This is a genomic window from Mesorhizobium sp. M0663 (assembly GCF_040320585.1).
GTDB lineage: Bacteria > Pseudomonadota > Alphaproteobacteria > Rhizobiales > Rhizobiaceae > Mesorhizobium.
In genome coordinates this window covers 111528-167346 of sequence record NZ_JAMYPX010000007.1, presented here as the reverse complement: position 1 = coordinate 167346, position 55819 = coordinate 111528, and the positions used below count along the sequence as shown (strand labels likewise).

The window sequence follows — 55819 nt, the reverse complement described above, 5'->3', positions numbered from 1 at the left end:
GCACGCGGACGTCCGGTGACTTCGCAGCGGTTGCGAATGCGGGTCTTGGCCGAGTTGCGCGGCAGCGCCGAAAGCTTCAGCTGGGCGCGGAAGCGCTCTTCCATCGGCTTGGACTGATCCATGATGATCGCCTTGAGCACCTTGCGCTTGGCAGCGAACTGGTCCGCAAGCTTGCGGCGCCTGTTGTTCTTCTCGACTGAGCTGGTCTTTGCCATTTCAGATTTTCCTTTTCTCGCTGCCGTTACTGGCGGAAGGGGAAGTTGAAGGCCTTGAGCAATGCCCTGGCTTCGTCGTCCGTCTTCGCAGTCGTACAAACGATGACGTCCATGCCCCAGATCTGATCAACCTTGTCGTAGTTGATCTCCGGAAACACGATGTGTTCCTTGATGCCCATGGCATAGTTGCCACGGCCATCGAAGCTCTTCGGATTAAGTCCGCGAAAGTCGCGGACGCGCGGCAGTGCGATGTTCACGAGGCGGTCGAGGAACTCGTACATGCGTTCCTTGCGTAGCGTGACCTTGGCGCCGATCGGCATCTTCTCGCGGACCTTGAAGCCGGCGATCGAATTGCGGGCGCGGGTGACAACGGCCTTCTGGCCGGCGATCATCGCAAGGTCTTCCGCCGCGATCGAAGGCTTCTTCGAATCGCCGGTCGCCTCGCCGACGCCCATGTTCAGCACGATCTTGTCGATGCGCGGAACCTGCATCTCGTTCTCGTAGCCGAACTGCTCCTGCAGCGCCTTGCGGATGGTCTCGTTGTAGACCTGCTTGAGGCGCGGCGTGTTCTGGGCAGTTGCCTGCTTGGTTTGAGCCTTAGCCATTGATGACTTCTCCCGAGCGCTTGGCGACGCGCACCTTCTTGCCGTCCTTCTGGAAGATGAAGCCGACGCGGGTCGGCTTGCCATCCTTGGGGTCGGCCAGCGCGATGTTCGACAGCTGGATCGGCGCTTCCTTGGTGATGATCCCGCCCTCTTGGGACTGGGACTGCTTCTGGTGACGACGGATCAGGTTGACGCCGCGCACCAGCGCGGTGTCATCCTTCGGCTGTACCGAAAGGACTTCGCCCGAACGGCCCTTGTCCTTGCCGGCCAGCACGACGACCTTGTCGCCTTTTCTAATCTTTTGCATTGGTCCGGCTCCTTACAGCACTTCAGGCGCGAGCGAGATGATCTTCATGTGGTTCTTGGCGCGGAGTTCGCGCGGAACCGGTCCGAAGATACGCGTGCCGATCGGCTCTTTCTTGTTGTCGACGAGAACGGCTGCGTTCTTGTCGAAACGGATCACGCTGCCGTCCGGGCGGCGGATGTCCTTGGCCGTGCGAACCACGACCGCCTTCATCACATCGCCCTTCTTGACGCGGCCGCGCGGGATGGCTTCCTTGATCGACACCACGATGATGTCGCCCACGGAAGCGTATTTCCGCTTCGAGCCGCCCAGCACCTTGATGCACATGACACGACGGGCACCGGAATTATCCGCGACGTCGAGGTTTGTTTGCATCTGAATCATGACTGGCCGCCTTCTTCTTTTCTAACGGGACGGGTCTCTCACCCCTCCCCGGTCTGTCCAAAATTCGTTTCGTTGGCCCTGATCAGGCCTGGTCCGAAGACACCACGACCCAGCGCTTGTCCTTGGAAATCGGCTTCGATTCCTGGATGAACACCTGATCGCCGACCTTGTGGGCGTTGTTCTCGTCGTGCGCCTTGTACTTCTTGGTCATGCGCACGGTCTTCTTCATCACGGGATGCGTGAAGCGCCGTTCGACCTTGACGACAACCGTCTTCTCGTTCTTGTCGCTGACGACGGTGCCCTGCAGAATGCGCTTTGGCATGGTTTTCGTCCTTAAGCCTTCTTGGCCGCGGACTTTTCCGCAGCGATGGTCTTGATACGCGCAATGTCCTTGCGGACCTGCCTCACGCGCGCGGTCTTCTCAAGCTGGCCGGTGGCCTTCTGGAAGCGCAGGTTGAACTGCTCCTTCTTCAGGCTGGCCAGGTCGTCGGTCAGCTGGTCCTGGGTCTTGGTCCGGATGTCTTCGGCTTTCATGATCAGCCCGTCCTTATTCTGCGATGCGCTGTACGAAGCGCGTCCTGACCGAGAGCTTGGCCGCGCCGAGACGCAGCGCCTCACGGGCGGTTTCCTCGTTGACGCCGTCGATCTCGAACATGATGCGGCCCGGCTTGACGCGTGCCGCCCAGTAGTCGACCGCGCCCTTGCCCTTACCCATACGGACTTCGGTCGGCTTCGACGTCACCGGCACGTCCGGGAAGATACGGATCCACACGCGGCCGGCACGCTTCATCTCGCGGGTGATCGCGCGGCGGGCCGCCTCGATCTCACGCGCGGTGACGCGGTTCGGCTCAAGCGCCTTCAGCCCGAAACCACCGAAATCCAGGTTGGTGCCGCCCTTGGCGGTACCGTGGATGCGGCCCTTGAACTGCTTGCGGAACTTTGTGCGCTTTGGCTGCAGCATCGTTCTAACTCCAAATTCCTAAATGTCTTACGCGTTTTCGCGACGGCGACCGCGTTCGCGCTCACCACCACCGCCATGCGCATGATCGCCCTCGGTGGCGCGGCGCTCCGAAGCCATCGGGTCGTGCTCGAGGATCTCGCCCTTGAACACCCAGACCTTGACGCCGCAGATGCCGTAGGCCGTATTCGCCTCGGCCGTGCCGTAGTCGACGTCGGCACGCAGCGTATGCAGCGGCACGCGGCCTTCACGATACCATTCCATGCGCGCGATCTCGGCGCCGCCGAGACGGCCGGCGCAGTTGATGCGGATGCCTTCGGCACCGAGGCGCATCGCCGACTGCACGGCACGCTTCATGGCGCGGCGGAACGCGATGCGGCGCTCGAGCTGCTGGGCGATCGACTGGGCGACCAAGGTCGCGTCGATCTCCGGCTTGCGCACTTCGACGATGTTCAGATGCGTCTCGGACTTGGTCATCTCCATCAGCTTCTTGCGAAGCTTCTCGATGTCGGCGCCCTTCTTGCCGATGATCAGGCCCGGACGCGCCGCATGGATGGTGACGCGGCACTTCTTGTGCGGACGCTCGATCACGACCTTCGAGATCGCAGCCTGCTTGAGTTCCTTCTCAAGATATTTGCGGATCTTGATGTCCTCGTGCAGCAGCTTGCCGTACTCGCCGGTGTTCGCGAACCAGCGCGAATCCCAGGTGCGGTTGATGCCGAGACGCAGACCGATCGGATTGACTTTCTGGCCCATTATGCGGCCTCCCCTTTTTCTTCGACTTCACGAACGACGATCGTGAGGTGCGAGAACGGCTTCTCGATACGGCTGGCGCGCCCACGGCCACGGGCATGGAACCGCTTCATGACGATCGACTTGCCGACATAGGCTTCCGCCACGATCAGCGCATCGACGTCGAGGTCGTGGTTGTTTTCCGCGTTGGCGATCGCCGATTCCAGCGTCTTCTTGACCGTGCCGGAAATCCGCTTGGCCGAGAATTCGAGGTCGGAAAGCGCTGTCGCGACCTTCTTGCCGCGGATCAACGCGGCAACCAGGTTCAGCTTCTGCGGGCTGATACGGATCGTGCGCAACACGGCGCGCGCTTCGTTGTCAGCAAGCCTGCGCGGAGCTTTGGCCTTGCCCATGATTATTTCCTCTTCGCCTTCTTATCCGCGCCGTGACCGTAATAGGTCCGGGTCGGAGCGAATTCACCGAACTTGTGACCGACCATGTCCTCGTTCACCGAGACGGGAACGTGCTTCTGGCCGTTGTAGACACCGAAGGTGAAGCCGACGAACTGCGGCAGGATGGTGGAGCGACGGCTCCACATCTTGATCACCTCATTGCGACCACCTTCACGAACCTTGTCCACCTTCTTCAGAAGGTAGCCGTCGATGAAGGGGCCTTTCCAAATCGAACGAGTCACTTGGCGTTACCTCTTCTTAGCTCTTGCGCTGATGGCGCGAGCGCAGGATGAACTTGTCGGTCGCCTTGTTGGACCGCGTCTTCTTGCCCTTGGTCGGCTTGCCCCAGGGCGAAACCGGATGGCGGCCACCCGAGGTGCGGCCTTCGCCGCCGCCATGTGGATGGTCGACCGGGTTCATGGTCACGCCGCGATTGTGCGGACGTTTGCCGCGCCACACGGTGCGGCCTGCCTTGCCGTCATTGATGTTGCCGTGGTCCGGGTTAGACACGGCGCCGACAGTGGCCATGCAGGAGCCGTGGACGACACGCTGCTCGCCCGAATTGAGGCGCAGGATCGCCATGCCCTGGTCGCGGCCGACGAGCTGGCCATAACCGCCGGCCGAACGGGCGACCTGAGCGCCCTTGCCGGGCTTCAGCTCGATATTGTGGACGATCGTGCCGACCGGCATCGAAGCCAGCGGCATCGCGTTGCCCGGCTTCACGTCGACCGATTCACCGGCCACGATCTTGTCGCCGGGAGCCAGACGCTGCGGGGCGATGATGTAGGACAGCTCGCCATCGTCATACTTGATCAGCGCGATGAAGGCGGTGCGGTTCGGATCGTACTCGATACGCTCGACCGTGCCGACGACGTCGAACTTGCGGCGCTTGAAGTCGATGATACGGTAGGTGCGCTTGTGACCGCCGCCGATGAAGCGGGCCGTGATGCGGCCGTAATTGTTGCGGCCGCCCGACTTGGTCAGGCCTTCGGTCAGGCCCTTGACGGGCTTGCCCTTGTAGAGGCCCGAGCGGTCGACGATGACCAGCTGACGGGTGCTCGGCGTTACCGGGTTGAATTTTTTCAGTGCCATTGTTCTGTCCTCGCGACCTTGCTCAGAGACCCGTCGCGACGTCGATCGACTGGCCTTCGGCCAGCGTCACAACCGCCTTCTTGACGTCGCTCTGGCGGCCGATCGTGCCGCGGAAGCGCTTGATCTTGCCCTTGCGGACAAGCGTGTTCACGGCCATCACCTTGACGCCGAACAGCGCTTCGACGGCGGCCTTGATTTCCGGCTTCGACGCCTTCTTGGCGACATTGAAGACGACCTGGTTCTGCTCGGAAGCCATGGTCGACTTTTCGGTGATCGCCGGCGAGACGATCACGTCGTAATGACGAAGGTCGGTCATTTGAAGCGCTCCTCGAGAGCCTCGACGGCGGCCTTGGAAAGGACCAGCGTGCCGCGGCGCAGAATGTCGTAGACGTTGATGCCCTGGATGGGCAGCACGTCGATGTTCGGGATGTTGGTCGCCGCCAGCTTGAAATTCTTGTCAAGCTCGGCGCCGCCGATCACCAGGGCGTTGCTCAGGCCCAGCGTCGCGAAATTCGCGATCAGCGCCTTGGTCTTGGCCTCGGTCAGCTTCAGCTCGTCGATGATGATGATCGACGCGCTCTTGGCCTTGGCCGAAAGCGCATGCTTGAGGCCGAGTGCACGCACCTTCTTCGGCAGATCGTGCTCGTGGCTGCGAACGACCGGGCCATGGGCCTTGCCGCCGCCGCGGAACTGCGGAGCGCGAGCCGAATGGTGACGGGCGCGGCCGGTACCCTTCTGCTTGTACATCTTGGCGCCGGTGCGGGCGATTTCCGCGCGACCCTTGGCCTTGTGGGTGCCCTGCTGCTTCTTGGCAAGCTGCCAGCGCACGACGCGCTGCAGGATGTCCTCGCGCGGATCGAGGCCGAAAATCTCTTCGGAGAGCTTCAGCTTGCCGGCGTCCTTGCCGCCAAGCGTTGTAATCTTGAGGTCCATTATTCCGCTCCCTCTGTGGCCGGCGCCTCGTTCGTGGCGGCACCGTCAGTCGCAACGGCGCGGATCGCGGCGGGCTTCGGCGCATTGGCCGGAAGCGCCACCTTGGCCGCGTCGCGGACCAGGATCCATGCACCCTTCGAACCCGGGACCGCACCGCGGATCAGGATCAGGCCGCGATCGGCGTCGGTCGAGACGACCTCGACATTCTGCGTGGTGACGCGGGTGTCGCCCATGTGGCCGGCCATATGCTTGCCCTTGAACACCTTGCCCGGATCCTGGCGCTGGCCGGTCGAGCCGTGTGTACGGTGCGACACCGAGTTGCCGTGCGTCGCGCGGCCGCCACCCATGTGGTGCCGCTTGATGACGCCCTGGAAACCCTTGCCGATCGTGGTTCCCGTCACATCGACCTTCTGGCCGACGACGAAGTGCTCGACGGTGATCTCGGCGCCAACATCGATCATGTTGTCGGCGGAGACGCGGAACTCGGCAACCTTGGCCTTGGGCTCGACGGAAGCGGTCGCGAAATGGCCGCGCATCGCCTTCGACGTGTTCTTCACCTTGGCAAGGCCAACGCCGAGCTGGACGGCGGTATAGCCGTTCTTCTCCTGCGTGCGCTGCGCCACGACCTGGCAGTTCTCCATCTGGAGAACAGTGACGGGAACATGTTCCCCGGCATCGTTGTAGATGCGGGTCATTCCCACCTTCTTTGCAATCACACCTGAACGCATCGGTTCAATTCCTTTAGAGTTCCCTGTCGGGGCTGTCGCCCCTCCACGCCTCTTGTTCCTTCAGAGTTGCGGGTCGCCCCGCTGACCTCTGGTTCCTTAGAGCTTGATCTCGACGTCGACACCGGCGGCCAGGTCGAGCTTCATCAAAGCATCGACCGTCTGCGGGGTCGGGTCGACGATGTCGAGCAGACGCTTGTGCGTGCGCATCTCGAACTGCTCGCGGCTCTTCTTGTCGACGTGAGGCGACCGGTTGACCGTGAACTTTTCGATCCGCGTCGGCAGCGGAATGGGGCCGCGGACGTTGGCGCCGGTGCGCTTGGCGGTCGACACGATTTCCCGTGTCGAGGCGTCGAGCACCCGGTGATCAAACGCCTTCAGGCGGATGCGGATATTCTGTCCGTTCATGCGTCACTTCCTTGTTCTGGCGCGGCGCGGGCAGCGCCCGCGACAGATCGGTTTAAGTCCAAATTACTCTTTGATGGTGACGACGATGCCGGCACCGACGGTGCGGCCGCCTTCACGGATGGCGAAGCGCAGCTTCTCTTCCATGGCGATCGGCACGATCAGCTCGACATCGACGGTGATGTTGTCGCCCGGCATCACCATCTCGGTGCCTTCCGGCAGCGACACGATGCCGGTCACGTCCGTCGTGCGGAAATAGAACTGCGGACGGTAGTTGGTGAAGAACGGCGTGTGGCGGCCGCCCTCGTCCTTGGTCAGGATGTAGGCTTCGGCAACGAACTTCTTGTGCGGCTTGACGGTGCCGGGCTTGGCCAGGACCTGGCCGCGCTCGACGCCCTCACGGTCGACACCGCGCAACAGCGCGCCGATGTTGTCGCCGGCCTGGCCCTGGTCGAGCAGCTTGCGGAACATCTCGACGCCCGTGCAGGTCGTCTTGGTGGTCGGACGGATGCCGACGATCTCCAGCTCCTCGCCGACCTTGACCACGCCGCGCTCGACGCGGCCGGTCACAACCGTGCCGCGGCCCGAGATCGAGAACACGTCCTCGATCGGCATCAGGAACGGCTTGTCGAGCGGACGCACCGGCGTCGGAATGTAGGCATCGACCGCAGCCATCAGTTCGCGGATGGCGTCCTCGCCGATCTTCTTGTCGGAATCTTCAAGTGCGGCAAGCGCCGAACCCTTGACGATCGGAATGTCATCGCCGGGGAACTCGTTCTTGGTCAAAAGCTCACGCACCTCGAGCTCGACCAGCTCGAGCAGCTCGGCGTCGTCGACCTGGTCGACCTTGTTCAAGAACACCACGATCGAGGGCACGCCGACCTGGCGGGCGAGCAGGATGTGCTCACGCGTCTGCGGCATCGGGCCGTCGGCGGCCGACACCACCAGGATCGCGCCGTCCATCTGCGCGGCACCGGTGATCATGTTCTTCACATAGTCGGCGTGGCCGGGGCAGTCGACATGGGCATAGTGGCGGTTGGCGGTCTCGTATTCGACGTGCGCCGTCGAAATGGTGATGCCGCGGGCCTTCTCTTCGGGCGCCGCATCGATCTGGTCGTAGCGCTTGTATTCGCCAAAATACTTGGTGATCGCCGCCGTCAGCGACGTCTTGCCATGGTCGACGTGACCAATCGTGCCAATGTTCACATGAGGCTTAGTGCGCTCGAATTTACCTTTTGCCATGTGATCTCTCCATTCCTGCCAGCCCGTGCGGGCCTTGAATTAAGTTACTGATGCAACTCGTTTCGAGTTACGCGTATTTCTTCTGGACTTCCTGGGCGACCGCGGTCGGGACCGGCTCGTAGTGGTCGAACTGCATCGTGTAGGCCGCGCGGCCCTGGCTCATGGAGCGAAGGTTGTCCACGTATTTGAACATGTTGGCGAGCGGCACCATCGCGTTGATGACCACAGCCACGCCACGGGCTTCCTGGCCCTGGATCTGGCCGCGACGGCCGTTCAGGTCGCCGATAACGCTGCCGACGTAATCTTCCGGCGTCACCACTTCGACCTTCATGATCGGCTCGAGCAACTGCACGCCAAGCTTGGGCGCTGCTTCACGGAAGCAGGCGCGGCCGGCGATTTCGAAGGCCAGAACCGACGAGTCCACGTCGTGGTAGGCGCCATCGATCAGCGTCGCCTTGACGCCGATCATCGGGAAGCCGGCGAACGGGCCCGAGGTCATGACGCTGTTGATGCCCTTTTCGACACCGGGGATGTATTCCTTCGGCACAGCGCCGCCGACGATCTTGGTTTCGAACTCGAATTCGCTGCTTTCCGGATTCGGCTCGAACAGTATCTTGACGCGGGCGAACTGGCCGGTACCGCCGGTCTGCTTCTTGTGCGTGTAGTCCTGCTCGTGCTTGCGGGTGATCGTCTCGCGGTAGGCCACCTGCGGCGCGCCGACATTGGCCTCGACCTTGAACTCGCGGCGCATGCGGTCGACGATGATGTCGAGGTGAAGCTCGCCCATGCCGGAAATGATCGTCTGGCCCGATTCCTCGTCGGTCTTGACGCGGAAGGACGGATCCTCGGCGGCCAGGCGGTGAAGGGCGAGACCCATCTTTTCCTGGTCGTTCTTGGTCTTCGGCTCGATGGCGATCTGGATGACCGGATCGGGGAATTCCATGCGCTCGAGGATGACCGGATGCAGCGGATCACTGAGCGTGTCGCCGGTGGTGGTGTCCTTGAGACCAGCGAGGGCGACGATGTCGCCGGCAAACGCCTCTTCCACGTCGGCGCGCGAATTCGCATGCATCTGCAACATGCGGCCGATGCGCTCTTTCTTGCCCTTCACGGTGTTGTCGACCGAGATGCCCTTGGTGAGCTTGCCCGAATAGATGCGGGCAAAGGTGAGCGAACCGACGAACGGGTCGTTCATGATCTTGAAGGCAAGCATCGACAGCGGCTCGTTGTCGTCTGCATGACGCTCGATCTCGGCGTCGGTCTTGGCGTCGACGCCCTTGATGGCCGGGACATCGGCCGGCGACGGCAGATATTCGACGACGGCGTCGAGCAGCGGCTGCACGCCCTTGTTCTTGAAGGCCGAGCCGCAGAACATCGGATAGAACTTCACCGCGATCGTGCCCTTGCGGATGAGCGCACGGATCTCGTCGTTGCTCGGCATCTTGCCTTCGAGGTAATTCTCGAGCGCCGTCTCGTCCATTTCGACGGCGGCCTCGATCATCTTCTCGCGGTATTCTTCGGCACGAGCCTTGAGGTCGGCAGGGATCTCGACGATGTCCCAGGCAGCGCCCAGCGTCTCGTCGCGCCAGACCAGCGCGTTCATCTCGACGAGGTCGACGACACCCTTGAACTCGGTCTCGGCGCCGATCGGCAGCTGCATGACGACGGCATGCGCACCTAGGCGCGAACCGATCATCTCGACCGAGCGGTAAAAGTCGGCGCCGATCTTGTCCATCTTGTTGCAGAAGATCATGCGCGGCACGCGGTACTTGTCAGCCTGACGCCAGACGGTTTCCGTCTGCGGCTCGACACCGGCATTGGCGTCGAGCAGCGCGATGGCGCCGTCAAGCACGCGCAGCGAACGCTCGACCTCAATGGTGAAGTCGACGTGGCCGGGGGTGTCGATGATGTTGAAGCGGTGCATCTTGCCGTCGCGACCCTTCCAGAAGGTCGTGGTCGCGGCGGACGTGATGGTAATGCCGCGCTCCTGCTCCTGCTCCATCCAATCCATGGTCGCAGCGCCGTCGTGGACTTCCCCGATCTTGTGCGACTTGCCCGTGTAATAGAGGACGCGCTCGGTGGTCGTCGTCTTGCCGGCGTCGATATGCGCCATGATACCGAAATTGCGGTAGTCTTCGATTTTATATTCGCGGGCCATGGGAGGTGCCTCTTCAGTCTCGTTCGCGCTTTACCAGCGGTAGTGCGCGAAAGCGCGGTTGGCTTCTGCCATCTTGTGGGTGTCTTCACGCTTCTTGACGGCGGTGCCGCGGTTGTTGGCCGCATCCATCAGCTCGCCGGAGAGGCGGTCGACCATAGTGGTCTCGTTGCGGTTGCGGGCGGCGGCGATCAGCCAGCGGATGGCCAATGCCTGACGGCGCTCGGGGCGCACGTCGACCGGAACCTGGTAGGTGGCGCCGCCGACGCGGCGCGAACGCACTTCCACATGCGGCGCGACATTGTCGAGCGCCTGATGGAAGACGGTGACCGGCTCCTGCTTGGTCTTGGACTGAACCTGGTCGAGCGCGCCGTAGACGATGGTCTCGGCAACCGACTTCTTGCCGTCATACATGACGGCGTTCATGAACTTGGTGACGATCAGATCGCCGAACTTCGGGTCCGGATTGATCTCACGCTTTTCTGCACTGTGACGACGGGACATTTTTTCTCTGCCTCAATTCTACGCGGTGGCCTGGATCCCGGATCGTCGCTTGACGCCGCCCGGAACGACCTTGGCTACGCTTCGGTCACTTCGGACGCTTGGCGCCGTATTTCGAACGGCGCTGCTTGCGGTTCTTCACGCCTTGCGTGTCGAGCACGCCGCGGATGATGTGGTAACGGACGCCCGGAAGATCCTTGACGCGGCCGCCGCGGATCATCACCACCGAGTGCTCCTGAAGGTTGTGGCCTTCGCCGGGGATGTAACCGATCACTTCAAAACCATTGGTCAGGCGGATCTTGGCCACCTTGCGCAGCGCCGAGTTCGGCTTCTTCGGCGTCGTGGTGTAGACGCGCGTGCAGACGCCCCGCTTCTGCGGGTTCTGCTGCATGGCCGGGACCTTGTTGCGCTTCACCGGCGCAATGCGCGGCTTGCGGATCAGCTGGTTGACGGTAGGCATTAAACCCTCTTGTCTCTCAATTCCGTATCTCGCCCGGTCAGGGCCGCTCAAAGCGTCACTTCCATACGCAAATTCGGGCCACAAACCGCGCCTCGCGGTCTTGCCCGAACAAATGGCAGAGGAAGCGGAAGCCGCTTCATGCACGCCGGAAATGTCTTTTCGCTCGTAAAACGAACCCTGTTTGAGGCAAACTCCAAAGCGTGTCGCTTCGGAAGCAAGAGCCTCACATCGGTTCTGACTGGGCGGCTTCTACTCGTATGACCACTGTCCGTCAACCCCGGAGCGGCAAATATTGCGCTGAACCCGAGGCGTGGCAGCCATGCGAAAAGCGCATGTAATTTTCTTGCGCCGTTTTTCAAGAGGAAGCCAGAAAGTGACCGGCTTGCGGCTGTTTCCAGGCCGTGCTTCGTGCGAAAAGGCGGCATGAGCAGCCCAAACCCCCTCGCCCGGAGGTACGAACCCGTGAATGACAATGAGGAGCGCCCGGTCACCATTATTACCGGCCGGGTGTGGAAGCGCAAAGGCGGCAAGGCGGAAGGCGTGCATGTGATGCTGGTCGCGCCGGACGACGATTCGGCGGTGCGCCGCGCTCTCGAATCGCTTGCCGCGGAAGGTTATGCCGAGGCAGAGCTCGACCAGATCGGCGACATGGACGGCGTGCCCGACGAGGAGCCGCATCTGTCCGCCTATCAGGGCGCGCTCGAAGGCGAAGTGTCGATCGTGACGTTCGATGTGCCGATCTGAAGAGATCTGAATCGCGGTCGATCTTGCGGGCCGGCGACAAAGCCCGGCGACTTGCCCGGCACAAGTTCTCTGCTAAGAAGCGACCTCTGGCAAAACCAAGCACACTCAACCTGCGGAGCTCCCATGTCCTCTAATCCCATCAAGCTCGGCATCGTCGGCGTGGGGAAGATCGTCCGTGACCAGCATCTGCCGGCGCTGGCGAAGGACCAGGATTATCGCCTGGTTGCTGCAGCGAGCCGGCATGGCAAAGTGGAGGACATCCCGAACTTCCCGACGATCGAGGCGATGCTCGACGCAACGCCAGAGCTCGAGGCGGTGTCGCTGTGCATGCCGCCGCAGTTTCGTTACGACGCCGCGCGCTTGGCGCTCACGGCGAAAAAGCATGTCTTCCTGGAAAAGCCGCCCGGCGCCACGGTCAGCGAGGTCGAAGACCTGAAGGCGCTGGCGGCAGCGAACGGCGTCTGCCTGTTCGCCAGCTGGCACTCGCGCTATGCGCCAGCTGTCGAAGCAGCGCGCACATTCCTCAGCTCGACTACGATCAGGTCGGCCGCCATCAACTGGAAGGAAGACGTGCGCCGCTGGCATCCGAACCAGGAGTGGATCTGGGCTCCCGGCGGCTTTGGCGTCTTCGATCCCGGCATCAACGCGCTGTCGATCGCGACCCACATCCTGCCGCCGATGTTCATCAGCTCGGCAGAGCTCGATTTCCCCGAAAACCGCGCGGCCCCGATCGCCGCCCATATCGCCTTCCGCACTTCGAACGGTCTGCCGGTGACGATGGAACTCGATTGGCGTCAGACCGGCCCGCAAAGCTGGGACATCCTGGCCGATACCGAGGCCGGATCGATGGTGCTTTCTGGCGGCGGCTCAAAGCTCGCCATCGATGGCCGCGTCGTTCACGAGGAGCCGGAAGCCGAATATCCGATGCTCTACAAGCGCTTCGCCGAGATCGTGCGCGCCGGCACCTCCGACGTCGATCTCGCGCCCCTGCAGCACGTCGCCGACGCCTTCATGCTCGGCAAGCGCAATGTGGTGGAAGCTTTTTTCGATTGACGAGTGGGCGCCGGCCGGATCGCAGGTCTGGTCGGCGCACCGCACAAAATCAATTGACGATCGCTATTGCAAAGCCGTCATAGCCCTTGGCGCCAACAGTCTGGATCGCGGTGCCTTCCAGACGCTTGTCGCTGCCGATGAACGAGAACGCCGCGCGTGCCCCTTCGACATTGGCGTCGCGACCATCTTCATTCACCACCGCGCCGTCACGGATGACATTGTCGCAGACGATGACGGTCCCCGGCCTCGAAAGACGCATGGCCCAGGACAGATAGTGCGGGTTGTTCGGCTTGTCGGCGTCGATGAAGATAAAGTCGAACGGCCCGGCATTCTCGGCGCCTAAGGCCGCAAGCGATTGAAGCGCCGGTCCGACCCGCAGTTCCACACGGTCAGACACCCCTGCCCGTTCAAAGTTCGACCGCGCGACACTGGCGTGGTGCGGATCAAGCTCGAGCGTCACGACCTTGCCATCCATCGGCAATGCTCGCGCCATCCAGATTGTCGAATAACCGCCCAACGTGCCGATTTCGAGTACCTTCCTCGCTCCCTGCATTCGCGCAAGAAGTGAGAGCAGCTTGCCTTGTGCTGGGGAAACGTCGATAGGCGGCAGGCCCTGATCATGGTTGGCCGCCAGAACGGCATCAAGAGCGGGATCCGCCTCGAAAAGAGCTTCGACAATGTAGTCGTCGACAGAAGCCCAAATCTTCCTGCTCATCGTTTCCTCTCCGATCCGATTGAGGAACCAAAATGCGAAAAGGGGCCACTTAGGCCCCTTTTCTATCTTCTCTTGCTTGCGCGCTTACTGCGCCGCGTTAACCATGTCGGTCAGCATCGGCTCGGCGACCTCGACGCCGGACGCCTTGCGGCGCTCGTCGATGATCAACTCGTCGCGCGAGGTGGCGATGCGCCGGATCTGGCTCATCGTACCGCCGGTACCGGCCGGGATCAGCCGGCCGACGATGACGTTTTCCTTCAGCCCCTGCAGCATGTCGGTCTTGCCCGCAACCGCAGCTTCGGTCAGCACCCTCGTCGTCTCCTGGAAGGAGGCGGCGGAGATGAAGGACGGCGTCTGCAGCGAGGCCTTGGTGATGCCGAGCAGCACCGGTTGGCCTTCAGCCGGCTTCTTGCCTTCCTCGACCAGGCGCTCATTGACCTCTTCCAGCTCGATCACGTCGACGTGGTCGCCCGGAATGTAGGTCGAATCGCCCTGCGTGGTGATCTCGACCTTCTGCAGCATCTGGCGAACGATCACCTCGATGTGCTTGTCGTTGATCGACACGCCCTGCAGTCGGTAGACCTCCTGGATTTCGTTGACGAGGTAGGAGGCAAGCGCCTCCACGCCCTTGATCGCCAGGATGTCGTGCGGCGCCGGATTACCGTCGAGGATGTAGTCGCCCTTCTCGATGACGTCGCCGTCCTGGAGATGGAACGGCTTGCCCTTCGGGATCAGGTATTCGACCGGCTCAAGCGTCGAGTCATGCGGCTCGATGATGATGCGGCGCTTGTTCTTGTAGTCGCGGCCGAAGCGGATCGTGCCATCGATCTCGGCGATGATGGCGTGATCCTTCGGACGGCGTGCCTCGAACAGTTCGGCCACACGCGGCAGACCGCCGGTGATGTCCTTGGTCTTGGCGCTTTCCATCGGGATACGCGCCAGCACGTCGCCGGGGCGAACCTGTGCGCCCGGCTCGACCGAAAGAATGGCCTCGACCGAGAGCAGGAAGCGGGCGTCGCCGCCCTTCGACAGCTTGCCGACCTTGCCCTTGGCATCCTGGACGACGATCGCCGGCTTGAGGTCGTTGCCGCGTGGCGTCGAACGCCAGTCGATGACCTCGCGCTTGGTGATGCCGGTCGATTCGTCGGCGGTTTCCTGAACGGAAATGCCATCGACCAGATCCTCGAACGCTACCCTGCCCTCGATTTCGGTGAGGACCGGGCGGGTATAGGGATCCCACTCGGCAATGCGCTGGCCGCGCTTCACCTTGTCGCCATCGTCGACGAAGATACGCGAACCGTAGGTGACGCGGTGCGTGGCGCGTTCCTTGCCGGCCTCGTCGAGGATCAGCACCGCCATGTTGCGGCCCATGACCATCAGCTGGCCGTCGGAGTTGCGCACCACGTTGCGGTTGCGGATCTCGACCTTGCCCTCATACGAGGCTTCAAGGAACGAGGAATCCACCACCTGCGCCGTGCCGCCCATGTGGAAGGTACGCATGGTGAGCTGGGTGCCCGGCTCGCCGATCGACTGCGCCGCGATGACGCCGACAGCCTCGCCCTGGTTGACGGGAGTGCCGCGGGCCAGATCGCGTCCGTAGCAGACCGCGCAGACGCCGACCCTGACCTCGCAGGTCAGCGCCGAACGGATGCGAACCGACTGCACGCCGGCCTTTTCGATCAGTTCCACGTCACGCTCGTCCATCAGCGTTCCGGCCTTGACCAGAACCTCGCCGGTGACCGGGTGGGTGATGTCGTCGAGCGAGGTGCGGCCGAGAACGCGCTGACCAACCGAGGCGACGACCTGACCGGCATCGACGATCGGCTGCATGGTGAGGCCCTTGTCGGTGCCGCAGTCGAGCGAGTTGACGATGCAGTCCTGCGCCACGTCGACGAGACGACGCGTCAGGTAACCCGAGTTCGCCGTCTTCAAGGCGGTGTCGGCCAGACCCTTGCGGGCGCCGTGGGTCGAGTTGAAGTACTCGAGCACGGTGAGGCCTTCCTTGAAGTTCGAGATGATCGGCGTCTCGATGATTTCACCGCTAGGCTTGGCCATCAGGCCGCGCATGCCGGCGAGCTGGCGCATCTGGGTGGGCGAGCCGCGCGCACCGGAGTGCGACATCATGTAAATCGAGTTCATCGGCTTCTGACGGCCGTTGTCCTCGAACTCGACCGCCTTGATGCGGGCCATCATTTCGTCGGCGACCTTTTCCGAGCACTTGGCCCAGGCGTCGACGACCTTGTTGTACTTCTCGCCCTGGGTGATCAGACCGTCATTGTACTGCTGCTCGTACTCCTTGGCCAAAGCCTCGGTGTCGGAGACCAGCTTGATCTTGGCGTCCGGGATCAGCATGTCGTCCTTGCCGAACGAAATGCCGGCACGGCAGGCGTGGCTGAAGCCGAGAGCCATGATGCGATCGCAGAAAATGACCGTCTCCTTCTGACCGCAATGGCGGTAGACGGTGTCGATCATCTTGGAGATGTTCTTCTTGGTCATCTCCTGGTTGGCGGTCTCGTAGGGCACGTTGTGATTCTTCGGCAGCAGCTCGCCGATGATCATGCGGCCAGGCGTGGTGTCGTAGATCTTCGACACGACCTTGCCGTCGGCGTCGACCGTGCGGAAGCGCCCCTTGATCTTGGCATGCAGCGTCACCGCCTTGGTCTCGAGCGCGTGCTGGAGTTCGCCCATGTCGGCAAACACCATGCCCTCGCCCGGCTCGTTCTGGTTGACGATCGAGAGATAGTAGAGACCGAGAACCATGTCCTGCGACGGCACGATGATCGGCGCACCGGAAGCCGGGTGCAGGATGTTGTTGGTCGACATCATCAGCACGCGGGCTTCGAGCTGCGCTTCCAGCGACAGCGGCACGTGGACCGCCATCTGGTCGCCGTCGAAGTCGGCGTTGAAGGCCGTGCAGACCAGCGGGTGAAGCTGGATCGCCTTGCCTTCGATCAGGATCGGCTCGAACGCCTGGATACCGAGGCGGTGCAGCGTCGGTGCGCGGTTCAAAAGCACCGGATGCTCGCGGATGACCTCGTCGAGGATATCCCAGACCTCCGGACGCTCCTTCTCGACCAGCTTCTTCGCCTGCTTGACGGTCGAGGAGTAACCCTTGGCGTCGAGACGGGCGTAGATGAAGGGCTTGAACAGCTCGAGCGCCATCTTCTTCGGCAGGCCGCACTGGTGCAGCTTGAGCTCCGGACCGGTGACGATGACCGAGCGGCCGGAATAGTCGACGCGCTTGCCGAGCAGGTTCTGGCGGAACCGGCCCTGCTTGCCCTTCAGCATGTCGGACAGCGACTTCAGCGGACGCTTGTTGGCGCCGGTGATGACGCGGCCACGGCGGCCATTGTCGAACAGCGCATCGACGGCTTCCTGCAGCATGCGCTTTTCATTGCGCACGATGATGCCGGGCGCGCGCAGCTCGATCAGCCGCTTCAAGCGGTTGTTGCGGTTGATGACGCGGCGATAGAGGTCGTTCAGATCCGACGTGGCGAAACGGCCACCGTCCAGCGGGACAAGCGGACGCAGGTCCGGCGGGATCACCGGAACCACCTTCATGATCATCCATTCCGGACGGTTGCCGGACTCCATGAAGTTCTCGACGACCTTGAGCCGCTTCAGGTACTTCTGCTACTTGAGATCGGAGGTGGTCGAAGCCAGTTCCGAGCGCAGATCGCCGGCGATCTTCTCGAGGTCCATGCCGGCCAGCAGGTCGTGGATCGCCTCGGCGCCGATCATGGCGGTGAACGAATCCTCGCCATACTCGTCGACGGCCATCATGTACTCTTCCTCGCTGAGCAGCTGGTGCTCCTTCAGCGCGGTGAGGCCGGGTTCGGTAACGATGTAGTTCTCGAAGTAGAGGACCCGCTCGATGTCCTTCAGCGTCATGTCGAGCAGCGTGCCGATGCGCGACGGCAGCGACTTCAGGAACCAGATGTGGGCGACCGGTGCCGCCAGCTCGATATGGCCCATGCGCTCGCGGCGGACGCGCGACAGCGTCACTTCGACGCCGCACTTCTCGCAGATGACGCCCTTGTATTTCATGCGCTTGTACTTGCCGCACAGGCACTCATAGTCCTTGATCGGGCCAAAAATGCGCGCGCAGAACAGGCCGTCACGCTCCGGCTTGAAGGTGCGGTAGTTGATGGTCTCCGGCTTCTTGATCTCGCCGAACGACCAGGACAGAATCTTCTCAGGGCTGGCAAGCGAGATCCGGATGGAATCGAACACCTGCGCAGGCGCCTGGGGATTGAAGAGATTCATGACCTCTTGGTTCATGCCGTTCTCCTTTTCGGGGTCCTCGAAAACCCCTTGCATCTAGCGCGGGCCAAACGCCCGCCGACTTGATCGGCCATCGGCCGAGAATTTGGTGCGTCCGGTCGCGGGAAGACCGCGGCCGGACGTCTTGCTTACTCGGCCGCGTCGGGCAGCCGGATCGGGTTGTCGTCGAGCTTGGTGTTCTCCAGCTCGACATTGAGGCCGAGAGACCGCATTTCCTTGACGAGAACGTTGAAGCTCTCGGGAATGCCGGCCTCGAATGTGTCGTCGCCTCTGACGATCGCCTCGTAGACCTTGGTGCGGCCGGCGACGTCATCCGACTTCACCGTCAGCATCTCCTGCAGCGTGTAGGCGGCGCCGTATGCTTCGAGCGCCCAGACCTCCATCTCGCCGAAGCGCTGGCCACCGAACTGCGCCTTGCCGCCCAGCGGCTGCTGGGTAACGAGCGAGTACGGCCCGATCGAACGCGCGTGGATCTTGTCGTCCACAAGGTGGTGAAGCTTGAGCATATATATATAGCCCATCGTCACTTTGCGATCGAACGGCTCGCCGGTGCGCCCGTCATAGAGCTGCGACTGACCGCTGGTGTGCAGGCCCGCCTGCTCCAGCATGATGTTGATGTCGGCCTCGTGCGCGCCGTCGAACACCGGTGTCGCGATGGAGACGCCGCGGCGCATCTGCTCGCTGAGGCGAACGATGCTCTCGTCGTCATATTCGCGGACCGGCTCGTTGCGGTCGTTGGAAGGCATGAAGCTCTCGAGCGTCTTGCGCAGCGGCTTGATGTCGCCCGCCGTCTTGTACGCGTCGATCAGATCGCCGATCTTCCTGCCCATTCCGGCGCAAGCCCAGCCCAGATGCGTTTCCAGGATCTGGCCGACATTCATGCGGCTCGGCACACCCAGCGGGTTGAGCACGATGTCGGCATGCGTGCCGTCCTCGAGGAAAGGCATATCCTCGACCGGAACGATCCGCGACACGACACCCTTGTTGCCGTGCCGGCCGGCCATCTTGTCGCCGGGCTGCATCTTGCGCTTCACGGCCACGAAGACCTTGACCATCTTCATGACGCCCGGAGGCATTTCGTCGCCGCGCTGCACCTTCTCGACCTTGTCCATGAAGCGCTGCTCGAGCGCCTTCTTGGAATCGTCGTACTGGCCACGCAGGGCTTCCAGTTCGCTCTGGAGCTTTTCGTTCTCCACGGCAAACTGCCACCACTGCGAACGCGGATACTCGTCGAGCGTGTCCTTCGACAGCTTCGAGCCCTTCTTGAAGCCCTTCGGCCCGGCAATCGCTTCCTTGCCGACGAGAACGTCGGAAAGACGCGAATAGACGTTGCGGTCGAGGATCGCCTGCTCGTCGTCGCGGTCCTTGGCGAGGCGTTCGATCTCCTCGCGCTCGATCGCCATGGCGCGCTCGTCCTTCTCGACGCCGTGGCGGTTGAAGACACGCACTTCGACGACGGTGCCGAAGGTTCCCGGAGGCATGCGCATCGAGGTGTCGCGCACGTCCGAGGCCTTTTCACCGAAGATGGCGCGCAGCAGCTTTTCTTCCGGCGTCATCGGGCTTTCGCCCTTCGGCGTGATCTTGCCGACCAGGATGTCGCCCGGCTGCACTTCCGCACCGATGTAGACGATGCCGGCCTCATCGAGGTTCTTCAGCGCTTCTTCCGAGACGTTGGGAATGTCGCGCGTGATCTCCTCCGGCCCCAGCTTGGTGTCGCGGGCCATGACTTCGAACTCCTCGATGTGGATCGAGGTGAAGACGTCGTCGGCGACGATGCGCTCGGACAGGAGGATGGAATCCTCGTAGTTGTAGCCGTTCCACGGCATGAACGCGACCAGCACGTTACGGCCGAGGGCCAGATCGCCGAGCTCGGTCGACGGGCCGTCGGCGATGATGTCGCCCTTGTTGACCCGGTCGCCCATGCGCACCAGCGGACGCTGGTTGATGCAGGTGTTCTGGTTCGAACGCTGGAACTTCATCAGCCGGTAGATGTCGACGCCGGACTTGCCGGGATCGAGATCTTCCGTGGCGCGGATGACGATACGCGTCGCGTCCACCTGGTCGACGATGCCGCCGCGGCGGGCGCCGATGGCGGCGCCCGAGTCACGGGCGACGATCGGCTCCATGCCGGTGCCGACGAACGGCGCTTCGGCGCGCACCAGCGGCACGGCCTGACGCTGCATGTTCGAGCCCATCAGCGCACGGTTGGCGTCATCGTTCTCGAGGAACGGGATCAGGGCCGCGGCCACCGACACCATCTGCTTCGGCGACACATCCATCAGATCAACGTTTTCGCGCGGCGCCATCATCACTTCGCCGGCGTTGCGGCAAATGACGAATTCGTCGACGAAATGACCATTCTTGTCGAGCTCGGCATTGGCCTGCGCGACGTGGTGCTTGGCCTCTTCCATAGCCGAGAGGTAAACGACCTCATTGGTCAGCTTGCCGTTGACGATCTTGCGGTACGGGCTCTCGATGAAGCCGTATTTGTTGACGCGCGCGAAGGTCGCAAGCGAGTTGATCAGGCCGATGTTCGGGCCTTCCGGCGTCTCGATCGGGCAGATGCGGCCGTAATGCGTCGGGTGCACGTCGCGCACTTCGAAACCGGCACGCTCGCGGGTCAGACCGCCCGGTCCAAGCGCCGAAAGACGGCGCTTGTGGGTGATCTCCGAAAGCGGGTTGGTCTGATCCATAAACTGCGACAGCTGCGAGGAACCGAAGAACTCGCGCACGGCGGCAGCCGCCGGCTTGGCGTTGATCAGGTCCTGCGGCATCACCGTGTCGATCTCGATCGAGGACATGCGTTCCTTGATCGCGCGCTCCATGCGCAGCAGGCCGACGCGGTACTGGTTCTCCATCAGCTCGCCGACCGAGCGCACGCGGCGATTGCCGAGATTGTCGATGTCGTCGATCTCGCCCTTGCCGTCGCGCAGTTCGACCAGCGTCTTGACCACGGCCAGGATGTCGTCCTTGCGCAGCACGCGCACGGTGTCCTCGGCCTTGAGCTCGAGGCGCATGTTCATCTTGACGCGGCCGACGGCCGAAAGATCATAGCGCTCGCTGTCGAAGAACAGCGAGTTGAACATGGCTTCGGCGGTCTCGAGCGTCGGCGGCTCGCCGGGGCGCATGACGCGGTAGATGTCGAACAGTGCGTCCTGGCGGCTCTCGTTCTTGTCGACGTTGAGCGTGTTGCGGATGTAGGCGCCGACGTTGACGTGGTCGATGTCGAGGACCTTGATCTCATCGTCACCGGTGCCAAGCAGCACTTTCAGCGTCTTTTCGTCGATCTCGTCACCGGCTTCGAGGAAGATCTCGCCGGTCGCGTAGTTGACAATATCCTCGGCAAGGTAGTTGCCGAGCAGATCCTCGTCGGTCGCCTTGATCGCCTTGAGACCCTTTTCGCCAAGTGCCCTGGCCTGGCGGGCGGTGATCTTCTTGCCGGCCTCGACGACGACTTCGCCGGTGTCGGCGTCGACCAGGTCACCAACGGCCTTGAGGCCGCGGAAACGCTCGACGTTGAACGGGATGCGCCAATGGTCGCCGGCGCGCTTGTAGGTGATCTTGTTGTAGAAGGTCGACAGGATCTCTTCGCCGTCCATGCCGAGCGCCATCAGCAGCGACGTCACCGGAATCTTGCGGCGGCGATCGATGCGGGCATGCACGACGTCCTTGCTATCGAACTCGATGTCGAGCCACGAACCGCGATAGGGAATGACGCGCGCGGCAAACAGAAGCTTGCCGGACGAGTGCGACTTGCCCTTGTCATGGTCGAAGAAGACGCCTGGCGAACGGTGCATCTGCGAGACGATGACGCGCTCGGTGCCGTTGACGATGAAGGTGCCGTTCAAGGTCATGAGCGGCATGTCGCCCATGTAGACGTCCTGCTCCTTGATGTCCTTGATCGACTTGGCGCCGGTATCCTCGTCGATATCGAACACGATGAGGCGCAGCGTCACCTTGAGCGGCGCCGCATAGGTCAGGTCGCGCTGCCGGCATTCGTCAACGTCGAATTTCGGTCCCTCGAACTCATACTTCACGAATTCCAGCATCGAGGAGCCGGAAAAATCGGAAATCGGGAAGACCGACTTGAAAACTGCTTGCAGTCCCTCGTCAGGACGCCCACCCTTGGGCTCCTCCACCATCAGGAACTGGTCATAGGATGCCTTCTGAACCTCGATCAGGTTCGGCATCTCCGCAACTTCCGGGATCTTTCCGAAAAACTTGCGTACGCGTCTGCGGCCATTGAAAGTCTGGGTCTGGGCCATCGTCGCTCCTTAGCTCAATTCTCGGGACGAGCCTCGCCGCGGCTCGCCTTGCATCTCGGGCCACCTTGGCGGCCCTGTCTTGTTGCCCGCCGCCTGTCGGCGGCTTCTTGTCTTTTCACCCGCCGCCAATTGGCGGCGGGCCAGAAACGGGAGAAAACCCGTTTCCTGAAGGCCGGTTTGCGGCCCTCAGGAAAGAGGTTTTCGCACTCTTCGCGTTACGCAGCCTCCCTTCGACGCGAAAGGAGTGGCGGGCGGCGCGACGCCGTCCGCCGGTACTCAACGCTTACTTCAGTTCGACCTTGGCGCCGGCTGCTTCCAGCTGGGCCTTGAACTTGTCCGCGTCGGCCTTGGAAACGGCTTCCTTGACCGGCTTCGGAGCCGCCTCGACCAGGTCCTTGGCTTCCTTGAGGCCAAGACCGGTGATGGCGCGAACTTCCTTGATGACGTTGATCTTCTGAGCGCCTGCCTCGGTGAGGACGACGTCGAATTCCGTCTTTTCCTCGACCGGAGCAGCAGCGGCCGCAGCGCCGCCGGCAGCGGCAACCGCCACCGGAGCAGCGGCGGAAACGCCCCACTTTTCTTCAAGAAGCTTCGACAGCTCGGCCGCCTCGAGGACGGTTAGCTTCGAAAGGTCGTCTACGATCTTTGCCAGATCAGCCATTGCAATGTTCCTTCATAAGGTTCGAACGTGTGTTTGTGATAGCGAGGAACGGCCTCATGCCGCCTCGTCCTTCCGGGCGTAAGCGCCGATGACGCGCGCGACCGAAGCCGCAGGCGCATTGACGATCTGGGCGATCCGGGTTGCCGGCGTGGCGATCATGCCAACCAGCCTGGCGCGCAGCTCATCGAGCGACGGAAGTGTGGCGAGTGCCTTCACACCGTCGGCATTGAGCGAGGTGGTACCCATTGCGCCGCCGAGAATGACGAGCTTGTCATTTCCCTTGGCGAAATCGGACGCGACCTTCGGCGCCGCAATCGGATCCTCCGAATAGGCGATCAGCGTCTGTCCCTTGAACAGCTCGATGATCGATGCGGAGTCCGTGCCCTGAAGAGCGATTTTGGCGAGACGGTTCTTCGCGACTTTGACGGTGCCACCGGCGGCGCGCATTTTCGACCGAAGGTCGTTCATTTGCGCGACGGTGATACCGGCGTAGTGGGCCACGACGACTGAACCAGCGCTTGAAAACGCATCATTCAGGCCCGTGACGAGTTCGCGTTTTTCCGCTCTGTCCACTGCCTATCTCCAGTTGACCCCTGCCCTCTACGAAGGACAGGCGTCGGGTTGCCTTTTTGCCGGCCGGGCCATCCAGTAACGGATCTCCCGAACGACGCTCGAGGATCCTGCCCCCTTTCGCCACACCTGCCGGCAAGCCGGACGGTGCGCAGACAAAAGGCAAACACGGTTCGAACCTTTCATTGGAGCTTTCGCTCCTTTGTCCGGTCTTCACCCGTCTCATGCAGGCCCGCATGAATTAAGGCCCACATCACCTAAGGCTTGGGGGCCGCCTGCAATCTCGGACAGGATGTCCGGAAGCCTTTCGACTTCCGGTACCGGGCCGCCGACAGGTCGGAGGCCCGGAATTCTTTCACGGATCAGCGTTTTAGCGGCCGATCCAATTGTTCGTATCAGGACGCTGCGAGCGTCGAGACGTCGAGCTTGAGGCCCGGGCCCATCGTCGAGGTGACCGACACCTTCTTGACGTAGTTGCCCTTGGCACCAGCCGGCTTTGCCCTGGTCACCGCGTCAGCGAAGGCGCGGACGTTTTCTTCCAGCGCCTTGACGTCGAACGAGACCTTGCCGACGCCGGCGTGAACGATGCCGGCCTTCTCGACGCGGAACTCGACGGCGCCGCCCTTCGATGCCTTGACGGCGGCGGTAACGTCGGTGGTTACGGTGCCGACCTTCGGGTTCGGCATCATGCCGCGCGGACCGAGCACCTTGCCGAGACGGCCGACCAGCGGCATCATGTCCGGCGTGGCGATGCAGCGGTCGAAGTCGATCGTGCCCTTCTGGACGATGTCGACCAGATCCTCGGCTCCGACGATGTCGGCGCCGGCGGCCTTGGCCTCCTCGGCCTTGTCGCCACGCGCGAAGACGGCGACGCGAACGCTGCGGCCGGTGCCGTTCGGCAGATTGACCACGCCGCGGACCATCTGGTCGGCATGGCGCGGGTCGACGCCGAGGTTCATCGCGACTTCGATCGTCTCGTCGAACTTCACCGAGGAGCGATCCTTGAGCAGCTTCAGCGCCTCACCCAAAGCATAAGCCTTGTTGGGATCGATGCCTTCGCGGGTCTTCGATACACGCTTTGCAATCTTTGCCATGATCTCAGCCCACCACTTCCAGACCCATCGAGCGGGCGGAGCCCTCGACCATGCGCATGGCCGCCTCGACGTCGTTTGCGTTCAGATCCTTCATCTTCTGCTCGGCGATGGCGCGCACCTTGTCGCGGCCGATCGTGCCGGCCTTGACCTTGCCCGGCTCCTTCGAGCCCGACTTCAGGTTCGCAGCCTTCTTCAGGAAGTAGCTCACCGGCGGCGTCTTCATGACGAAGGTGAACGACTTGTCCTGGTAGTAGGTGATGACGACCGGAACCGGCGAGCCCTTTTCCATTTCCTGGGTCTGCGCGTTGAACGCCTTGCAGAACTCCATGATGTTGATGCCACGCTGACCAAGCGCCGGGCCGATCGGGGGCGACGGCGTGGCCGATCCCGCGGAAACCTGGAGCTTGAGCTGGCCTGCAATTTTCTTAGCCATCTCTCTTCCTGCCTTTTCTCATGCCGGTCTTGCCGGCGGTTGCAGTCTGGTGGTGCGGTCCGCGCGGCCGGCTAAAGCCGCATTCGCCTCCCACCCGTTTTTGGCCGCGCGATCTCCGCGCCGCCTTCCCTGCCGCCGAAACCGGTGCAGGGATTTCGGATCAGCCCTTCTCGACCTGTCCGAATTCCAGATCGACCGGCACAGCGCGCCCGAAGATCGAAACTTCCACCTTGAGCCGCGCCCGCTCCTCGTCCACTTCCTGGACGAAACCGTTAAAGGACGCGAATGGTCCATCCGAAACGCGGATCGCTTCGCCGATCTCGAACGTCACCGACGGCTTCGGCCGCTCGACGCCCTCCTGAACCTGGTTCAGGATACGCTGGGCCTCGGCTTCGGTGATCGGCACCGGCTTGGAGTCGCCCAGGAAACCGGTGACCTTCGGCGTGTTCTTGACGAGCGAAAACACGGCGTCGGTCAGATTGGCTTTCAGCAGCACATAGCCCGGAAAGAACTTGCGCTCGGCATCGACCTTGCGGCCGCGGCGGATCTCGACGACCTTCTCGGTCGGCACCACGATCTGCTCGATGTCGGCGGACAGGCCCTTCTGCTTGGCCTTGTTCTCGATGTCCTCGGCGACCTTCTTTTCAAAGTTCGAGTAGGCGTGGACGATGTACCACCGCGCGGTCATTTCAAGACTTCTCCGTAATCGCCGGACTTACTGTCCGAGGCCGAGGATTTTTTCGACCGCAAAGCCCATGGCCACGTCTGCGGTAAAGAAAAAGATCATCGCGATGACCGCGAACACAAGGACCATCACCGTCGAGATCATCGTTTCGCGCCGCGACGGCCAAGTGACCTTGGCGGTCTCCGCGCGAACCTGCTGGAGAAAGGTGAAGGGATTTGTGGTTTTCGAAGCCATATGCCGCTCTGTCTGCAAGACCCGTTGGCCGGGCCTCCTGGATGATCCCGCTGGCCGGGACGTGCCGCTTGAGCGTGCGTTCGCGCCGAATCAGCGCAATCATTTCGCCCATGCAAATCAGACGCGTAAAGCCGGCTTCCCAGCTCCACGCGTCGCGTGTCTGTCTCGTCTACATAAAACCGATTCTTGATCCACGCAAGTGGCAAGTGTCCGCTTTATGGCCAAACGCCGCCTCGGAACCATCCAGTCGTCCCGTCCCGGCTATGCGGCCCTTATGCCGCAACTTATGCTATATGGCAAGTCACAAGCCGGTTTTCAAAGGCCGCACCGCAAAAGAATCGTTTTAGGTATCCATTCGAAGAATGGCACGGGCAGCAGGGCTCGAACCTACGACCTGCGGTTTTGGAGACCGAATAGCCTATCTACATCCCGTTGTTTACACAGTGGTATTTGGCATTTTTTCTGCGGCTGTGCAAGGATTTGTGTAACAGAATCTGGCCTTTTGCCGTCCGTATCACGGTATCTAAGAAGTCGCATAACGACGAGAGGCGTACGCTGATGCATCTACCGCTTGTAGACGAGCGCCGGAACCCGAAAGTTTGTAGGCGCGCGCCAACCGCTACTGGACCACTGGAATGATGGCGACGCTATAATCGCCGCCCATCTTGTCGGAGCTACCGCTGATGACCAGAGCCCCGCTGGCCTGGTCGAACATGTAGGTCTGGAACTTTACGCTAAAATCGAGATGGAACTTTGCGCTCGAAAGACGTTTGCAATCGTTCAAGTGAACTGCGCCATCGGATTGTCCCGCGGTCGTTTCTAACCATGCCTTGCCCCCATCCACCGTGGTATTGCCTTTGCAACGATAGGTTATCTGGGCTGCGAACTGGTTGGTTTGTGGCCACGTTTCACCAAAGGGTTCGGTGTCTCTCCACCGGGATGTGAAATCCCAAATAGCCTCAAAATTCTCATGCTCTGAACCGGACATGCTTTCCACCCCCTGCAATTAGGGCATTGGTCAACCCTTGCCCGAATCGTGGTACCCTAGCATGGAGAAATCCACTTAGACCTTCCAAACTGCCATTTTGACACCCGTTGCCAGAACTGCCAGTTCACGGTAGCGTACACGATATGTTCCGCAAGAAGTGTGTCCAATGAAGTCTCCCGTTCGCCAGGTCGGAAGACCACGAAAGGCCGTCGCAGCGCACGCTGGGATGGCGGATGCACCTTTGAGCCTGCAGAGTGGACGGGTAATGGCGCGCGCCTGGAGCGAGCAGCTGGAAATTCGGCGGAGGCAGCCAGCAGCTTGGTCTTTCATCGCCAAGACCGTTGAGGCCTATGTTGAGGCTTCGGGAGAGACAATCGGCTGGCCGCTGCCGATCGCACCACTCACCGTCGCATTGACCTACTCACTTGATACTTCGGCTACAGAGTTGGCCAAAACGTTGGGTCGAGCTGCGGCCACGCTGCCGATCGAGGAGGCCTGCTATCAGCTGAGTGCCTGCTACACAGCCATGTTGCCGCAGGAGGTGCGCACTGCCTGGGGTGCGTATTACACACCGCCAGCGCTTACCGACCGGCTTTTGCAGCTCGCGAAGGAAGCCGGAGTGGACTGGCAAACGGCGCGAATCTTGGATCCGGCATGTGGTGGTGGAGCCTTCCTGCTGCCCGTGGCTATGCGTATGCGCGACGCCCTCCCCCAGGCTAGCGCCTCAGAGCTGATCGAGCACTTTAGCGCCCATCTGCAAGGCTTTGAAATCGATCCCTTTGCGGCTTGGCTGACCCAAGCTTGGCTGGAAATTGCCTTTGCTGACGAGTTGAAGGCGGCCGGCCGCCGCTTTCCGTCTGTCGTGAAGGTCTGCGACAGTCTCGAAGAGACCGTATCTGGCAAGCGTTTCGATCTGGTGATCGGCAACCCGCCTTACGGCCGCGTCAAGCTTGCTGCACGTCAACGCGAGCGCTACGGCCGCAGTCTCTATGGCCACGCTAATCTCTATGGCTTGTTTACGGACCTGGCGCTGCGCTGGACAAGGGTCGGTGGCGTCATCGCCTATGTGACGCCGACCGGTTTTCTCGCCGGTGAATATTTCAAAGCCCTGCGCGGACTGCTGGCCAAGGAAGCGCCGCCGTTGGCCGTGGACTTCGTGACCGCCCGCAAAGGGGTATTCGAGGACGTCCTTCAGGAAACCATGTTGGCCACATACAAACGCGGCGCCAAGGTGGCGCCGACGGTGGTCCACTATCTGTCTGTCAACGGAACCGCACAGGTCACGCATGCCGGCGGTTTCAAATTGCCGGCCGAGCGCACAGACCCTTGGTTGGCACCAAGAAACCCATCGGATGAGGACTTGGTGAAGTCGCTGGAGCGGATGCCGACGCGACTTTCCGATTGGGGATATAAGATCTCGACTGGTCCGATGGTGTGGAACCGGTTCAAAGGCCAATTCCGCAATCGCCCCGGCAAAGATACCTTCCCGGTGATTTGGGCCGAGGCCGTTACGTTCGACGGACGGTTCATATTCCGAGCGGAAAAAAGGAATCATGAACCGCATTTCCGACCATCGGCTGCCGACGAGTGGTTGAAAGTGTCTGAGCCCTGCGTCCTGCTGCAGCGGACTACCGCCAAAGAACAGGCCCGCCGGTTGATTGCGGCCGAACTGCCAGCCGACTTTATCAAGACGCACGGCAGCGTGATCGTCGAAAACCACCTCAACATGGTCAAGCCGCGCGTCAAAAAGCCAAGGGTCTCGACAGCGGTGATCGCTGCTGTCTTGAATTCGGGCATTGTTGACCGGGTGTTCCGCTGTATCAGTGGTAGCGTGGCGGTTTCAGCGTTCGAGCTTGAGGCGCTACCTCTTCCTTCTCCCGACGAACTTGCGGAATTGACAAAAATGGTCCACCGGCAGGCGCTCCAACACGAAATCGACGCGCACATTCAAACGCTTTACATGGGCCGGTCGGCCGCATGACCACCCTGCCAGGTCTGCTTTCGTGGGAATCCGTGCAGGAGAGGTTGAAAGCCATCTTTCCGGAAGGCACTCCTCATCGCGGCTATCTCACGCGAGATTTGGCCGCCAGTACGGTCTTCGTAGCCCTCTACATCGGCGCTGTTGAGGGGATGGACGTATGGCTGGGACCGAAGCACGTCTACAGATTCAGCGACGATCAGGCGGCCATGGTTTCCGATGATGAGCGCCTGGCGTATTCTTCTAAGGTTATGAAGGCCGGAGGGCGTGCTCCAGGAACTCAATGGTATCAAGACACCACGCGCGAACCGATCCGCGACGAGACCCTGCGGGAAGCCTTGGTGGTGGTGGGTGCGGCGATTGAACGTCAGGACATTGCGACGACGTCAAGCAAGCCGCGCTACGCGTTGCAGACCGGTTTTGCCGAGCTGTTCGACCCAAACCTGGTTGGCGAGAAATTGCACGCTGCGATCGGCGCTTGGCAAAGCAAAACGTTGAACAAGGGCGCTCTTGCCCGCATCGCCATCGTCCGTCGCGGCGCCGGATCCGCGGGCGACAGCTTAAGTGTGACATTCCCAAATGGCGAAACCCGGCGGATGAAGCCCGGACTGAGCTCAGAAATAACAAAGGCCGTCATTGAGGTCTTCGCGCCCCGTTTCATGGGGGAGCCTGCGATTCTGTTCGTCAGCGAAAGCGGAAACAAGGTTGTTTCTCGGGACGACGATCTCGCGAAATCCATTGGGCTGACGATCAAGGCAGACAAGGATCTTCCCGACATCATCCTCGTCGACCTAGCGCCTGAGCATCCCCTTTTGGTGTTTGCGGAGGTCGTGGCAACCGATGGCCCTATCAATGCCAGGCGGAAAAAAGCCCTGGAGGACTTGGCAAACGATGCGGGCTTTCCGCTGGAACATGTCGCCTTCCTTACCGCGTATCTCGACCGCAGCCGCCCCTCGTTCAAGAAGACGGTGGATTCCTTGGCATGGGGAAGCTTTGCGTGGTTCTCAGCAGAGCCGGATCATTTGATGGAGCTCAGCGACGGGGTGCGGTCGCGCTTGATTTAGACACATCAGAACTATGGGGGCATGCAGTCAATGTCGAAATCGCCAGCCTTCACGGGGAGATAGGCGGCCGGTTATTCGACAATAATTGCGCGTTTCATCTTTGTTTTTTCAATCCCTGTTGGAAGCGTTATTTCGCGCGTAATCAATATCCGCTTGTCGTATTTTTTTGGGCTTTTGCGATATAAATATTCAGTTAGCTTGGCTTGATAAGTAACTGCCACTGCTTCGACGATAGCTAAATACGGAGACACGTTCGCCGGCACCGCCCCACCGTTAGCGGCTACCAGGGTGCGAACAGCCGCTTCGCATTGAGGGATGGTGATATTGACGGTCGCACAGACGTCGGCGACATTCGTTGCGAGGCGCTTGATGTCCCGAGGTGCGTCATCTCCCCATAGCTCACGGACAAACTTAATGATCTCGCCGATTGTCCGGATGTTTTTGTCTGTTTTTGCGATGATGGAGCTCTTCGAGAGCACCGACGCTTCCTCAATCGACACTTCGGCGTGCTCAAGCATTGCCTTCACTTGGTAGGCAATTCGCTCCTGCGCCCAGGAAACACCGGAAGTCTTGTAGATGAGGTCATGGGTGGCGATCGACCACGCGTGTTGAAGGAAGGTCTTGACCTGAATCTCGAAGCGAAGGCCTTCCAGGCCGCTGTCTGGATATCTTGGGTCTGATGTGATTGCGGCGAACAAGCGCACATCGTCGAAGGGAAACGACTCCGGCGATTTGTGGGTGCTGCCCTTTGCAGCTGGCCGACGTTCCAAAACGGTGAAATTGCTTCTGACGATCTGCTCGGCTGCGTCAATTGCCGAAAGGTTGGGCACCACGTACGTTGCGGCGAAAAAGTCCTCCATTTGGGCGGGGTCGGACACGCGACCGGTTTCCACCTTCAGTGCAAAACTCTCCTCGGCCTTTACTCGGCTCTCATAGTGCCAGCGAGGATCCTTGAAGCCAACGAGCCGCTTGTCGACCTCCTGTTTTAGCTTATTGTAGAGCGGCTCCCGGTCAAGAAAAATTGCCCTGATCGACCCAGGAATTTTCATTCAGGTGCGCGCAGAAGCGCTTCGAGAAGCGCCTCGGCCCTTTGCTCGCGTGGTCGCTGGTCCGTATTGGCGCCACGCAAATTATTCAGGTACTTGAAGGCGCTCTGATAAGCGGGAGTGTCGTGGGTACGCATAAACTCGCCGATATCGGGTTGAGCAGACAATTCCTCTACCAACGCCATGAAGGTGGCATACCTTGCCCTTAATACCTCCACCGCAGGCAGGTTCTCGTTCAGCGTGAGCACACTCCACAGGGTATAGATGTTCCCTAACGCGCGCGCCGCTCTTTGAATTATCCCTCCGCCTTCTCCGTCGAGGGCAACTAGGGTTGTTCTGGCTGCGTCGAAGGCAGTTCTGAAAGCTTCCTGATCCAACGGCTTTTCAAGATCCTCGACGTCGTCATACTTCGCGTAGAGGTTATTAAGGGTGTCTTGGTCAAATCCCAACACCTGGCCTTCGAGAAGCACTAGCATGAGTTCCGAAATGAACTGGGCATCCGCCATACGCTTTGAACGGGCATTCGTAACGACCCCGAGGGTCCGCCATTCTGCGCGCTCGGCCTCAGATTCCGCTTGCTGTATGAACCACCCTCCAAATTTGGCATGCCGCAATTCCTGGTCGGTCAGCTTCCGGGCATTTCTGTTGAGCCGATCGAAGACCTGATTGACCAAGTTGGAGTCTTCAAAATCGATGAGCTCCACCGTCAATTGGTAGTTCCAAAATCTACGCTTGAGATCAGTCTCTGACGCGATATCGGACCATTTTTTGCCATTCAACCGCAGGTCCCCGAAGTCAGAGGCTACCTTGATCCTGTCATTGTTGAAATCCAGGATGGTTTGCGTCCGTTGCTTCCCGTCGACAACGTGATACGTCGTCGTTCCATTTTCGGTAATGGTTTTGTGGAGAAATATCGCGGGGCTTGGATAATTCCTGAAGATCGTATCAAGGAAAAACTGGCGGTCGCCGCGCGTCCAAACGCTTTTGCGTTGATATGGAGGGTTCAGGTCCAGTTGATTATTTCGGTGGAGATCAAGCAGCCAAGATATATCTTGCGTTGTAGGTCTTCTCTGCATCATAGGCTCATAATTTCTTTCATGTATATCATAAGATATGCCATCCTCTGTGGGTTGGCTAGCGTCGCGCACGCCTTTCGAAGCTGCGGTTTAGAGAAGTGGGTCAAAGAGGCCCGTCAAGGCCGTCCACCCCTGATAAACGCATGATCCCTTCGTTCGGACCGCACGTCTCTGAACATCCGTCTTCCTTTAGATCCTGCTGATCTATTTGGCGCTTGAAGGTGGCCTCTGGAGCTGCCTGCTGTCCGAAATGGTCTTGTCGTATCGCTCCACGAAGGTGGCGAATTTCTCGCGATCGTCATTGTAGGAGCCAAGCCAGCTTTCGAGAGCGGCGGCGAAAACCTGGATAAGGGCGAAAAAGTTGAAATAGTGGATCCCGTCGGCGGTCTCGCCTTCTCCGCCGATACGTATCGAAATGCGACGCACCTTCTTTCGTGTCACCTGCCTGGAGCTGAGATTAGTCATATGTAGCACGCCATTGCGGAGCTCCCACAGCTCCTCTGACGTAATGCCGACTTTTGACAGATCCGCATATTTATCCAACCAATCGATGAAGCTTGGGGTCTTCTGATCGCCAAATTCGACGTACGAAATGCTGTCAATGCATGACAACAGCAGCTTCAAAGACGATACATAAAGCTTCGCGTTGAAAGTTAGCTTGACCGCCAGAAAATAGTCATCGTGAATGAGCCGAGGCAAATTGAGGGCGTCCCCGTCGCGGTATTTCAGCAGCCAGTCGTCCATGTGTGCGTCGCCGATTACCTCAGGGCTTAGGTAAAAGTTCGGGTCGTCGTGGTGATTGCTCACGTCAACCCTGACCTTTCCATCGACCACGAGGGTCGTGACGAACAATGGCTCGGCCTGAGCGGACGCCGCTTGAAAAACCTCGTCATACAGGTGATGACCATCTCCGATCCGGCAACGAGCGTAATAAGCTTCGCGCGTGAACGGGTTTATGAGTGGGACCTGGATAGCTTTTGGGAAATCCTCGTCGACTCTGTCTCTCAGGAAGCGGATCGCGGCTTCGTCATCGAGCGCAGATTGGTGACCGACGTATAATGCGTGGCCGCAGTGGTTGCTGTCCTCAAATGGCAGGAAGATATTGAAGATTGTCTCGCTCATCGCGCTATCCAACTCTCTCGCTCATGACGCAGCCGCTGGCCGTAGCTGCGGCGATGCCGAACAGACCACAAGCAACTTCGATCCGCGTGTCATGGCTACATAAAGGTGTTTGGCGTCCATCTCCGTCACGTTGAGTATGACCGCGACGTCGGCTTCCAAGCCCTTGAGTGTCAGCGTGCTCCCTACACCGCGCGCCGGAAGCGGTCTCCCGCGGAAACGGTTCTCCTCGCGTGCGCGAACTGCCGCCTCATGGAGTGACGACGGATCGGCCTGGTCTGCGCCATTCAGCGCCCGGATGCATGCGCTCATCACGGTCGGCCGGTGCTGGCGGGTGCCCGGCCGCTTGCTCACTTCAGCCAGCAGCTCGACCGCGCTCTTGAACGTGCGCTCTTGCTCGAAAGCGATGGCGGCTTGTTCCGTATCGGTCGCCTCTTTCCTCTGGCGCCCGGCGAGTAGGGTCGTAACGCGCTGCTGAAGGTCTGCCCCGCCGACATTCGTCATGACGCTCTCGGCGAAGCTGAGAAGCTGGCTTAGCGCGTCAGGTGCATCGAGTCTGAAGTTGAGCGCGAACTGAATGAAATCCTTTAAGTCGACGCTTTCGACCGTGACCGCTCCCGGTGTCTGGCTGGCGAACAGCCGCTGGCCTTGTGGTTTTTTGCTGTCACCCATAATCAGAACGGTACCTTGGCCACCCGCCGCGTTTGACAGACCTGCCTTGAGACGCCGCTGATGATCTTCTGTGCCGTCAAGGTGCACCCAGCGGACCTCGGGCGGCGCTCCCCTTAGATCAACCGCCTGCCCCGCCTTCAGAGCCTTTCGGACGTCTAGTAACCACCGGCCAAATGCCTCTGTCCCCGCGTTTTTCCAGCGCCATGGAGTTGTCAGCTCGCCCGCATTCGGGAAATATTTGCAGACATTGGTGTCCCAGTCTGGCAACGGCCCACTGAAGCCGAATACGGCCTGCATAGGATCGCCGAGCACGCAGGTGGGCAGGTGTCGGGATGAATAGTAAACCAACCCGTGTTGCGACTGAGAACAATCCTGATACTCGTCAACGATCTGGCGGGAAAAACTTGCGGCGAGGATGTCGTCGACGTGACCGGCTTTTGCGAGTTCAGCGGCAGCCTTTTGGATCGTCTTGTAATCAGTGCGGGTATCCGTAATGCGCAGCACTTCGGGCGGAACGCCGCAGCGTGCCGGGAACGTGCTAGCCAGCTTGATGGCCCAGCCGTCCAGGGTCATCAGTCGGTAAGCCGCAGATGGCACGCCGAGCTGCTGCAGGCGGCCCCGCAGGGCAACGACACCGGCAACGGTGTGAGTGAGTATGAGCGCCGGCTTTGTGAAATCGTGTTCCAGCAAGTTCGCCGCGATGAGGTGGGTCTTCCCACAGCCGGCGGGCGCAGTGACCGACCCCCGCCTGATCGCAAAGAGATCAATTTCAGCGGCCATCACGCATCCAGACGAAAAGCGCGTCGATGATCGCAACAAATGTGGCATCGGCCTGCTTTAGCTGCGGCCCAATGATGGTACGTGCGACGTCTTCCATCCATGTGACCTGTTTGAACCAGCCGCTGCTGCGGGTACTTGACGCCAGGCCGAGCAAGGCGCGAGTGGCCTGATCGAAATCGCCAAGTAGCAGCGCGGTATCCACGTCGTTGTAAGTCGTCAAACCGCCGGACTTCGACTTAATATGCTCATCGATGAGATCTTCGCCGTGCAGTTCGACGGCATAAATGACGAGGTTACCCGCAGCGTTCTCTCCGAGGCTTATGAAGAGCTCCTGTTCGAGTTTGCGCTTGGCTGGCCACTTTGTGAGCGCGCCACCCCCTGCCAGGAATGCTGCTTCATCGGCGGGATCCGGCTCGACGTCGTCGTCGCGAAGCACATGGCAACGGTAGCCGAGCTTGAGCAAAGCATTCGCCCGCTTGTAAATGTTGCCGACTCCGCCGGCATCGAGAAGCGCGACGCCAAGCGCCGTTAGTGATTGCTCGCCTTGCTCAACGCGGAACTGGTCGAGCCCTCGCAGCAGGCCAACCTCGCTGGCACCTTCGCAGATGATGACGGACGGCGCCAGGAACGCCTCGGGATCGCGACGAATGGTGCTCTGCACGTCATCTTCAGCGCCAACAGTTTGTACGGATAACCGGCCGCCATTGCGTCTAACGATCATCAATTGTGTTCCGCTAAGTTCCCGTAGCGCTACCGGTGAATGTGTCGTCGCAAACACCTGTAAAGGCAGGCTGTCGTCTTTGCTTCCGAGAGATCCCAAAAGCCTGTGAATGCGATGTGGCTCCAGCCCATGTTCAAGTTCGTCGACGAGCACCATTGTCGCCTCTGCGGCGGCCTTACGTTGCAACCCTGCTGTAAGAAGGCGCGTAGAACCCACGCCAAGAGCGCGAAGGGGAATCCCCAAGTCGCTGTGCAGAGCAATGCTGCCGCCACTAAAGGAAACCGAGTGAGCGTCAAGCATGGCCTTCACATCGTCGCCTACCGGGATACCGAGCTCATCGGCCGTGCTTTTCACGACCGCTAGTGTCGAGCCCAGCTGTGCGCCCGCACTGTCGCCAAAGCCGGCGCGCGCTTCGCGGGCGGCTTTCACTAGTGCTGCCGAGATATCGGCTTTCTCCTCCGAGAGCTTGTTGAGGACGGATCCCCTGCGCCAGATCAGGTTGCCGTCAGCGAACGCACCGATACGCGTAGGCGCAATCGCCTGACGGTCGGCCCACGCGAGGTTTCGGACCAAGCCCGCATCAGCCGCGCGCTTCGAGGCGAGAGTCCAGATCGGTTCGAGGTCACTACCGACACTAAGGTTCACGGTAAGCACGGTTTCGCCGGCAGCCTCAGGCTCATCCTCCACCTGCGCCGTCTCCGTGATGAAATTGCGCAGATAGAGACCGTATGTCTCAATGTTTTTCAATCGGTCAGCCAGCAAACCGAGCGTGCAGGAGATCGAGATCGGCTGCGTCACATCGAGGTTGAAGAAGTCGGCATCTGTGATCTGGAGACTGCGGCGCGCGCCGAGGCAGAGGTCAATAGCGTCGAGAATCGAACTTTTGCAGCTGTCTCCGGGGCCAATCAGGCAATTGATTCCAACGGATGGAGCCCATGTAAGCTCCTTGATCCCCCGGAAATTTACAATCTCTATTAACCGTATACGTGCCATGAAGAGTCCCCCCAATGGTGACTATAGACCGTCGCGACCATCCGGTCATGAGCATTGCTTAGCTGCGCGCCAAGCGAGGAAGCCTCCTAGCCGCGAGGTCCAATGCACCTGATGGTCAGAATCCCAGTTACACGAAAGTTACATAGAAAGAATAGGCAGGATCGATATTCATATAACTATTTGAAAAATATGGTGGGCGGTATAGGATTTGAACCTACGACCCCTACAGTGTGAACGCCAACTGTACGACAATACGAGATAATCGAAATTCGTAATCATTTGTATTTCTGTCATTTTTGATGATTTGATACTCATCATTACTTCATTTTCCATGTAACATTTGCTATAAATTCGTTACATGGAAGTTACATGAAATGCCTAAGTTATTTTTAGATGAGTCCGTCGTCCTCGCCGCCGATTGCCCCTCCGAAAAGGATCAGGAAATCTATTGGGATCACCCGGTTGGACAGGACCGACGTATCCGCAACGGGTCGGTCTCAGGTCTCGGCCTGCGTGTCACTGCATTGGGGCATAAGTCCTTCGTCCATGCCTATCAGTTCAACGGCAAGCGGTACCGTAAAGCGCTTGGCTCTACCGTCGTCCTCAATGTTGCATCCGCGCGCTTGGCGGTCGGTCAGCGTCAGCGCCAGCTTGAGGCGGGCGAAAACCCCGATTTTGATGACCGCGATACGCGGCGCGCCCATCTTCTGACCGTCCGCGAAGCGATCGACCGCTATTGGGGAAGCCATATCCAGACGCTTTCTGCGGGATATCAGACCAACTACGCTATGTTCGTCGCCGCATGGCATCGGAAACGACCGAAAACGGCTACGCGCCGCGGTCGAAACATCCGGAAACCCTACATGGATTTCGGTTCGATGTATGCGGACCGGCCGTTCTCCTCCATCAAGCCCTTGGACATCGAGCGATTCCAGCGACAGTTTTCGTCGCCGTACAGCCACAACGGCGGCCTAAGCCACATCACGGCCCTGTTCAATTGGGCCATCCGCATGCAACTGGTGGACATGCGCAACCCGTGCAGCCCGATCCGTGCCCGGAAGGTGGTGCGCCGCCGCCGGGACTACTCCACCGAACAGATCAGGCAGATTGCGGCCCATATCTTTTGTCCCGTGTTCGAAGTGCCACCCGACACGGCTAGCATGGAAGGCCTCACCAAGCGGGTCATGGCATTGACCAAGGGCAACGTGACCACCGCCAATGACCAAATGCAGGAACTCTGCAATTTCATGGGTATCCTGTTCCTGACCATGGCCCGCCCCAGCGACCTGGCCAAGGCGGAATTCGACCATTTCGATCTGGAGAAGCTTGTCTGGCATAAGCACAACACCAAAGGCATCAAACTGTCGCGTTCACTCTACGAGTACGCCTACCGTTCGGTGCCGATCCATCTCCGGGTTGCTGGGATGGTGCAGGCCCAACGCCTTCGCTGGCCTGACAGCAAGTTGCTCTTCCCATCCCATACCGACATGACCCAGCCCCGCGACAACTTCCGCAAGGGACTGGACCGGTTCAAAGCCCTGCCGGGCGTCCCGGAGTATTTCCAGCTGTACGACCTCAAGCGGATTGCGATCTCGCTGATGCTGGCGGGCCAGGGCGTGTCGCACGAGGCCATATCCCACTACGTCGACCACAAGGGGAATCTTGAAACGACGATGATCTACGATCTTGGCTTGGTCGACCCCATGCGTCCGGTCACCGAAAAGCTCGGTGCCCTCCTCGGCATATAAGGCTTGACGTCATTTTTTGGCTGTGAGGCAATGAGCCTGCGGCGATCTCCGCCGCAAAAATCCCATCAAGGAAAGTACGGATTCATGGAAGCCATGCAAGCGCTGGTGCTGACCAGCACGCAGTTGCGCGACATGCTGACGGAGGCTGCAAAACTAGGAGCCGCCCTCGCCGTAGAAGAACTTCGCGCAGACCTTCATCAGACGCCGGACGATGCAACCCTACAGAAGCTCCGATGCTATCTGGCTGACCCCGCCTCCCTCGCTAATCCGCAGGACCACTGGGCGCATAGCGACCTCATCCGCCGGGTCCAGGCAACGACCCGCGGCAAGCCAAAATCCACGGCCTGGTTTATGAAGTTCCAGCGGGAAACCGGCCTGAACGAGTGCTTTGCCCGCCAGAGCCCCGCCTACGGCCGACGCAGGGAATGGACATTCGTCGACATCAGGTTGGCATGGGATGCCTACTACCGCAAACCATAGAGGCAATACTCACACTGCTTCAGGTCAGCCGCCTCAGGCCGAAGAGGTTGCGGAAGTCATAGCCGAATAATACCAGGACGGGACATGTAGTTGGCATCATGATTTACCAACTCGGTCAGTATTCCCTCCCGAAGCCGATAGCGGACAACCCAGGCGGCGCATTGGGATCGAGGCACCGCTACAATGTAACGACAATTTACGGCGAGATCGCGCACGACCCCATTCGGCCCCCTTAGTATGAATGGGCTACGCCATTCGGAAGCAGGCCCGGAGTTTCGCTTGTTGTTGGAAATTGCGTCTTGGGGCATTTCAACCCCGAGAAGGAATGTCAGCGGCCCCGACTTGTTTTGGGCATAATCGCAACTCGCGCCAATGCGAACCAAACGGATCGTGCAATCCGCCCATCTTTCCGGGATTGCCCTAAACTCGTCATTTTGAAGAACTAGTGTCGTAACGCCAAAAAGCCGCTGAGTTTCGACGTCAGACCAGGCGAATGGAAAATCGACAACTGCGCCCCAATCCGTAGGAGCTATCGACTCCGATCCAGCATGGGCGAGATGCAGCATTCCGTTGATTTGCGCTGCTTGTGAAGGCGTGGGTTTGCCCAGACCAGCATCGCCGGCGTGCGTAACTGCAGCACGCCATAAAGCCTCTGAACCCGCCGAAGGATCCTGATTTACCACTCGATCGGCGAGAATTGGGGCAAGGGTTGCGTTTATTGCGGTGCGCGGGTTTAACGCGGCGTTCGAGGCACCCGTTGCAGCAGCTGCCAGATGGCTCATGATCCGATCAAGCGCCTCTGGATAATCGACACTCGTGCGATGCGCGGCTGGAACAAGATCCAGAAGCGAAGCCAGCGTATTTCCGGCGGCCTTTACGACCTCGGTCTCCCATCCGAGAAGCGCGGAAAGCTGATGATTGGACGTGAGGGCGTCCTGCAGTGCGGCCTGAAGCGATGGCGCGCCCTGCCTGACCGTGCCATTTACAAGATCAATGAACGTCGTCTTGTCGATGGCAACGACATCGATAGGGCGCGCATATGACCGCGCTTCGGTAATACTGATGTCGAGATAAGCCCGGAGCTCATCCCTCAACTGGGGGTGCTCGGTCCACAGCACCAGAATGAAGGGGCCTCCCGAAGGGCTGATAACGTCCTCGAGAATCGAGGCGATAACTCCGAAATGATGGCGGTGGTCTGACCCGGCAGGGCCAACCGTCAGGTGCAAGTCCATCAAGAGCGCCCTTACCCCAAGGAAAGGCGCTGCAGAGACATCTGTGGCTGGATCGTACCAGATACAGAGGCAGTCAGAATTTTCTCGCTGGAAGGCCTCTTTAATAGCCGTCAGGTGCTCACGCTTGTCATCCAGAGCAACAAAACGGGGAGGAACGAACATCATTCAGTCCTTGCTGGGGGAAAAACCATTGCCAAAGTAGCACCGTCAAAATTTTCTGGAACGTTAGCCTCAACTGGGTCCGGAAACAGAAGCCGGCCTCCGTTCAGCTCCATAACCATGTTTGTATAGTAAAGGCCAACGCCCATTCCTTCGGGTCGGCGAGTAAAAAATGGTCTTATGAGATCGTCAGGATTATCCTTGAAACCTGGTCCTGTGTCGGACATCACTACAGCAGGCCCGCCATCGAAACCATCGTAGATATCCATGTATATTATTCGAGGAGACGGCTTTGCGTCGTCTTCCGGCCATCTGACATCTAGCCAGTAAATTGCATTGTCAATCAAGTTACTCAAAGCGCCAAGTGCCAGCCCGAATGAAAAATTTGCGAAGACCTCGGGCGCATCGTCTTCCAGAGCAGGGCAGACAAGTCGAACATTGTGTGCCCGAAAACGGACGGCGGTCATGTCCCGGGCGCGCTTTATCAGCTGCTTGAGACTATTGTCCTTGCGGTCGCCTTTTCGCAGCAGGACAGCGAAGCCATCTAGCAGCCTGACGAGCTCCCGGGCCTGCCCTTGGACTGTTGTAGTCTCTGTCCCGGCCTCTATGGCCTTGTAGAGAAATCTGACACCTTGCTCAATTTCGTGAAAAACAACTGCCAGGCCCATACCGGAAAGGCCGGCTTTCAGGAGTGTTTCTCGCATTTCGTTGTAGTCGCCCTCGATCTTGTCGATGAGGGGCACCATCTGATCTGAAAGGCGGTGCTTTTTAGCGATATTTCGCAAGTCCTGCAGCGGTTTGGTAATTCGCCGCGTCTCTGGGTCTGAACCAGCGCCCAGAATTAGCCGGATGTGATCCTTGTCTATTTTTCTTTCGGTCGCCAGTATGGACATTGCGCCCAATACGATCTGCCGCAAGTGGCTATAGGCGAGGTTCTCCACAAAGCCTTCGCGGTTTGTCTTCTCAACGAGATCTGGGCTGTTCTCCAGCGAGAGCTCTATTGCGCCAACAACAATGTTACGACTGATGTCACGTGTGGGGTTGTTGACCCGCTGAAGGTCCAGGCCAAGCCAATCGTCTCCAGGTTCGCCGTAGTTGTAAATGCGCATTCCATCCCGGTAGACCCTGACTCCACCGCTATCGTCGAGGAAGGTCTGGATGAGCTCGCTGTCGCCCAGCCGCGACAGCACAAGGCGGTCCCTGTCAAATACGTAAAACTCGCCCGATACGGGGCCCAATCCAGCTATCAGGGTCTTGTCGGCCAATTGCTTCTTTGCGACACGTGGTTTGTCCAGATCTGGACTTGCTTCCCGTTCGTAGGCGCGATCTGGAGCCACGAGCAGGTGGCCAGATTCCTCGCCGACAGTTCTCGGTTCCCGTTGAATTCCAGGAATCCCCCGGAAGGAGTACTTCCAGGCGAATTGGGTGCCATCAAACGTGAAGCTGAAATGCCAAGGAGCCCTTTTCAAAATGGCATCCATGTCGGGTACGTCTGCTATCCATTCCGGATGCTCAGGCACCAGGAGGGTCGCCTCGAAATCTGAAGACCGATTGGCAAAGGGCGATGAGATAGACGTAATCTGTCTGAATAGGCGCCTCACATTGCCTCTCGACCAGCTTTCGTCTCGAAGCTGAGAGATGACGATTTTCGTGCCGGTCTTGTTACCAGTAAAAACTTCCGGGTCGCGAGCAATGACCGTAACGGCAGCGTCTTCGAGAAATTCCACCTCGATGAGCTGGGCCCAGTCGATCTCAACAACGCATTCCGGTTGACCAAGTGCCCGCGTAACGAGCGTAATCTTATCGCCTAGCTTATGGACGGCAAAGCGCCCTAATCCCTTCTCTCCAAGGGGAAGACGGCCGAGCTTGGTGCGCTGAACGGCTGCCCGCTGCTGTTTTCGATGGTCATGTGCGGGAACAAGCCAAATATTCTGGATTGTCTCCAAAGACATGCCACTACCATCGTCTTCCACTGTAATGAACGGCTCCGAATACAGGCCAGAAATCGTGACAGTCACCTTGGTCGCATCAGCATCATATGCATTTTTGACTAGCTCGAAGACCGCAAGACGCGGCGTACCAATAAGCTGATCGCCCAAGAGCTGGAGCAGCCGAGCCCGAGGCCTGAATGAAAGCGACTGTTCTGATGAAGTGTTCATATTTAATTGAGCATGGTGCAGGAGTAACGGATTGTCCAGTCTCGTGAAACTGTTTGTTTGTTATCAATTGCGGCTTAGGCGATGGCTATAGTTGATGGTCCTCCGGCGCTTAAGTCATTATTTCAGACCGGTCTGGCGCGGAGGACGACCTCAAGCTTTCTCGTCTATCTGGCGTCTGGTGACAAGGGATACAAATTCTCCCAGCGTCATCAGCCAAGAGCGCTGGCTGTCACGGTAAGTCTCATGAAGCCTTGCCGGCAGAACGAGCTGAAGGCGTTCTGCTTTCATCTGGTCCGTCTGGTTCTCTGAAATCGCGGGCTCAAGGGTCAGAAGATGCTTGGCGGGGATCCTCGCTGCCTCCGGCAACACCTGTCGCCACCGGTCCTTCAGGGTTGACTTCGACGCGAGCATGGTCAGCAGGGCGGGGGAAAAATCGGGATTGTGATACTCGCTGTGGCCGGGAAACAGAAAATCCGGCTTGTTGCGGTTCTCCGTTTCGGCACCGCGCGAAAAGTGGATTGAGCGCGCCTGGAATAGCGCCTCCAGATGATGCTCCAGCGACTGTCCTGCCCGCGATTTCCTGCGGTTTTGCACACTCAGGGAGAATGCCAGAAAACCATCAACATCCGCTATGTCATCGCCGCCGACAAATCCGTTGCGCAGGCGCTCTGCCACGATGTGGCGCTCCAGCCGACGGAAAAGAAGCTCTTCGCGCTCCAGCCATGCCATCAGGACAGCGTCCGGATTGTCGAGCGGCGAGACGCCGGCAAGCGAAGTCCGTGCAAGCTGCGAGAACTCCCGTGTTCCGGGAAACTTCATCCCAAATTTTTCGATAAGGGTATCAAGCTCATCGGCCTCTGGCTCTTCGAGCTCGATGCCTAACTCGTCGAGTATATAGCGGGCGGCGAAGTCCACCCTGGCGGCCTGGTCCACAGTAATTTCGCGACCAGTAAACTGGAGCTCGGGCTGCTCCTCCAGACCAAAAAGCCACAGCAGCTGGTTCTGGACGGTGCTTTCGGCCGGCGTGACAATCGCCATTGCCGTACCGTCGCGCCGCAGGGCAACGAACAGCGTATCACCCTCCTTCATCAGATCGGTCACGTCGTTGGTGTAGTAATAGAGGTGGTATTCGGTGCGTGTGGCATGCTTTCTCCGCGCATCGTACCAGCTCAACATGCTATCGGCCGCAACACCCTCCTGCTCCTCTCCAAGCCATATGAACCGCGTCGGTATTTTTTTCCGGTCAGCATCACCCATGAGTGTCCGGAGCGTGCGGGAACTGTTGAATTCGTGCTGGTGGGAGCCGTCAGGCGACGTTTCCACCATGCTCAGCCGCTTGACGGCCACGCCTTCGAAGTAATCAGAGAGCAGGCCACGTCTGATCACTCCATCCCCCGAATTGTGAGCAGGGGCTGCCCGGATTCTAGCCACGCTGCGCATTGGGCGATAACTTCGCCAAGTGGCAGGGCGGTTCGGCCGCGTATGGCACATTCCCAGACGACTCCGCAACGCCAGCCGTGCTCGGCCAGCGCAGCCTCGGCCACGGTATCCCGCTCCCGGTTGCGGGCAATTTTTTCGCGCCAGAAGTCTGGACGCGTGCCTGGCAGCCGGAACAGGTGGCAGTCGTGACCGTGCCAGAAGCAGCCGTGGGCAAACAGTGCGGCCCGCCGTCGCGGAAACACCATATCCGGACGGCCGGGTAGCCGCCGATCGTGAAGTCGATACCGGAAGCCGCCCGCATGAAGGGCAAGTCGTAGTATCAGTTCGGGCTTGGTATTGACGCCTTTGATGCCGGCCATCATCCGGCTGCGCACCTCTGGCGATACGATGTCAGCCATGGGCCGCCAAGGCTCTGTCTGCATCTGGTCGTGTTACCCGGCGGACAAGCGGAGACGGTCCGGCGGTGGGCGCACGCCCCAAAGCCACCTCAAGATGGGGCCGGATGGCCTGCGCGACAAACTCAACGACAGGCACCACCACGGCGTTGCCGAACTGGCGATAGGCCTGGGTGTCGGAAACATCTATCCGGAAGTGGCGGCCGGGGCGCTCAAAGCCCATAAGCCTTGCACATTCCAGCGGTGTCAGGCGCCGCGGCCGTTTTCCGGGCTGGTCAATCAGGACCTCGGACCCGTCCTTGTAATAGCGCGCCGACAGGGTCCGGGACACGTCGTCCGGACCAAACAGGCTGAACCCGAAACCGTTGCCTGCGGCGCGGTGTTTTTCCCGATAACGTTGCAGATATTCCCAGAGGCGTGGCGTCAGGGTGTATTTCGGATCGACCTCATCATGATCCTGCAGGATGGTCCGCAATTTCGGTCCCGAGCCCGGTTTCGGCAGCACCAGCGCTTCGAAATCGAAATCGGTCGGGTCCCTGAAACCTACAATGAATATCCGCTCGCGTTTCTGGGGCACCCATGGCTCCGAACTGATGACCCGATGCTGGACGTGATATCCCAGCTCGTTCCGCAGCACGTTGATGATGGTGGCGAAGGTCCGCCCCTGGTCGTGGCCCTCCAGGTTCTTCACGTTCTCAAGGACAAACGCGGCTGGCCTGTGATGCGCAATGATTTGCGCGGTGTCGAAAAACAGTGTGCCCTGCGTATCGCACAGAAAGCCATGCGGGCGGCCCAGCGCGTTCTTCTTGGACACGCCGGCAATGGAGAACGGCTGGCACGGAAACCCTGCCAGAAGCACGTCGTGCTCGGGCACTTTCTCGGGATTCTTCGAATATTCGCGAACGTCACCGCCGATCGGGTGATTGTCGGGAAAATTCAGCGCGTAGGTCTTCTGACAGCCCGGATCCCATTCTGAGGTAAACACGCAGCGACCGCCGATGCTCTCAAAACCCATCCGGAGGCCGCCAATACCTGCGAAGAGATCGATGAACCGGAATCCGGCCGGCACTTGCTCCACCGCTGCGAGCCGCTGACGTGCAGCCTCCTTAAGCGTCCGCATGGCAAGCCTGCTCGGCTCACTCTTGCCTTCCTCGTAGCGGTAGACCGTACGCAAAGCCACCTCCAGAAGGGTAGCCGCCTGTTCCAGGTTCAGGCCTGCCTGGTCCCGGAGTCTTGTGAATTCTGTACGTTTGCTGCGCATGGGTGCTCGAATCGTTTCTGTGTCATTTTTTGACAGTCTGGCACCAGATGTCCTAACGGGCAATGAATTTTGTTCTCTTTTTGTTCGCGAATGCGGCAGCGTCCACACGTTAGTTTATGTCCTGTGCTGAGAAGGCTCACCAATGATCGGCCTACTGCGGTTTGAAGGGCGCGTAATGAAGGTGCCCTATGAGCGCCAAATGCACTGGTCGATGCGTTTGAAGTTACTGACCGACATGGCGCCGCGCTCGTTGCGTGCCCGCGACCCAGGCTCGCCCAATCTGGCGACGACGGCACCCAGATTTCCCGCGGATCGAGCGCCATTACCGGTCTTGCACTTCGACGATTGAATGTGGCTCCACTCGCCTGTATCGGAACTCGCGCTCTATCTTGCCGGCGATCGCGTCAGGAGTGGAGCGGCCAGTTTCGTCTTTATAGGCGCTGCAGTCGACTTTTCGACCTGCATCTCGCGCCTTCTCTGCTGCCCGGTGCCACCGGGCCTCATCTGTCAAAGGGCCAACTACCGCGAAGGTGCGGTTATCGTGGTCTCTCAGATACAAGCAGAATGGATCGTCAGCCTTCATCAGAGCACTCCAGAACAAAGGACGGCCGCGGGACTCTATCGTGTGCGGTAAGGTCCAGCAAATGCTTGATGTGGCATGACGGTGGTAAACTGTACCCCGCCTCTACCCTTTGCAGGAGCGCCTGTGCGCCTGACTTCGGGCAAGCAGCACCCTCGATGTCACCGGCGCGGCTCTCCCGCCGACCGGTCCTCGGGAGGGCTCTGGTCATTTTTCCACCAGATGACGTACATTGATCCGATCTTGACCATCGGCACACGACGTTCACGTTCGCGGACGCGCAACTCGCGATAGGTCTTCACCTTCAGCGTGCCCCCCGGCAGCCTGATCCGCAACGCCATGTCCATTATCCTCAATAGCGGCGACCTACGCGCCTTTTGTGACGGAACAGCAACTCAAGTATTGCTGAACGGGCCGATTCTGCCTTCGTCAGCACTACGGATGCAGGCGTGAAATTGTACTGTTGCTGACGTTGTAGCGATGGGCGACCTCTCCTCTCGCCTCCCCGGCGGCAAGCCGTGCCAGCGCCTCCCGCTGCTGCTGCTGGGAGAGCTTGGGCTTCCTGCCGAACTTGACGCCTTTGGCTTTGGCGCGGGCGCGCCCGTTCGACGTGTTTTCCAGGATCCTGCGCCGCTGCCATTTGGCGGCCCAGCCAACCAGGAAGAGGATCAGGTCTGACATTTCCGACGTAGTATCGATAAATGGCTCGTCGAGCAGGCGCAGCCCGGCCCCGGCCGTTGTCACTGTCCTGAGGATGTTCAGCATGTCAAAGGGATCCCGCGCCATCCGGTCGCTGACGACGGCATGGACCACGTCGCCTGGCTTCAGGGCTTTCAGCAGCCGCTGTAATTGACGGCGGTCGGCATCCTTGCCGCTGCGCTTCTCAAAGAAAATCTTCTCGCAACCTGCCGCTTGCAGGCGCTCGATCTGGGCGGCCAAGTCCTGTGCTTCAGTGGACACCCGCGCATAGCCGTATTTCATCCAAGTAAACCCTCCCCTAGTTGCTGCGTAAGTCACGAGTTTTGCAACGGCCCCGTTATCATATATTTGTCGGCATTTTCGAGCGCGGGTCACGATTGTTTGCCTAAAGCTTGTGCATAAAAGCCAAGACGGGCTTAATTAGCGCGAGCTTATAGTCGATCCCAGAACTCGTGATTTCTGGCTAAGGATCGGGTCCCCGAAACCTCCAGAAACAGGTGTATTTTGAAACGCAACGTAGCATTTTCGATGCTGGCGGCTGGTTTGCTGTCGGCCTGCAACCCCCTGGCGGCTCAACAGCCGAAAGACCAAATCGTTGGCCGGTGGGAGAGCCCGACCTGGACGAGAAACGAAGTGCCTTTGTTCGCCCAATTCAGCGCAGACGGACGGGTGCAGTATATGGACTCCATGGGAACGACCGGTCGAGCCGAGTGGATGTTTCTCGAGAGCGGGGATCTGCAATTGACTTACCCGGCTGGGCTGTCGCGACGGTGCACTGTCGGGTTCGACCAATCCAAGAACATGAAGCTCACCCCGCCAACCTGCCTTTATGGTTGGGATGACATGGGTGAAAGCGTGGTGCTGGCCAAGCAGTAGGGGGCTCATTTGGTATTCAGGCGAATTGCGGGCGTGGCGGCAGCCTGCCTCACGGCAACATTGGCCATGGCGGCGGGAAACGGTGCGCCCGGCGAACTCATTGAGGTTCGGGTGAGGCTGTCGTCCGACACCGGTTGCTGGTTCTATTTCGGAGACGCCACGATTTTCACCGGTAAGTTCAAGAAAGGCGCCTACATCGGCGTCTCGATGGTCACGATCGGCAGAGATGGATTCCCCGAAGCCCCCGACCAGGAAGAACGGTCGCCAGTGCTTGACGCGCCGGAGCTGAGCGGAGGCCCAGCAAACCGGCACTGGTTTGGCCCACTCGCCGCCTCCAAGGATTACCAGATTATGTTTTCGCCACGTGCCTCGTTCGGCTCCACCGCACTGGTGACGGTTTGTGGCCGGACTTCGCTAGAAAACTGAATGTCGCGGGACGAAGGCTTTTTGCATTGACCGCAGACACTTGTTAAAACTCAGAAATGGTCAAGCCGCTTCTCGATCCAGATGTCGCCGACGAGGCGCCGACGTCTCCGGTCCTTACCGGATATGATCAAGAGCACATGGTGACCTATATGCGTTTGCTCGATGCCGCCGCCGAGGATGCCGACTGGCGAGAGGTTGCCAAGATCGTCCTGCGCATCGATCCAGCCAAGGAGCCCGATCGCGCCTTCCGGGCCTGGGAGACCCATCTCGCGCGCGCCCGCTGGATGACCACGACCGGTTATCGATATCTGCTGGCCGGTGGCGCACCTCACTGAAGCCCTGAAATCCGGCTGGGCGGGCGGGGCGCGCGAGGGGCGGATCAGGGGCGCCCTCGCCTGTTCTCAGTCGGTTCGATACTGGCCTGAGGACATTCCGGCGCAAAAAACCCGGAACATCGCTGCCCCGGGCCAAGGCTTTCCGGCCTCTATTCGGCGTCGAGCACCACCTCGTCACGGCTTACCCCTTCCTGGCTGACCGGCATTCATAGCGCGGCGGGGAGCCAGCCCTTGCGCCCAGTTCCTTCTCGGCCTGCAAGATGCCGTCGGGTTTCGGCGCACGCTCAACCGCTTTCGCGGCATCCTTCGGGCATCCGGCTTCGCTCGTCACACCGGCGATGTCGGCCTTCGACAGGCAAGTGAGGAACACCGCATCCGGCGCCTTCTGTGCCGAAGTCTTCTTTGCGCGATGAGGCCGCTTGCTGAACAGGTCAGCGACTTCCTCGGCAATCACGGCCAAAAGCATCAAGATTGTAAGCTGTGCGAAATGATCGCCTGCAAATGGAAGCACCGAGGCCCAGCCCGGCTTGGCCTTTTCAATCAGCACCACCACGAGATCGGTGATCAACGCAATTCGCATAAACACGGACATAACAGTCTCCCTGTCGTGACCGGCCGATCGTCTACTTTTTTTTGAACTCGCCTAGTTTGTGGCCAAGCAATGCCAGCCCGCTACGGTCTACGCCGGCATGCACCCTTTGCATTCTGTCGCCTTCGACCGTCTCCGTCGAAACATAAGGCAGATGAGTTAGCACTCCTGCCGCATATTAGCTTTGTCCAGCTTCAACCAGCGCACGTTGGTGTGCGCACATCAGGAGCGATAGCGAGTGGTAACCACTTGCGATTACTAGGCACATGCGCTAAGCGCTGTTGTTCGTTAGAAACATGCCGCTGCTGGTCAATCTGCCTGTCGGCACTTAGTTCGGGGGCAGTATGGGTGACTGGGCGGACGTTTATATCAACGGCCTTGATGAGAGGCTGTCACTTCAGCGGTTGGCGCTGTTTTACATCCCATCGGCGCTTAAACTGATGAGCGATAATGGTATTACCAAAAGCTCTCTAGCGACCTTCTCCATGAATATCAAAGGGAAGCCTTCCGCTGGCCGTCAGGCAATAGCGAAAGTGGCCGAATGCAAACCGGTGGTTTATGATTCCGCAGTTGGATTCGTAAGTGCTTTCAATATGTACTGTGAACGTGAAAGTAAAAGTGCCCAATTGGCAAGTTTGGACATCGTAGCTTGCGTATTCAGACTAGAAGGCCTCGATGCTCGGCTGAAGGCATTGAATGTGACGGTTGAAGCGCTATGTTCCGAAACCAAGATTTCGGCGGCGGTTCTGGCGTCGGCGATCAATGGCTTTCGCGTTCAGCTAGCCGACGCACTGACCGTCCTAAATATCTTGAACAAGCTGGCGGAGGCCCGGACTCCCCCTGTGCCTCCTTTGACGATATCCGATTTCATCGTCATTTCCCCGAAGCTCAACAGGATGTCGATTTCAAAAGTTTCTGATGAAACATACGTTTACTCGAGATATGACCTGAAAAATGCGCCTTCGGACGGCCATCCTTGGACAATAAAAGGGAAGCAACCCGAACGGGCCGCTTCCCTTAGAAAGGTTCCTAACTGAATATTGCCCCCTTTACCACCAGGTCTGGGGGTAGCGATCGCAATTGCCGGCAGACCTCGACATCGAGGTTTCCGCTTATGTAGACGTTTCTGCCTATCGTTTGCAGAGTGTCGCAGCCCTCCAGATCCACATTTCCAAATACCGTTAGATTACTGGGCAAGGCGCGAATGTTCGTCCCAATAAGATTAAGATTGCCGTAAATAGTCAATCCATCGGGAAGGTGATCCACTTCATCATACCCTTCTAAGTCCAAAGAGCAGTTCAGCGTAGCAGGTCCCGATATCGAGATAGAGCCGTCCACTATACCGATCTGACAGTAAATACCGTTGACAGTCATGAGAGTACCTCCTGCCCCACACGCGGGGCGCTGTGGGATTGAGGATGAAGCTTTTCGATGTTTCGGCGTATTCCACATGCTGCCATTAACCTCGCCGAGCGTCAAACTATTCGTATGCGGCGCGATCTATCATTCCGACATGACGGCTTTTTAAAGCATAGCTTTGAAAGAAGCCGATCAAAAACTCCCGCGCTGGTTGATTCTCTTATCTAGCTTAGCTCTTTAGATAGTTAACAAAAAGCTGGCGAGGACCGGGTCCCGGATCTACGTTTGTTATTGTCTGAAGGGTGGGGGAGCGCGAGGGGCGGGTCCAGGGGGCCTCGCTCGGCCTCGGCCGGTTCGACACCGGCCAGGGGACGTTCGGCACGCAAGAAGGCCGGGATTTCTCTGTCCCGGCCCGCTTGTAGGGTAATCTGCTATTCGGCGGCGATCGACACCTTCTCAATGGCTGGTGCTGGCGCTTTCAGGGCTGTGGGCAGCCAGCCCTTGCCATCCAGTTCCTTCTCGGCCTGCAAGACGCCTTCGGGTTTCGGGGCGCGTTCAACCGCTCTGGCAGCATCTTCCGCACACCCGGCCTCGCGCATCACGCCGGCGATGTCCGCTTTCGACAGCCGCGACAGGAATGCCGCCTCCGGCACCCACCACTGGCCCATGTCCAGACCCACCGCCATTGCCATCAGGTCGGCGTTGGCAATGCGTTCCTTGCCGGGTTCATGGCGGGCGACCACGGCGTTGAGGTTGGCGGCAGTCACCACCGCCAACAGGTCAAGCAGCACGTCCTGCGGCTGCGTCACCAGCCATGGCCAAAGGTCGGCAGGGTCCCCGGGCAGGCGATGCCCCCAGCCCTCCAAAACCTCGTTCCAGCCGGTCAACGCACGGCAGGCCTCCGGCTCCTTAATGGGCGGAACCAGATTGCGGCGCTGGCCGGTGACCTCCACCGCTGTCTCGATACGCCCATGGTGGTAATCGTAGAACAGGCGGCTGACCAGCGCATGCAGGATGGCGACCAGCGCCACATCGGGACGGTTCGACAGTTCCACGCGCAGCGCTGCCGTGCGGATGGCCGTCAACTCCTCGGTCAGGGCTGCCGATATGCCGGTGTCCTCCTCTTCCGGGCGTTCCGCCTGCCTCGCTTCGACGCCCTCATCTTGGTCGTCGGCTTCGTCGCCGCCCTGCAAAGTGGCAAGGGCCTTGCGGTCGTCGGCCTTGACCAGTCCCGGCGTCACCTGCAACATCCCATCGTAGGATAGCGTCACAAGACAGCCCGCCTGCGCCATTTCACTGGGGTCAAAGGCTTCCGCCGCGTTCTGGATCGCCTCGATGCGGCTTTCCAGCGCCTGCACCTTGGCCTCGTCGATCCCGATTTGCGGGTCGCCTTCGGCGTAGGCGTCGATGGCTTCGGCCAGCTCGTTGTATTGCGCATCCAGTGCCGCCAGTTCCGCCTGCTCGGCCTCGGTGAGGTCGCGCCGCACCGCATGGATGCGCCCGAACCCGCCACTGTGGATGAAGGTACTGTCGAGGCTGATTTCCACCCATTTCCAGCCCAGCGGGCGCAACTCATCGGCCACCGCCTCGAGCCGGTCACTGGCAAGCTTCACCAACAAGGGCCGGTCGGTCAGGAACGTCAGATCGTCGGCGGCGAACAGGTCACGCAACACCCCGCCCCCTGCGGCCTCGTACGCCTCAACACCAACAAAGCGGGCCAGCCGGTCGTTGCCGCGCACATGGGCGCTGGTCAGGAACGAGCGGATGCTGCCCGGATTACGGCTCCAGCCATCCTGCTCGAACCATGCAGCCTCCTGCGCCGCATGGTCGTCGCTCAACGCCAACGCCTTGGCCTGCTCAAGGGTCACTTCATCAGCGCGCATGGCGTCGAGGATGCGCGGCGACAGGCTGGCCAGTTTCAGCCGCTGGCGTACCGTGACAACGGACTTGCCGAAGCGGGCGGCAATGTCCTCGGCCGCCATGCCCTGTTCGACAAGGTCGCGGTAGGCAATGACCTCGTCCACCGGGTGCATCGGCTCGCGCTGGTCGTTCTCGGCCAGCGAAATCTCGGTGCCGCTGCCGTCCTCGCTCAGGATGGCCCTGACTGGGTAGTCCTTGGTCACCGCCACGCCCTGCACGGTGCGACCTTCCTCCAGCAGCAGCCGCAACGCCCCCAGCCGCCGCCCTCCGGCAACGACTTCGAACTTGGCACCTTTAGGCGCCTTGCGGGTCACAAGGTTGTGGATGAGGCCGTGCGCCTCGATACTGGCGGCCAGTGCGGCCCTCCCCGCCTGCGCATTGACGCGGCGGACGTTGGATGCGCTCGGCACCAGCTTGCCGAGAGGGATGGTGATTTCATTCGTGTTCATGGACTTGCTCCTTTGATTGTCGTTCAGGATTTTCCCTTTCCCTTACGGGTTCAGGTCACCTGAACCCCTGCCTCGCGGCGAGTAGCGGGGAGAGAGGGGGCAAGCCCTGGGGGCGGAGGGGTCTCCCCGGTCTGTACGGAGCGAAGCGGAGGAAGATGGGGGAAACCGCCAGCGGCGGCTTGCTGGGAGAGAGGGCCGCGCGCCTCTCTCCCTGTCACACAACAAACGTGCCGACAGGCACATCCATATCGGCGCAGCCGTGCCGCGTAAGCGGCCACAACAAAAAGGGCGTACAAAGCGGAGTCGATGAAATGTCCGCAGGGCGGACAAGGGTCATTTCATCGGCGGAGCCGGTTCGTGACCCCGAGACCGGTTCAACAGGGCGGCCTAAGGAGGGTCAGCATAGCGCCGCCACAGGCGGGACGCGGGACTGACCGCCCCCGGCAAGGGGTGCCATTCAGCTCAGACGACGTCGTGCCGTGGCATCGAGTCTTTCCCCGCTTAGAGGCGTGCCTCGGAGTTGCAGACAGAAATGGCTACGCGCAAAAAAAGACGCCCCGAACCAAGGTTCGGGGCATCTGGTGGAGCCGGATCCTTTACGCGGATCCTCAGTAGCCAACGGGGGCCATAACAGAGCACCCCACAGCGGCACATACTGCGAGAATGGTGATCCCGAAGAGAGTCCCCTTCATGATCAGGATGAGCTTGCTCGGATCGAAGTAAGTTTCATTCATTTGGCAGTTCCTCCTTGCAGAAGAACTGGTACCAAAATATGGCACCATTTGTCAAATGGATTTTTGAAACTATCCGAGCGAATGCCTCATATCTGCCACAACAGGCTTGCGCTGCAGAATGGCAGAGGCGGTATCGAGCGTTGCCCGTGCCCGCGCTTCGACGTACTCAATAAGGTCAGGCGTCGGGATAACGTTCTTTCGACGTCTGTCCTTGGGATCGTCTTCGAAGGCGACGAAGCCCAGTCGTTCCGCTTCGGCCACGTATTTCTTGCAGGTGTCCAGATGGTCTGCAGGAACCATCCGGCAGGCTTGCGAGCGCGACACCGTCTTTCCATCGAGGTGACGCAGGTAGATATTCATCAGGAGACGCTCGATAAACGCGTGCAGCCGCTGGTCGTCGACATTGTCATGGAGCTCGGTGATAAAATCGCTGAACGTGACGATGTTGTGCCTCACTGCATCCAGGAGCTGGTCCCGGCTATAGTCATTGTTCATCCGAAAATCCTTCTCGCCGGTGGAATGGCATGGCGCTTTGGTACCATATAAGGGCACCAGTTATGGTATCATTACAGCGACACCCACAATTAATCGCAAAGTCGGCCACACAGGTCGTGATGCCGCCGAAACGCCGAAACGGTCATGTGTGATCTTTCGCGAAGTGCGTTATCTTATAACATTTAGGAAGATATTCCGCAAGAAGTTGACGTGGCAGCTGCCCCCGAAACTGAACCAGTCGCCGCAGGATCAGGCACGCCTACTGGCGCACCAACGGTACTTCGTCTACCGGTTCAGGCGGTAGAAGCGCAATCACTTCGACGCCTGCTCGGGCGTGTTGGGCAAGTTCGTTGGCGCGACCTACCACCGCCAATTGTCCGGCATACATCGTACTGCCGCGGAGCTTCGTCAAAGTCTTCACCGACAACCTCCGACGGCATGGGGCGCACAGGTCATTGTGTTCCCGATCTGTTCGGCGCGCAAGGGACGGTGTATCGTTCGCACATGGAATCATCCATCTCCCGGTCCCGCAGAACCGAAACGTCGCCGCAGCGTCCGATAACGCTCGACAACCGCACCTGCGTCTATTGCGGAGACGTGCTTTCACCCAGCACCATTTCACGTGAGCATGTAATCGGGCGCCGCTTCGTCCCCAAAGGCAAGCTAAACGGCCAATGGAACCTGATCCTCAATGCCTGCCGAGGCTGCAACGCGCGCAAGGCCGATCTTGAGGACGACATTTCCGCGATCACTCTCCAGCCCGATGCCTGGGGCCGCTATGCCCATGATGACATAGGCGCGATTGAGGACGCGCGTCGCAAGGCGAATAATGCCGGTAGTCGTCGCACTCGGAAGGCGGTCAAGGATAGCGGCGAAGAGATGAAGTTGGACGGGACCCTCGGGCCTGGGGTGGACATCTCGTTTCGATTTTCCGGTCCGCCGCAGATCGATGACAATCGCGCGTTTGAACTGGCCCGCTTGCACCTAACGGCGTTCTTCTACATGCAGACCTATAACCGCGAGACCCGTCGTGGAGGGTACTGGCTTCACGGCTATCATCCAGTCGCGACGGCTACCCGCAGCGATTGGGGCAACGCACTGATGACCGCATTCATGCGTACGGTCGAGCCTTGGGATTGTCGCGTGCTTGCGATCTCCGCTGACGGGTTCTTCAAACTCATCACGCGCAAGCATCCGACCGCTGAAACATGGGCCTGGGCCTTGGAATGGAACCGCAACCGCCGCTTAATCGGCTTCTTCGGTGAACTTGAGCCCGCGCAGGCAATCTTCGACAGCCTCCCGAGGCTGACAGCGCACACGGTCTACCAAGCTCCCAATGAGTCCCTCTCCTATCGGACTGACGTCGCGCTGAAAGAGGATGAGGACACCCTGTTCCTGGTCTTCGATACAACCGAAATACCCGAGTAGCATACATCACTACGATGCCGCCCCGGGAACTGCCATGGACCGCCCCCCTTTTGGAGGCGGTCTGCCGGGGGGCTTCCTGCGGCAGTCGATGCCTATTGCAACAAATCGCTCCGCAAAAGCTCTCCGCAGCCGCTCGTCGCCATCCACCGCGCCCGCGCCAAGTGCGATGCCCAGGCCCGACGTGCCCGTTCCGGCTCACGGTCGGGATCGATGTTCAGGCTGACACGCGCCACGTCGCACCAGTCGGCGCCCTCCGCTTCCGCGATCAGCAGGGCGGCGTAGGTCGGGATGTGTGCCACGTCGTACACCGTGACGACGTCCAAGTCCGGCGCCTCGTCATCGATCCTGCGTTCCAAGGCGGTAAATGGCCCCTCGAGCCAGGCTTCCGCTTCCGGTGGAGGCGCGCCGATACAGCGGCCAATCGAGGCCAAGTGCGCCACGATCTGGTAACGCAGGTGGTCGCGGCTGCCGTAGCGCGCGTCGATTTCGGCGAGCTTCTTGTACAGCCCCCGACGCTTGCCGCGCGGAACATCGGCATCGCCCATGGCGTAGTACCTCGGACCGACGGCACAGATGTCGCAGCCGGTTGCGGCCACCTCATCCACGAACGCCGGAATGTCCTTTTCTCGCATCCGCTTCATTTCAAGAGCCTCTTCGCATCACATTCCCTATCACAACATTCCGGATTCTCAACCGTACCGTGTACTCCGGCGAGCG

The 55819-nt window shown here is 59.9% G+C and carries 57 protein-coding genes, 1 tRNA gene and 1 pseudogene (1 of these 59 running past the window's edge); 12 read left to right on the top strand and 47 right to left on the bottom strand.

Annotated features, from left to right (window positions below):
- The 19 genes from rpsN to rpsL form a co-directional block, all read right to left on the bottom strand.
- Nucleotides 1-215: the 5' portion of a 30S ribosomal protein S14 gene (rpsN, locus tag NKI54_RS16060; protein ID WP_023675134.1), read on the bottom strand. Its footprint begins 91 nt before the window's first position; the window shows 215 of its 306 coding nt (coding positions 1-215); its start codon is at nucleotides 213-215; the stop codon falls past the left edge of the window.
- A 26-nt stretch (nucleotides 216-241) separates the two neighbouring features.
- Nucleotides 242-820: a 50S ribosomal protein L5 gene (gene rplE, locus NKI54_RS16055; protein WP_008875670.1), complete on the bottom strand. Its 579-nt coding sequence runs from the start codon at nucleotides 818-820 to the stop codon at nucleotides 242-244.
- On the bottom strand, nucleotides 813-1127 hold the full coding sequence (rplX, locus tag NKI54_RS16050) for a 50S ribosomal protein L24 (protein WP_254817150.1): 315 nt from the start codon (nucleotides 1125-1127) through the stop codon (nucleotides 813-815). Before rplX ends, rplE begins: the two co-directional genes overlap by 8 nt.
- A 12-nt stretch (nucleotides 1128-1139) precedes the next feature.
- Nucleotides 1140-1508 (bottom strand): 50S ribosomal protein L14, encoded by a 369-nt coding sequence (rplN, locus tag NKI54_RS16045; RefSeq protein ID WP_006205457.1) that lies wholly within the window; start codon nucleotides 1506-1508, stop codon nucleotides 1140-1142.
- Between the two features lie 82 nt (nucleotides 1509-1590).
- The gene (gene rpsQ / locus NKI54_RS16040) at nucleotides 1591-1830 is read right to left on the bottom strand and encodes a 30S ribosomal protein S17 (RefSeq protein ID WP_023675136.1); all 240 of its coding nucleotides are present in this window, start codon (nucleotides 1828-1830) and stop codon (nucleotides 1591-1593) included.
- Nucleotides 1831-1841: 11 nt separating this feature from the next.
- The gene (gene rpmC, locus NKI54_RS16035) at nucleotides 1842-2042 is read right to left on the bottom strand and encodes a 50S ribosomal protein L29 (protein WP_006205459.1); all 201 of its coding nucleotides are present in this window, start codon (nucleotides 2040-2042) and stop codon (nucleotides 1842-1844) included.
- 13 nt (nucleotides 2043-2055) lie between these two features.
- Nucleotides 2056-2469 (bottom strand): 50S ribosomal protein L16, encoded by a 414-nt coding sequence (rplP, locus tag NKI54_RS16030; protein WP_006205460.1) that lies wholly within the window; start codon nucleotides 2467-2469, stop codon nucleotides 2056-2058.
- A 27-nt stretch (nucleotides 2470-2496) separates the two neighbouring features.
- Nucleotides 2497-3222, bottom strand: a complete 726-nt coding sequence (gene rpsC / locus NKI54_RS16025; RefSeq protein WP_023675137.1) for a 30S ribosomal protein S3 — start codon at nucleotides 3220-3222, stop codon at nucleotides 2497-2499.
- Nucleotides 3222-3611, bottom strand: coding sequence for a 50S ribosomal protein L22 (gene rplV / locus NKI54_RS16020; protein ID WP_006205462.1), 390 nt, complete (start codon nucleotides 3609-3611; stop codon nucleotides 3222-3224). The genes rpsC and rplV overlap by 1 nt, the downstream gene beginning before the upstream one ends.
- Before the next feature lie 2 nt (nucleotides 3612-3613).
- The gene (gene rpsS, locus NKI54_RS16015) at nucleotides 3614-3892 is read right to left on the bottom strand and encodes a 30S ribosomal protein S19 (protein WP_006205463.1); all 279 of its coding nucleotides are present in this window, start codon (nucleotides 3890-3892) and stop codon (nucleotides 3614-3616) included.
- Nucleotides 3893-3908: 16 nt separating this feature from the next.
- Entirely contained in the window at nucleotides 3909-4742 is an 834-nt protein-coding gene (gene rplB / locus NKI54_RS16010) for a 50S ribosomal protein L2 (RefSeq protein WP_023675138.1), read from the bottom strand.
- Between the two features lie 22 nt (nucleotides 4743-4764).
- Complete coding sequence (locus tag NKI54_RS16005; protein WP_023675139.1) at nucleotides 4765-5058, bottom strand: 50S ribosomal protein L23; 294 nt, start codon at nucleotides 5056-5058, stop codon at nucleotides 4765-4767.
- Complete coding sequence (rplD, locus tag NKI54_RS16000; protein WP_023675140.1) at nucleotides 5055-5675, bottom strand: 50S ribosomal protein L4; 621 nt, start codon at nucleotides 5673-5675, stop codon at nucleotides 5055-5057. Before rplD ends, NKI54_RS16005 begins: the two co-directional genes overlap by 4 nt.
- On the bottom strand, nucleotides 5675-6403 hold the full coding sequence (gene rplC / locus NKI54_RS15995; protein WP_023675141.1) for a 50S ribosomal protein L3: 729 nt from the start codon (nucleotides 6401-6403) through the stop codon (nucleotides 5675-5677). The genes rplD and rplC overlap by 1 nt, the downstream gene beginning before the upstream one ends.
- A 96-nt stretch (nucleotides 6404-6499) precedes the next feature.
- Nucleotides 6500-6808 (bottom strand): 30S ribosomal protein S10, encoded by a 309-nt coding sequence (gene rpsJ, locus NKI54_RS15990; protein WP_006205468.1) that lies wholly within the window; start codon nucleotides 6806-6808, stop codon nucleotides 6500-6502.
- A 63-nt stretch (nucleotides 6809-6871) separates the two neighbouring features.
- On the bottom strand, nucleotides 6872-8047 hold the full coding sequence (gene tuf / locus NKI54_RS15985; protein ID WP_254817137.1) for an elongation factor Tu: 1176 nt from the start codon (nucleotides 8045-8047) through the stop codon (nucleotides 6872-6874).
- Nucleotides 8048-8114: 67 nt separating this feature from the next.
- On the bottom strand, nucleotides 8115-10205 hold the full coding sequence (gene fusA / locus NKI54_RS15980; RefSeq protein WP_023680448.1) for an elongation factor G: 2091 nt from the start codon (nucleotides 10203-10205) through the stop codon (nucleotides 8115-8117).
- Between the two features lie 30 nt (nucleotides 10206-10235).
- Entirely contained in the window at nucleotides 10236-10706 is a 471-nt protein-coding gene (rpsG, locus tag NKI54_RS15975; RefSeq protein WP_008875664.1) for a 30S ribosomal protein S7, read from the bottom strand.
- An 85-nt stretch (nucleotides 10707-10791) separates the two neighbouring features.
- Nucleotides 10792-11163, bottom strand: coding sequence for a 30S ribosomal protein S12 (gene rpsL / locus NKI54_RS15970; protein ID WP_006333356.1), 372 nt, complete (start codon nucleotides 11161-11163; stop codon nucleotides 10792-10794).
- Nucleotides 11164-11625: 462 nt separating this feature from the next.
- Here rpsL and NKI54_RS15965 point away from each other — a divergent pair, with 462 nt between their 5' ends.
- Nucleotides 11626-11907, top strand: a complete 282-nt coding sequence (locus NKI54_RS15965; protein ID WP_352636966.1) for a transcriptional regulator — start codon at nucleotides 11626-11628, stop codon at nucleotides 11905-11907.
- Between the two features lie 123 nt (nucleotides 11908-12030).
- Nucleotides 12031-12960, top strand: a complete 930-nt coding sequence (locus NKI54_RS15960) for a Gfo/Idh/MocA family protein (RefSeq protein ID WP_352636967.1) — start codon at nucleotides 12031-12033, stop codon at nucleotides 12958-12960.
- Nucleotides 12961-13009: 49 nt separating this feature from the next.
- Here NKI54_RS15960 and NKI54_RS15955 read toward each other — a convergent pair whose 3' ends face one another.
- From NKI54_RS15955 to NKI54_RS15905, 11 genes and pseudogenes are all read right to left on the bottom strand, one after another.
- Complete coding sequence (locus tag NKI54_RS15955) at nucleotides 13010-13675, bottom strand: O-methyltransferase (protein WP_352474774.1); 666 nt, start codon at nucleotides 13673-13675, stop codon at nucleotides 13010-13012.
- An 84-nt stretch (nucleotides 13676-13759) separates the two neighbouring features.
- Nucleotides 13760-17956 (bottom strand): annotated as a pseudogene (rpoC, locus tag NKI54_RS15950) (DNA-directed RNA polymerase subunit beta').
- 131 nt (nucleotides 17957-18087) lie between these two features.
- Nucleotides 18088-22224, bottom strand: a complete 4137-nt coding sequence (gene rpoB, locus NKI54_RS15945) for a DNA-directed RNA polymerase subunit beta (RefSeq protein WP_023680443.1) — start codon at nucleotides 22222-22224, stop codon at nucleotides 18088-18090.
- A 283-nt stretch (nucleotides 22225-22507) separates the two neighbouring features.
- The gene (gene rplL, locus NKI54_RS15940) at nucleotides 22508-22885 is read right to left on the bottom strand and encodes a 50S ribosomal protein L7/L12 (RefSeq protein WP_023680442.1); all 378 of its coding nucleotides are present in this window, start codon (nucleotides 22883-22885) and stop codon (nucleotides 22508-22510) included.
- 54 nt (nucleotides 22886-22939) lie between these two features.
- On the bottom strand, nucleotides 22940-23458 hold the full coding sequence (gene rplJ, locus NKI54_RS15935; RefSeq protein WP_008875657.1) for a 50S ribosomal protein L10: 519 nt from the start codon (nucleotides 23456-23458) through the stop codon (nucleotides 22940-22942).
- A gap of 392 nt (nucleotides 23459-23850) precedes the next feature.
- The gene (gene rplA / locus NKI54_RS15930; RefSeq protein WP_023680441.1) at nucleotides 23851-24549 is read right to left on the bottom strand and encodes a 50S ribosomal protein L1; all 699 of its coding nucleotides are present in this window, start codon (nucleotides 24547-24549) and stop codon (nucleotides 23851-23853) included.
- Between the two features lie 4 nt (nucleotides 24550-24553).
- Nucleotides 24554-24982 carry a 50S ribosomal protein L11 gene (gene rplK, locus NKI54_RS15925; RefSeq protein ID WP_023680440.1) on the bottom strand — a complete coding sequence of 143 codons (429 nt, stop codon included), beginning with the start codon at nucleotides 24980-24982 and terminating at the stop codon, nucleotides 24554-24556.
- Between the two features lie 160 nt (nucleotides 24983-25142).
- Nucleotides 25143-25670 (bottom strand): transcription termination/antitermination protein NusG, encoded by a 528-nt coding sequence (gene nusG, locus NKI54_RS15920; RefSeq protein ID WP_006333333.1) that lies wholly within the window; start codon nucleotides 25668-25670, stop codon nucleotides 25143-25145.
- A 27-nt stretch (nucleotides 25671-25697) separates the two neighbouring features.
- Complete coding sequence (gene secE, locus NKI54_RS15915; RefSeq protein ID WP_023680439.1) at nucleotides 25698-25901, bottom strand: preprotein translocase subunit SecE; 204 nt, start codon at nucleotides 25899-25901, stop codon at nucleotides 25698-25700.
- A 363-nt stretch (nucleotides 25902-26264) separates the two neighbouring features.
- Nucleotides 26265-26334: transfer RNA gene (locus NKI54_RS15910), tRNA-OTHER, on the bottom strand.
- Between the two features lie 186 nt (nucleotides 26335-26520).
- Nucleotides 26521-26889, bottom strand: a complete 369-nt coding sequence (locus tag NKI54_RS15905) for a hypothetical protein (RefSeq protein ID WP_352691943.1) — start codon at nucleotides 26887-26889, stop codon at nucleotides 26521-26523.
- Nucleotides 26890-27154: 265 nt separating this feature from the next.
- Between NKI54_RS15905 and NKI54_RS15900 the strand changes: the two genes are divergently transcribed.
- Together NKI54_RS15900 and NKI54_RS15895 are read left to right on the top strand one after the other, a co-directional pair.
- On the top strand, nucleotides 27155-28870 hold the full coding sequence (locus NKI54_RS15900; protein WP_352691940.1) for an HsdM family class I SAM-dependent methyltransferase: 1716 nt from the start codon (nucleotides 27155-27157) through the stop codon (nucleotides 28868-28870).
- Entirely contained in the window at nucleotides 28867-29931 is a 1065-nt protein-coding gene (locus NKI54_RS15895; RefSeq protein ID WP_352691937.1) for a BsuBI/PstI family type II restriction endonuclease, read from the top strand. Before NKI54_RS15900 ends, NKI54_RS15895 begins: the two co-directional genes overlap by 4 nt.
- Before the next feature lie 71 nt (nucleotides 29932-30002).
- Here NKI54_RS15895 and NKI54_RS15890 read toward each other — a convergent pair whose 3' ends face one another.
- The 5 genes from NKI54_RS15890 to NKI54_RS15870 form a co-directional block, all read right to left on the bottom strand.
- A complete protein-coding gene (locus tag NKI54_RS15890; protein ID WP_352691935.1) occupies nucleotides 30003-30980 on the bottom strand; it encodes a RelA/SpoT-related domain-containing protein in 978 nt (325 codons plus the stop codon).
- On the bottom strand, nucleotides 30977-32053 hold the full coding sequence (locus tag NKI54_RS15885; RefSeq protein WP_352691933.1) for a GmrSD restriction endonuclease domain-containing protein: 1077 nt from the start codon (nucleotides 32051-32053) through the stop codon (nucleotides 30977-30979). Before NKI54_RS15885 ends, NKI54_RS15890 begins: the two co-directional genes overlap by 4 nt.
- Before the next feature lie 204 nt (nucleotides 32054-32257).
- Complete coding sequence (locus NKI54_RS15880) at nucleotides 32258-33175, bottom strand: hypothetical protein (protein WP_352691931.1); 918 nt, start codon at nucleotides 33173-33175, stop codon at nucleotides 32258-32260.
- 21 nt (nucleotides 33176-33196) lie between these two features.
- Nucleotides 33197-34624, bottom strand: a complete 1428-nt coding sequence (locus NKI54_RS15875) for a UvrD-helicase domain-containing protein (RefSeq protein ID WP_352691929.1) — start codon at nucleotides 34622-34624, stop codon at nucleotides 33197-33199.
- Nucleotides 34614-36338 (bottom strand): ATP-dependent nuclease, encoded by a 1725-nt coding sequence (locus tag NKI54_RS15870; RefSeq protein ID WP_352691927.1) that lies wholly within the window; start codon nucleotides 36336-36338, stop codon nucleotides 34614-34616. Before NKI54_RS15870 ends, NKI54_RS15875 begins: the two co-directional genes overlap by 11 nt.
- Before the next feature lie 374 nt (nucleotides 36339-36712).
- On the opposite strand from NKI54_RS15870, the gene NKI54_RS15865 reads away from it, so the two are divergent.
- Nucleotides 36713-38086, top strand: a complete 1374-nt coding sequence (locus NKI54_RS15865) for a tyrosine-type recombinase/integrase (RefSeq protein ID WP_352691925.1) — start codon at nucleotides 36713-36715, stop codon at nucleotides 38084-38086.
- An 84-nt stretch (nucleotides 38087-38170) separates the two neighbouring features.
- Entirely contained in the window at nucleotides 38171-38566 is a 396-nt protein-coding gene (locus NKI54_RS15860) for a hypothetical protein (RefSeq protein WP_352691923.1), read from the top strand.
- A gap of 56 nt (nucleotides 38567-38622) precedes the next feature.
- Here the strand turns inward: NKI54_RS15860 and NKI54_RS15855 are convergent, their stop codons facing one another.
- The 5 genes from NKI54_RS15855 to dcm form a co-directional block, all read right to left on the bottom strand.
- Complete coding sequence (locus NKI54_RS15855; protein ID WP_352691921.1) at nucleotides 38623-39960, bottom strand: hypothetical protein; 1338 nt, start codon at nucleotides 39958-39960, stop codon at nucleotides 38623-38625.
- Nucleotides 39960-42056, bottom strand: a complete 2097-nt coding sequence (locus NKI54_RS15850; protein WP_352691920.1) for an ATP-binding protein — start codon at nucleotides 42054-42056, stop codon at nucleotides 39960-39962. The genes NKI54_RS15855 and NKI54_RS15850 overlap by 1 nt, the downstream gene beginning before the upstream one ends.
- A gap of 210 nt (nucleotides 42057-42266) precedes the next feature.
- On the bottom strand, nucleotides 42267-43502 hold the full coding sequence (locus NKI54_RS15845; protein ID WP_352691918.1) for a type II restriction endonuclease: 1236 nt from the start codon (nucleotides 43500-43502) through the stop codon (nucleotides 42267-42269).
- Nucleotides 43499-43954 (bottom strand): very short patch repair endonuclease, encoded by a 456-nt coding sequence (locus NKI54_RS15840; RefSeq protein WP_352691916.1) that lies wholly within the window; start codon nucleotides 43952-43954, stop codon nucleotides 43499-43501. The genes NKI54_RS15845 and NKI54_RS15840 overlap by 4 nt, the downstream gene beginning before the upstream one ends.
- On the bottom strand, nucleotides 43947-45212 hold the full coding sequence (gene dcm / locus NKI54_RS15835) for a DNA (cytosine-5-)-methyltransferase (RefSeq protein WP_352691914.1): 1266 nt from the start codon (nucleotides 45210-45212) through the stop codon (nucleotides 43947-43949). The genes NKI54_RS15840 and dcm overlap by 8 nt, the downstream gene beginning before the upstream one ends.
- A gap of 142 nt (nucleotides 45213-45354) precedes the next feature.
- Here dcm and NKI54_RS15830 point away from each other — a divergent pair, with 142 nt between their 5' ends.
- The gene (locus tag NKI54_RS15830) at nucleotides 45355-45561 is read left to right on the top strand and encodes a hypothetical protein (RefSeq protein ID WP_352691912.1); all 207 of its coding nucleotides are present in this window, start codon (nucleotides 45355-45357) and stop codon (nucleotides 45559-45561) included.
- Between the two features lie 392 nt (nucleotides 45562-45953).
- On the opposite strand, the gene NKI54_RS15825 is transcribed toward NKI54_RS15830, so the two are convergent.
- Both NKI54_RS15825 and NKI54_RS15820 read right to left on the bottom strand, forming a co-directional pair.
- Nucleotides 45954-46133, bottom strand: coding sequence for a hypothetical protein (locus NKI54_RS15825; protein ID WP_352691910.1), 180 nt, complete (start codon nucleotides 46131-46133; stop codon nucleotides 45954-45956).
- 94 nt (nucleotides 46134-46227) lie between these two features.
- A complete protein-coding gene (locus tag NKI54_RS15820; protein ID WP_352691907.1) occupies nucleotides 46228-46773 on the bottom strand; it encodes a recombinase family protein in 546 nt (181 codons plus the stop codon).
- A 222-nt stretch (nucleotides 46774-46995) separates the two neighbouring features.
- Here NKI54_RS15820 and NKI54_RS15815 point away from each other — a divergent pair, with 222 nt between their 5' ends.
- From NKI54_RS15815 to NKI54_RS15805, 3 genes are read left to right on the top strand one after another with little or no spacing between them, the layout of a single operon-like run.
- Nucleotides 46996-47367, top strand: a complete 372-nt coding sequence (locus tag NKI54_RS15815; RefSeq protein ID WP_352578757.1) for a hypothetical protein — start codon at nucleotides 46996-46998, stop codon at nucleotides 47365-47367.
- 9 nt (nucleotides 47368-47376) lie between these two features.
- The gene (locus NKI54_RS15810; protein WP_352691905.1) at nucleotides 47377-47793 is read left to right on the top strand and encodes a hypothetical protein; all 417 of its coding nucleotides are present in this window, start codon (nucleotides 47377-47379) and stop codon (nucleotides 47791-47793) included.
- A gap of 56 nt (nucleotides 47794-47849) precedes the next feature.
- A complete protein-coding gene (locus NKI54_RS15805) occupies nucleotides 47850-48128 on the top strand; it encodes a DNA -binding domain-containing protein (protein WP_352578755.1) in 279 nt (92 codons plus the stop codon).
- Nucleotides 48129-48309: 181 nt separating this feature from the next.
- Here NKI54_RS15805 and NKI54_RS15800 read toward each other — a convergent pair whose 3' ends face one another.
- Nucleotides 48310-48720: a hypothetical protein gene (locus tag NKI54_RS15800; RefSeq protein ID WP_352691903.1), complete on the bottom strand. Its 411-nt coding sequence runs from the start codon at nucleotides 48718-48720 to the stop codon at nucleotides 48310-48312.
- Nucleotides 48721-49061: 341 nt separating this feature from the next.
- Here NKI54_RS15800 and NKI54_RS15795 point away from each other — a divergent pair, with 341 nt between their 5' ends.
- A complete protein-coding gene (locus NKI54_RS15795) occupies nucleotides 49062-49754 on the top strand; it encodes a hypothetical protein (protein WP_352691901.1) in 693 nt (230 codons plus the stop codon).
- On the opposite strand, the gene NKI54_RS15790 is transcribed toward NKI54_RS15795, so the two are convergent.
- From NKI54_RS15790 to NKI54_RS15780, 3 genes are all read right to left on the bottom strand, one after another.
- Entirely contained in the window at nucleotides 49747-50091 is a 345-nt protein-coding gene (locus NKI54_RS15790; protein ID WP_352578750.1) for a hypothetical protein, read from the bottom strand. The genes NKI54_RS15795 and NKI54_RS15790 overlap by 8 nt on opposite strands.
- Before the next feature lie 416 nt (nucleotides 50092-50507).
- On the bottom strand, nucleotides 50508-52445 hold the full coding sequence (locus NKI54_RS15785; RefSeq protein WP_352578749.1) for a ParB/RepB/Spo0J family partition protein: 1938 nt from the start codon (nucleotides 52443-52445) through the stop codon (nucleotides 50508-50510).
- Between the two features lie 803 nt (nucleotides 52446-53248).
- The gene (locus tag NKI54_RS15780; protein WP_352578748.1) at nucleotides 53249-53674 is read right to left on the bottom strand and encodes a hypothetical protein; all 426 of its coding nucleotides are present in this window, start codon (nucleotides 53672-53674) and stop codon (nucleotides 53249-53251) included.
- A gap of 504 nt (nucleotides 53675-54178) precedes the next feature.
- Between NKI54_RS15780 and NKI54_RS15775 the strand changes: the two genes are divergently transcribed.
- On the top strand, nucleotides 54179-55102 hold the full coding sequence (locus NKI54_RS15775; protein ID WP_352578747.1) for an HNH endonuclease: 924 nt from the start codon (nucleotides 54179-54181) through the stop codon (nucleotides 55100-55102).
- Between the two features lie 92 nt (nucleotides 55103-55194).
- Here NKI54_RS15775 and NKI54_RS36495 read toward each other — a convergent pair whose 3' ends face one another.
- On the bottom strand, nucleotides 55195-55743 hold the full coding sequence (locus NKI54_RS36495) for a Y4lK-related protein (RefSeq protein ID WP_502898225.1): 549 nt from the start codon (nucleotides 55741-55743) through the stop codon (nucleotides 55195-55197).
- Nucleotides 55744-55819: the final 76 nt, after the last annotated feature.

Coding starts and splice junctions, on each gene's coding strand:
- rplE (WP_008875670.1), bottom strand. CDS start 820: ATGGCTAAGGCTCAAACCAAGCAGGCAACTGCCCAGAACACGCCGCGC.
- rplX (WP_254817150.1), bottom strand. CDS start 1,127: ATGCAAAAGATTAGAAAAGGCGACAAGGTCGTCGTGCTGGCCGGCAAG.
- rplN (WP_006205457.1), bottom strand. CDS start 1,508: ATGATTCAGATGCAAACAAACCTCGACGTCGCGGATAATTCCGGTGCC.
- rpsQ (WP_023675136.1), bottom strand. CDS start 1,830: ATGCCAAAGCGCATTCTGCAGGGCACCGTCGTCAGCGACAAGAACGAG.
- rpmC (WP_006205459.1), bottom strand. CDS start 2,042: ATGAAAGCCGAAGACATCCGGACCAAGACCCAGGACCAGCTGACCGAC.
- rplP (WP_006205460.1), bottom strand. CDS start 2,469: ATGCTGCAGCCAAAGCGCACAAAGTTCCGCAAGCAGTTCAAGGGCCGC.
- rpsC (WP_023675137.1), bottom strand. CDS start 3,222: ATGGGCCAGAAAGTCAATCCGATCGGTCTGCGTCTCGGCATCAACCGC.
- rplV (WP_006205462.1), bottom strand. CDS start 3,611: ATGGGCAAGGCCAAAGCTCCGCGCAGGCTTGCTGACAACGAAGCGCGC.
- rplB (WP_023675138.1), bottom strand. CDS start 4,742: ATGGCACTGAAAAAATTCAACCCGGTAACGCCGAGCACCCGTCAGCTG.
- NKI54_RS16005 (WP_023675139.1), bottom strand. CDS start 5,058: ATGACCGACCTTCGTCATTACGACGTGATCGTCTCGCCGGCGATCACC.
- rplD (WP_023675140.1), bottom strand. CDS start 5,675: ATGGACCTCAAGATTACAACGCTTGGCGGCAAGGACGCCGGCAAGCTG.
- rplC (WP_023675141.1), bottom strand. CDS start 6,403: ATGCGTTCAGGTGTGATTGCAAAGAAGGTGGGAATGACCCGCATCTAC.
- rpsJ (WP_006205468.1), bottom strand. CDS start 6,808: ATGAACGGACAGAATATCCGCATCCGCCTGAAGGCGTTTGATCACCGG.
- tuf (WP_254817137.1), bottom strand. CDS start 8,047: ATGGCAAAAGGTAAATTCGAGCGCACTAAGCCTCATGTGAACATTGGC.
- fusA (WP_023680448.1), bottom strand. CDS start 10,205: ATGGCCCGCGAATATAAAATCGAAGACTACCGCAATTTCGGTATCATG.
- rpsG (WP_008875664.1), bottom strand. CDS start 10,706: ATGTCCCGTCGTCACAGTGCAGAAAAGCGTGAGATCAATCCGGACCCG.
- rpsL (WP_006333356.1), bottom strand. CDS start 11,163: ATGCCTACCGTCAACCAGCTGATCCGCAAGCCGCGCATTGCGCCGGTG.
- NKI54_RS15960 (WP_352636967.1), top strand. CDS start 12,031: ATGTCCTCTAATCCCATCAAGCTCGGCATCGTCGGCGTGGGGAAGATC.
- NKI54_RS15955 (WP_352474774.1), bottom strand. CDS start 13,675: ATGAGCAGGAAGATTTGGGCTTCTGTCGACGACTACATTGTCGAAGCT.
- rpoB (WP_023680443.1), bottom strand. CDS start 22,224: ATGGCCCAGACCCAGACTTTCAATGGCCGCAGACGCGTACGCAAGTTT.
- rplL (WP_023680442.1), bottom strand. CDS start 22,885: ATGGCTGATCTGGCAAAGATCGTAGACGACCTTTCGAAGCTAACCGTC.
- rplA (WP_023680441.1), bottom strand. CDS start 24,549: ATGGCAAAGATTGCAAAGCGTGTATCGAAGACCCGCGAAGGCATCGAT.
- rplK (WP_023680440.1), bottom strand. CDS start 24,982: ATGGCTAAGAAAATTGCAGGCCAGCTCAAGCTCCAGGTTTCCGCGGGA.
- nusG (WP_006333333.1), bottom strand. CDS start 25,670: ATGACCGCGCGGTGGTACATCGTCCACGCCTACTCGAACTTTGAAAAG.
- secE (WP_023680439.1), bottom strand. CDS start 25,901: ATGGCTTCGAAAACCACAAATCCCTTCACCTTTCTCCAGCAGGTTCGC.
- NKI54_RS15905 (WP_352691943.1), bottom strand. CDS start 26,889: ATGTCCGGTTCAGAGCATGAGAATTTTGAGGCTATTTGGGATTTCACA.
- NKI54_RS15900 (WP_352691940.1), top strand. CDS start 27,155: ATGGCGCGCGCCTGGAGCGAGCAGCTGGAAATTCGGCGGAGGCAGCCA.
- NKI54_RS15895 (WP_352691937.1), top strand. CDS start 28,867: ATGACCACCCTGCCAGGTCTGCTTTCGTGGGAATCCGTGCAGGAGAGG.
- NKI54_RS15890 (WP_352691935.1), bottom strand. CDS start 30,980: ATGAAAATTCCTGGGTCGATCAGGGCAATTTTTCTTGACCGGGAGCCG.
- NKI54_RS15885 (WP_352691933.1), bottom strand. CDS start 32,053: ATGCAGAGAAGACCTACAACGCAAGATATATCTTGGCTGCTTGATCTC.
- NKI54_RS15880 (WP_352691931.1), bottom strand. CDS start 33,175: ATGAGCGAGACAATCTTCAATATCTTCCTGCCATTTGAGGACAGCAAC.
- NKI54_RS15875 (WP_352691929.1), bottom strand. CDS start 34,624: ATGGCCGCTGAAATTGATCTCTTTGCGATCAGGCGGGGGTCGGTCACT.
- NKI54_RS15870 (WP_352691927.1), bottom strand. CDS start 36,338: ATGGCACGTATACGGTTAATAGAGATTGTAAATTTCCGGGGGATCAAG.
- NKI54_RS15865 (WP_352691925.1), top strand. CDS start 36,713: ATGCCTAAGTTATTTTTAGATGAGTCCGTCGTCCTCGCCGCCGATTGC.
- NKI54_RS15860 (WP_352691923.1), top strand. CDS start 38,171: ATGGAAGCCATGCAAGCGCTGGTGCTGACCAGCACGCAGTTGCGCGAC.
- NKI54_RS15855 (WP_352691921.1), bottom strand. CDS start 39,960: ATGTTCGTTCCTCCCCGTTTTGTTGCTCTGGATGACAAGCGTGAGCAC.
- NKI54_RS15840 (WP_352691916.1), bottom strand. CDS start 43,954: ATGGCTGACATCGTATCGCCAGAGGTGCGCAGCCGGATGATGGCCGGC.
- dcm (WP_352691914.1), bottom strand. CDS start 45,212: ATGCGCAGCAAACGTACAGAATTCACAAGACTCCGGGACCAGGCAGGC.
- NKI54_RS15830 (WP_352691912.1), top strand. CDS start 45,355: ATGATCGGCCTACTGCGGTTTGAAGGGCGCGTAATGAAGGTGCCCTAT.
- NKI54_RS15825 (WP_352691910.1), bottom strand. CDS start 46,133: ATGGCGTTGCGGATCAGGCTGCCGGGGGGCACGCTGAAGGTGAAGACC.
- NKI54_RS15820 (WP_352691907.1), bottom strand. CDS start 46,773: ATGAAATACGGCTATGCGCGGGTGTCCACTGAAGCACAGGACTTGGCC.
- NKI54_RS15805 (WP_352578755.1), top strand. CDS start 47,850: ATGGTCAAGCCGCTTCTCGATCCAGATGTCGCCGACGAGGCGCCGACG.
- NKI54_RS15800 (WP_352691903.1), bottom strand. CDS start 48,720: ATGTCCGTGTTTATGCGAATTGCGTTGATCACCGATCTCGTGGTGGTG.
- NKI54_RS15795 (WP_352691901.1), top strand. CDS start 49,062: ATGGGTGACTGGGCGGACGTTTATATCAACGGCCTTGATGAGAGGCTG.
- NKI54_RS15790 (WP_352578750.1), bottom strand. CDS start 50,091: ATGACTGTCAACGGTATTTACTGTCAGATCGGTATAGTGGACGGCTCT.
- NKI54_RS15785 (WP_352578749.1), bottom strand. CDS start 52,445: ATGAACACGAATGAAATCACCATCCCTCTCGGCAAGCTGGTGCCGAGC.
- NKI54_RS15780 (WP_352578748.1), bottom strand. CDS start 53,674: ATGAACAATGACTATAGCCGGGACCAGCTCCTGGATGCAGTGAGGCAC.
- NKI54_RS15775 (WP_352578747.1), top strand. CDS start 54,179: ATGGAATCATCCATCTCCCGGTCCCGCAGAACCGAAACGTCGCCGCAG.
- NKI54_RS36495 (WP_502898225.1), bottom strand. CDS start 55,743: ATGAAGCGGATGCGAGAAAAGGACATTCCGGCGTTCGTGGATGAGGTG.